The sequence below is a fragment of the Phocaeicola coprocola genome, from assembly GCF_041333015.1.
Classification (GTDB): domain Bacteria; phylum Bacteroidota; class Bacteroidia; order Bacteroidales; family Bacteroidaceae; genus Phocaeicola; species Phocaeicola coprocola.
In genome coordinates this window covers 519041-576711 of sequence record NZ_JBGKGM010000004.1, presented here as the reverse complement: position 1 = coordinate 576711, position 57671 = coordinate 519041, and the positions used below count along the sequence as shown (strand labels likewise).

Sequence of the window (57671 nt, the reverse complement as noted above, 5' to 3'; positions counted from 1 at the left end):
TCCTGTTCAGCACGTTCACGGCTGGCAAAACCATTATTTTCCAGTTTGCGCTGGAATTCTCTCATTTCTTTATCCAGATCTTTTGCTTTTTCGTTCAGTGTAGTACGGATGTTTTCTTCTTTCTGAATCATCATCTCGTTCAAGTCATTCCAATAACGATATTTTGTCAGCAGAGAGTCAATCTCTACATAAGCTATCTTCATGTTTACCGGACCGCCTACTACAGCAGGAGTTGAAGCTCCTTGTTCGTTAGCTTTGTTGTCAGTACATTGAGTAAACATCAGCACCATAGCCAGTGCGATAAATCCGTTCAGGATATGCTTCATTCTTTTCATAATGGTTTTTGTCTCTTAGTTATTAATTGTTTTTTCTGTTTCTGTTTCTGGACGCCTCCGCTCTGCTATGGCATGAGGATTCACTTTTTGTGCTTCTCTGTCTTGAGATTGCACACATCCGATACCTCTTTTTCTCATGGCTTTGCTGCCGCTAACGTGTGTGTTAGGGAAACGTCCGTTCTTCTGAAAGAGTATCTTTACCGATAATAGTGCTATGCAGATAGCAACTATTAACATTGTTATAAGGATAGTCTTAAGCATTTCTATTATTTTTGTGGTGCAAATATAAATCTTTTGTTACCGATTTACTCTTTTCGGTACGGAAAAAAGAGGGTACTTGCCTTATTAATCTATGTTTTTAACTTATTTTTACTGATAACTGAACAAATAAATAGACTATTTATGGAGAAAAAAGATTTGAAACCGGCTATTGTCTTCCGTTATTTTGAAGAAGTATGTCAGGTTCCGCGTCCTTCCAAGAAGGAAGAAAAGATACGAGCTTATTTGCTCGATTTCGCTCAGAAGCATAATCTGGCTTGTAAAACAGATGAGGCCGGAAATGTGTTAATGTCTAAACCGGCTACAGCAGGTAAGGAAAATCTGAAAACTGTCATATTGCAGTCGCATATGGATATGGTATGCGAGAAGAATAAAGATACACAACATAACTTCGATACTGATCCGATTGAAACCTATATCGATGGTGAGTGGCTGAAAGCGAAAGGTACTACACTGGGGGCCGACAATGGAATTGGTGTGGCGACTCAGCTTGCAGTCTTGGCGTCAGACGATATCGAGCATGGACCGATACAGTGTTTGTTTACTGTTGATGAAGAAACCGGACTGACAGGTGCTTTTGCTTTGAAGGAAGGCTTTATGGATGGCGATATCTTGATCAACCTTGATTCAGAAGATGAAGGTGAATTGTTTATCGGTTGTGCAGGTGGAGCAGGAACTACAGCTCAGTTCCCGTGTCCGATGACTGCTGCTCCCGAAGGCTATTTTTTCTTCCGTGTAGCTGTAAAGGGACTTACAGGCGGACATTCGGGTGATGATATCAATAAGAACCGTGCCAATGCCAATAAGTTGCTGAATCGTTTCCTGGTCCAGCTGATGCAGAAATACGACTTGCATTTGTGTGAAATAGATGGAGGAAACCTGCATAATGCCATTCCACGTGAAGCACATGCTGTTTGTGCTGTACCGATGAAAGATAAAGAATCAGTACGTGTTGACTTGAATATATATTTGTCGGAAGTAGAAAACGAGTTTGCTGTAACAGAACCAAATCTTGTGATGGAGCTGGAATCGGAAAGCCCTTGTGCAGAAGTTATGCAGCAGGATGCCATGAAAAACTTCCTTCATTCCATTTATGCTGTACATAATGGCGTATATGCCATGAGCCAGGATATTCCGGGACTGGTAGAAACTTCTTCCAACCTTGCTTCAATCAAGCAGCGTGATGGAAAACTCGTTGTTGTAACCAGTCAGCGCAGTTCTATTCTGTCTTCTCGCAAGGATATGTCGCAGATGGTAAGTTCAGCTTTCCTGTTGGGAGGAGCGGAAGTAACGACTGGCGACGGTTATCCGGGATGGAAACCTAATCCGTCTTCCGAAATATTGCAAGTATCGGTAGAAAGCTATAAGCGTCTGTTTGCTGCCGAGCCTAAGATTAAAGCTATCCATGCCGGATTGGAATGTGGTTTGTTCCTCGAAAAATATCCTTCACTCGATATGGTTTCGTTCGGTCCTACACTCCGTGGTGTTCATTCACCCGACGAACGCATGCTTATCCCTACAGTCGATAAGTTCTGGCGTCATTTATTGGATGTCTTGGCTCATATTCCTGCAAAGGCATAATGAAATTATTTCCTGAAATATTGCTAGGGTTTGCTGCCTGCCTCACGGCTTCTGTATGTGAGGCGCAGCAAACCCTTCGTGTTATGGAATACAATGTAGAGAATCTGTTCGATTGTCGTCATGATTCACTGAAGAACGATTCGGAATATCTTCCTCATTCCGTTCGGGGATGGAGCTGGAAACGTTATCATGAAAAACTGAACCGCATTGCAAAAGTCATACTCGCTGCCAGTAGAGAGCAAGTGCCCGATCTGGTAGGACTTTGTGAAGTGGAAAATGCATATTGTCTGGACGGACTGGTGAAATACTCTCCGCTCCGAGATGCCGCCTATCGCTATGTGATGACTGATTCGCCCGACGAACGGGGAATTGATGTGGCATTTCTCTACCAGCCTTCCTCGTTCCGGCTGATAAGCGACCAGCATATTCGTATTCCTTCCTATAAAATAGGGCGTAAGCCTACACGCGATATCCTGCATGTTACCGGTCGGGTAGTTTCCGGTGATACACTCGATGTCTTTATCTGTCACATGCCTTCACGTTCGGGAGGCGAAAAACAAAGTGAACCTTACCGCCTGCTTACTGCACGTGTATTGCGTCATGCAGCAGATTCTGTTATGAAAATTCGCCAGACTCCATACCTCATTATCATAGGTGACTTTAATGATTATCCTGAAAGTCGTTCTGTTTGTCGGACCTTAGGAGCAGGGAAGCCAGAGAAAGATATCGATTCATACCGGCTGTATAACTTGATGAACGGCAGGCAGGGAGGCACATACCGCTATCGTGGTGAATGGGGCATTCTGGATCAGCTCATTCTGAACGGTACTTTTCTGAATCATACGGGTAATCTTACAACGGAGTATAATCGCGCCCGTATTCTTACTTTCCCGTTTCTTTTGGAGGAAGACGAAAACTATGGAGGCGACAAGCCTTTCCGTACCTATAACGGCATGAAATATCACGGTGGTTATAGCGATCACCTGCCTGTCTGTGTCGATATAGACATTAAATATCCAGCCCCATAATATAATCGTTCATGTAATAGCCGTTTCCAATGGGAAAATCTCCTTCGCGTACTTTTTTCATTCCCATATGTTCGTAAAATCCCAATGCCGGATTATTACGGTTTACATTCAGTTCCATACGGCAGGGAGCCGGATGAATTTCCTTGATACCTTTTATAGCCTGCTGGAAAAGCTGTTTGCCCAGATGATACTTTTGATAATAAGGAATGACATAGATTTTCTCGAGATGAAATAAATCTGTGTCCTCCTGACGGATGGAAACATATCCTGCCGCTTCACATTCCTCATAAGCTATATAATAAATGTGTCCTTCTTCTTCCATCTGCTTGTGCAGGTTCTCTATGGAATACATCCAGTCCATCATATATTCTATCTGTTCGTGACTGAGGATATTTTTATATGTTTCAGGAAAAACATTCCAAGCCAGTTTGTTTATCAGTGGAATGTCGGCTGTAGTTGCTTGTTTTATTACGAACATAGTTTTGAGTATTTAATATTTTGTTATGTAATGTCTGAGAGCGTATCACGGTGGCTTACCGTGAAAAAGTTTATGCAAAAATAAGGCTTTCCGCCTGTCGTTTTCCGTATATCTGGTTGTATTTCGTTAAAAATGGTAAATTAATAGTTCTATGTAATGCAAGGTATTGATATAATACATATATTTGTGCTATACAAAACAAGAGGATAGAAAACATGAATGTCGATAACGTAAAATCTCAAATGCGCAAAGGGATGCTTGAATACTGCATCCTGTTGTTGCTGCACCGTGAGCCTTCGTATGCTTCAGACATTATACAGAATCTGAAAGAAGCGAAGTTGATAGTAGTGGAGGGTACGCTTTATCCGTTGCTTACCCGTCTGAAGAACGACGATTTGCTATCGTATGAGTGGGTGGAATCTACTCAGGGACCTCCCAGAAAGTATTACAGTCTGACTCCGAAAGGGGAGGAATTTCTGGCAGGACTGCAACTGGCATGGGACGAATTGTCGGATACGGTAAATCATTTAAGAACAAAATTATTAATTTCAAAATCACATGAAAAAGACACTGACTGTTAATTTGGGAGGCACTGTATATCATATTGATGAAGATGCCTATAACCTGCTCGATAATTATCTGAATAATCTCCGCTATCATTTCCGCAAGGAAGAAGGAGCCGACGAGATTGTACGTGATATGGAAACCCGCATTGCAGAACTGTTCGATGAGTATATTCGTACCGGACAGCAGGTTATCACCATAGAGCAGGTAGAAGCTGTTATTGCCCGTATGGGGAAACCTGAGGAGTTGAATACAGACGATAATGATGAGAAGAAAGAAGAAAAAACTAACCATACATATGGCAATGGAACTGCCCGCCGTCTGTTCCGTAATCCTGACGACCGTATATTGGGTGGTGTGCTTTCCGGATTGTCTGCTTACTTCGGATGGGATGTAACGTGGATACGTATCGGAGTACTGGTAGCCGGATGTTTTGTCCAGGGATTGATTCTGGCTTATCTGATCGCATGGATTATTGTTCCGCTGGCAAAAACAGCAACGGAAAAGTTACAGATGCGTGGTGAACCTATCAATATGGAGAATATAGGACGTACCGTGACTGAGGGGTTCGATAAAGTGAACGATTATGTACATTCCGAGAAGCCTCGTTCCTTTCTGCATCAGTTGGGAAATATGATTGTAAAGATTGCAGGTTTCATCATCAAGTTCTTCCTTGTACTGCTGGCTATCTGTCTTACACCGGTTCTGCTTGTCGGTCTTGTCGTACTGTTTGCCTTGCTGCTGGCTGCTACCGGTATACTTGCCAGTGTACCTGCCGTGTTGTATTATTCTATGCCTGATGTAGACTGGAGTCTGATTGCTTCCTCTCCGGCTGCGGTGACCGGACTGTTGGTGTGCGGACTGTTCATCGTGGGCATTCCGGTGATAGGCCTGTTGCAGTTGCTTTTGCAGAGTTTCAATGTATGGAAACCGATGTCTACTGTAACCAAGGTTATCCTTACCTTGATATGGTTTATTTCGCTGGTTGCCGGATTTATCTTTTTGTTTAATACTTCCTTCATCGAGGGACCAATATTCTGGATGTAAAAAATATGATTGTTATGAAAACTGTTTTTGCAAGAGTTATCACTGCGTTGGTTATGATCGCGGGTTTTACTTCCTGCATTTGGGCTGGAAGTAAAGGTGAACATGTTACAGAGAAACGTCATGTGGCGGATTTTACCTCTATTGATATAAAGAGTGTGGGAAGTGTTTATTTTACACAATCATCCGATTTCTCGTGTACGATAGAAGGGGAAGAGAGCCAGGTAAAGAATATTACAACTAGTGTTGAAGGCAATGAGCTGAAAATTGGTTATATCAAGAAACTGAAAAACAACAAGAATGGGGCTGTTATCCGTATCTCTGCTCCCGATTTGCAGGAGCTGGAATTTAAAGGAGTAGGTTCGTTTAATATCGACGGTAAGGTAACACTTCAGGACTTGGATGTAGATTTCAGCGGAGTCGGAGAATTAAATATAAAAGACCTGCAATGCCGTAAAGCAAATTTCGATCTGAAAGGTATAGGAGAGGTAAATATACATATCAATTGTGAAGAAGTAAAAGCTGATGTCAGTGGTATAGGTGCTGCTACATTTACAGGAACGGCACAAATGGCTTCTTTTCATAAAGGTGGTATAGGAGAGCTCAATACGCAGGGAATGGAAGTAAGCAAATAACTCATTCATAGTGTCTTAAATTTATCTTGTGACACGGCATGCCCAGGGTTGGAAAAAACATGGGCATGTTTATCTTAATTCATGCTGATGTTTTGCCAAATTCATCAGCATGTTTTTTTATTTTTTGTACGAAAGAATTGTGTTCTTTCAAAATGTTATTATTTATCATATTCGTATAATCTCTCAACAGAAATCGTTATCTTTGCTGAAAAGAAAAAAGGATTAACTGTTAAGATATGACTAAGAAAATACTTTTGCTGGGTTCCGGCGAATTAGGAAAAGAGTTTGTGATTGCTGCCCAACGTCTGGGTCAGTACGTTATCGCATGTGATTCGTATGCAGGTGCTCCCGCCATGCAGGTAGCAGATGCTTGTGAAGTATTTAGTATGCTGGATGGCGATGCGCTCGACCGTGTGGTAGAAAAATATCATCCCGATATTATTGTGCCTGAAATTGAGGCTATCCGCACCGAACGTCTTTATCATCTGGAAAAAGAAGGTATTCAGGTTGTACCGAGTGCACGTGCCGTAAACTTTACGATGAACCGTAAAGCAATCCGCGACCTTGCTGCTAAGGAACTGGGCTTGAAGACGGCGAAATATTATTATGCAAAGTCGTTCGATGAACTGAAGGAAGCTGCTGAAAAGATTGGTTATCCGTGCGTTATCAAACCGTTGATGTCATCATCTGGTAAGGGACAATCGGTAGCCAAAGGTCCTGAAGATTTGGAATACTCTTGGGCATACGGATGTGAAGGCAGCCGTGGTGATATTAAGGAGCTGATCGTGGAAGAGTTTGTTAAGTTCGACAGCGAAATCACGTTGCTGACAGTTACACAGAAAAATGGTCCGACACTGTTCTGTCCGCCTATCGGACACGTACAGAAAGGTGGTGACTATCGCGAAAGCTTCCAGCCTGCTCACATTGCTCCGGAACATCTTGCTGAGGCTCAGAAGATGGCGGCAAAAGTTACTGAAGCGTTGACTGGTTATGGTCTTTGGGGAGTTGAATTTTTCCTGAGTCACGACAATGGAGTTTATTTCTCTGAACTTTCTCCTCGTCCGCATGATACAGGTATGGTAACACTTGCCAATACACAGAACCTGAACGAGTTCGAACTTCATCTGTATGCTGTATTGGGATTGCCTATTCCGGGTATTACTCAGGAACATATCGGTGCCAGTGCCGTTATTCTTTCTCCTATTGCCAGCAAGGACACTCCGCGCTACCGGGGAGAAGAACTGGTTTGCTCGCAGCCTAACACATATCTCCGTATTTTCGGAAAACCGTATACGAAGCTGAATCGCCGTATGGGTGTAGTAGTATGCTACGATAAGAATGACGGTGACCTGGATGCTTTGCGCGATAAATGTAAAGCTTTGGCAAGCAAAGTAGAAGTTTATTGATAAAATAAATAGAGAATAGTTAGTTTTTCCTGCGGGAGCAGGTAAATAAATCATGGAGGCCGATGCATCACGCACTGGCCTCCATTTTTCATTCTTAAAACAGAATGACAAGTAAAAACGAATAATGTTTTCTTATGCGTAGCTGTGCATACCTCCCATAATAAAGTTGACACCAAAGTATGTGACAAGTACACTTAAAAAAGCGATTACTGCAAACCTGTGGAAGAACATCGGGCGTCGGAAAGAGGAAAGTGATGCAGGATGTAGAGCGGCTGCATATACCAGCATGGTGATGAGTGCCCATACTTCTTTGGGATCCCATCCCCAGTATCTTCCCCATGATACGTTTGCCCAGATTGCTCCAATAAAGATACCTGCTGCCATGAGGAATACAGCGGGATATAAAATGATGTGGCTGATGATTTGTAAGCGAATGATTTGCTCATGGCAGTCTGTGCGTGTGTATCGTAAGATGATTGCCGTGATACCATTCAGCATGACGAATGCCAGTAGTGAATACGAGAGCATAATTGTTACTACGTGAATACTTAGCAGAGGGGAGGAGAGTACTGGCATGAGCTGGGTAACGGAGGGATTGGATTCACCGAACATCGAAACAAGCAAGATCAGTCCGCATAGTATGTAGCCGAATGAAATAGCGGCTTCAAACTTTCGATAGAGTAAGAAAGTCAGCAGTATGGCACATACGGACATGAGTTGCATCGTTTCGTAACCATTTGACATAGGGAGGTGTCCGCCTATAAATCCTCTTAGCCCGATAAGTATCATAAGATAAATGAATACGATACCTAGCATTGCAAGCAGTATGCTGTTCTGTTTTTTACTGCTGTTGCGTTGTTTCGCCATTTTCCAGCAGTATAAAAAGAATGATAGTATGCCGATTGTGAGGCTGAACATAGCAAGTGGGCGGGTAAAGTTCATACGATTGTATAACATCTCAGCGCCGAAACGTGTGTCTGAAGGCAAGAAACTTCTTGCTTCTTTCTGTTGATATTTTTTTGTTTTATCGAGTAGTATTCTGACTTCATTGTATGCTTGATGGGCTACTTTCTCGGCTATAAGATTCATACTGTAACGTATAAATGCCCATTGCTCATGAGGCATGGATACTGGCAGGTCGTCAGTCAGTGAATACCATATTGGCTGTGCATTGTTTTTATCAAAGTAAGGATATATCTTCAATAAGTTTCCTGTGCATAGCATGCTTGCCAGACTGAACTTTTCATTTGCTTCTTCTATGGCCCGTGTGGTTTTTGCGTTCATATCGGAAGGTGATATTTGTTCCAGTTTATATCCGGTAGAGCCTGCAAAGTCGGCAAGACGGACATATTTTCCCTTTGCTCCCAGCAGCTTTTGTACTTCTTTGTCTTTGATAAAAATCATTGGTTCTTGTTTCCATTGCTCGTAAAAGAAAAGCCATCCGGTCAGCACCTGTTCCGGTGTTAATCCCTTGTAATTGGATTTGCCGTAAAGTTTGGTTGTAAACTCTTTTGCCAATGTCTGAAGCGGGCAGATACGGTCGTTGTAATAGACGTATAGCTTTCCAAACTCGTTGGCTGTTTCTTTAGGTAAGGAAGGGGGGACAGATGCTCCGAACATAGTAATCACACTTGTAGAGAGTAGTATACATACGGTAATTTTCTTTAAGGCAGGATGATTTAATAATTTCCGAAAATAGCTGTGTTTGTCAAAAAAGAACAGGATAAACGAGAGCAACAGGAAAGCATATCCCGTATATGCAAGGGCTATTCCGTAAGGATCGTATGCAATGGATAGCGTACTACCTTTTTTATCGGCATCATATGTCGATTGATAAAAACGGTAATTGCGGTAAGTATAGATGTGATTCATGGAAACACTTCCTTCGTGCATCTGAGGACCGTCATAAACGTTTAGTATGCTGATGAAATCCATTGGTGCGAATGTTCCCTGATAGTACGTTAACTGGAACTGTTTTAATGAAACAGAAAATGGCAAATCGGCTTTTTGTCCGTCATTTTTATTGAAAGTAGTGACTGGAGTTTCTCCTTGTCGAAGGTGTATGTTTCCTTGTATTCCCCAGATGTGTGTAGTAAGTGCTCCCGATAAAATAAGAATGAAAGACAGGTGGAGCAAGTATACTATTTTATTCCTTATGATATGGCGCTTGATGATATAGAGTAATGAAAGTAATGTTGTGGCTATCCAAAGACCTATAAAGAAAGGAGAGCCGTAAAAGTATGTTGACGAAACGGTGGTTCCATATAGCTTTTCGATAATGGTGGCTGCAATCATCATGATGAGCAGAAATATCCATAATCCAAAAGTCGCTTTTTTTAATATATTAGTCATTCTGTTTGTTGTTTTTACTTGTATAAAGGAAGAGATACGGAGATTAAATATTACCACGGACTATACAAATCTTTTTACTTATAATAAGTCTGTTGATACCTTGTATAGGAATATCTATATCAGTTTGTGTAATCCGTGGTAGAATCTGTTTTTTATATTAGTGTCCGATAAACATATTAAATAGGATGATTATCAGTGTTGTTTTTATGGATAGGCCCCTTTTTAAGTTAATGCTTATTGATGACTTAAAAGTTTTATCGGACAGCAATAGTTTTTTAGATTCGTTTCTTTTGGAGAGAGTTCAGACCTTTTTTGTTGCATGAAAGCCCTCGTTCTCCCTCAAATGTATGATCAGATTGAGTCAATGAATTTTACAATTGCATCGCGCTCGGCTTTCGACAGGTTACGGAACTTTTCGACAGTCATTCGTGCATCACTTTTAGCATTTCCATGCCACATAATGGCTTCGATGACGTTTCGTGCGCGGTTATCGTGCAGACGGTCGGCTGTGGTCGAACCGGTACACATCTGATGCAATCCTCGTCCCCATAGCGGAGTGGTACGGCACCAGCCGGTCCGGATGTCGTTTTCCATATGTAACTTATGTTGTACGAGGTCGGAGTAAGGCCAGATTGTCTGGTTGGGATATCTTGGCAACCGGCTGTCGCCTTTGGTAAAGAATCCGTTCGGATCGTAAAAGTTATCATCTCCTGTTGTCCATGATGGACGATGGCAATAAGCACATCCTATCTGTTCGAACAGTTCCTTGCCTTTTATCACGTCTGGATCATCCACATTACGTGCGGCAGGAACGGCTAATCCACGATGCCATACCATGAAATCGATAAAATCTTCATCATCCATTTCTACATCCAGCTCTTGAGAAGTGAGATATGCGGCAATGGCTCTGGCTACCTGCGTCTTGTCTGTATAATCATCTGCATGCCAGGTCGGGTGATTTTTATCAGGATCGACTTCTTCAATGTATGATTGATAACCAGCCTGTACTTCCGGATCATTGGCTGAGGCTTTTACCCATGAACTTCCTCCGTAAACCGTTTTATCCTCTCCGCTGGCACTGGCAAAATAAGTATCCAGATAATGATAGCGGCGGTTGCTGCGTGTTACGTTTGTGATATTCCACATAGCGTTCGCTCCGGCAGCGTCTTGCAGTGGTCCTCTGCTCAGGGCATAAGTAAATCTGAAAGGATGTTGTTCTCCTTTATCGCTAAAGTCAGGATTGACATCTGTGACTTTCGTATTGCTGTATTGCTTCACCCATTCTCCATTTTTGAAGAAAGCTTCGTTTAGACCGTTTTGCATGTATCCGTCTTGCTCTTCTTTGGCATATTGTGCTTTCAGATCATCATCGCTGATGGCATCCAGCAGTCCGGTTCCGTAAATACCGATGGTAGATTCCAAGAGCACTTTATAGTTGCCCAGACTGCTGATTACTCCTTCATTTTTTGCATATACAGCATCAGCAGCAAGTGTAACTTCCGGATATTCCAGGTCATAACTTTCTCCGTCAGGAAATTTATTTCCCCACTCGTCGGTATATTTCTTCCATTCAATGATGACCTTGCTTTCATCCAGCGGAGCTTTAAAAGGCTGAGTTGCGTGTCCCTGAGGCATTCCTGTAAGCCAACTTACATATCCGTCTGTATCAGGATTGTAAACGACAAGCAGACATCCGTTTCCTATTGATGTAGTTTGAAAAACACCGGCAGGATTACGTTTCCCGTGACCATATCCGGGGTGACAATGGATACACGAACTGCGTACATATGCCGGCCCTAATCCTTTACGTACTCCGGAATGATTGTTCATATACATTTTTTCGAAAAGTTGTTCACCATTTTTAAAGCGCTGGCTCATCTCTTCATTAGCTTCGATGGGTTCTGTTGGCTGTTCCAGGGCATTCGATGTTGTCAGGTATGCAGTACCTAGTTGGCCTCCGGTGTAATACCATTCGGGCTTTTCGTTATTTTCGGGATTGTCGGACGGTACATGCTGGTTCTCATTGTCACTACATGCTGTTATGGCACTGGCAACGAACAATGAATTTATCAGATATAAGAACTTTGTTTTCATAAGTAAAATTTTTGTTCCTAAGCTGCTACAGCCATCTTGAATCGGAATTTAGGGGTCTTTACCTCAATTCAAGATGACTGTTTAAAGCTATTTTATTCTACGAGAAATTTGTATTGCTCTTATTTCAAAAGAGCTTTGTTGGCTTTGTTCAATGCTGTAGATAACTTGCTTAAAGATGCTATGGCTGCATCAGCTTCGGCTCCTGTTGCATTTTTTGCAAACGGTTCTGGTATAGCCTGTATTTTGGTAATGGATTCATCTATCAGCGCTTTTACTTCTGTATCTGTAGCCTGGTTGACTGTTGAAACGTAAGCGCTGACAGATGTTGCATTGTTCTTGCCATCGTAGCTGATTCCTTCGTATGCATTTTTTACACTTTTGATATTATCGACAAAGTCGACAACCGAGTTTAGTGCATAAGGTGATTCGATATAATTTTTGTCGTCGGCACTCTGACCTGAGTTAGGACGTCCGATTTTTTGCGTACATACTTCATCTACGATATCGATACATCCTTGAATCAATTCTTGTGCGGCAACGGTATAACTGGTATATTTGCTTCCGCCTTGTCCGGCTGTTTTCATACTCGTACCGTAATTGAAAGTCGGCTCTTGTTCTGTTTCGGTAAGGATTTCCTGTTTTTGTGTACTGATATTATTCATACCGGCCCATGAAGCCTCCAGACGGATACACTGATTGCGTAAATCTTCGGCAACTCCTGCCATGTAAATCAGATGATTGTTCGTTATATTTACTACCTGTCCGCTGTAGCTATAAGTCTTCTCAAAGTTTCTTGGTTCTCTATGTGAGTCGTCAGTAAGCTGGAACAGGATGTATTCCAAGGCATGATAACCTAGCAGACCGTAACCTAGATTGGTTGTGATATAATCGAAATCACCTTCACCGATGGCATCCATCATTTTCTGATTATTCAGCAAATTATCTAGTGCAACCTGATCGAGAGGCCATGAATCGATATGAGGGTCGATATTGTAATCGGCAGCTGCACCAAACAGAAATGCTTCGCTCAACTCCCATGCCTTACGTGATTCTGTCCAGTGCTCGCATGCTTCTGCCACATATTCGGTTGCTTTACTCTTATCGCCACCGAGGTAAGCTTCTTTGGCTTTTGTGCATGCTTCACTCATTAGAATAGCTTCGTCTGCCATAGCCGTGTAAGTAGGGATAACGGTATTGTCTACGTATGGAACGATAGCTTCTTTCAATGCTTGTTCTTCGTCTGATAAACCGTTGGATGTATTACTCCCGTTATTGTTATCACTACATGAAATCATACTTGTTGCCATAATGGTAACAACTGTCATACAAAGAGGAAATTTAAAAAACATGTTCATCTTTTTTGAATTTTAAGTTGTGGTTAATAAAATTTGCTTTCTTGTTGTTTTTATTTGGTGAAGAATCCTGCATATGCTACGCCAACCGATATGGCGGGTTCATTGTTGTAAGGTGTTCGCATCAGACCGATGGAATATTCACCTTTTACTACGATATCGTGGATAGGATAATAATTTACTCCGGCTGCTATGCGATTGCGTCCACAGAATTTATAAATGGGCGTACTGGTCTTATGCATAGAGTCGTAATAATCGTAACGTCCGAAAACATATAGCTTCTGTCCTTTGTCATTCAATTTATTGATTTGTGAGAATACATTGTATCCAGCTTCTATACCGGTGGCAATAGCCGCTTCTGCAACATTCTGTTGTGGGGAAGGAGAGTTGTTGCTCATCTTTTTATTGACTTCCGTAATTTTATCGGCATCACTCAAATGACCGTAATCGAAGTTCCCGCGTACTATCCAGTTGTGGTCGTTGTAATTAAAATCGAAAGCCCCAATCATGACAGTTCCTTTTACGTCTTTATACTTTTCGCTGTCTTTATAGTCATTCAGTGAGTTGTTGAAAGAATTGCCGGCATACCCACTGAGAGAGAGGCGCAGTCCCTTAATGGAATAATTATCGATGCGGAAAGCTCCTGCTACGGAGTTACCGATTTTAAATTCATATGGACTGCCTGCACCGCCTTGAATCCAGTTCAGTCGGTTGAAACGGTCAGAATCGAGACCCGGAACCAATAAAGCTTCGTAGCGCCAGTCACCTACACGTCCCCACAAGCTGATACCTGTTTCATGCCAGGTACAAGGCAGGATGGTATTTTCTCCTTCAGGACGATAGACTCCAAAGAACTCCGTCGGCAGATGGTTTTGGTTTGTTCCACCTACCGGAACAATAATGTGCCCCAGTTTGATGTTGAATTCCGGACAGATAGATTTCTGGATCCAGAACTGTTCGAGAGCAACTTCTCCGCCACGTTCTATTTCACTTTCATATTCTCCGGCTTCCTCTTCCTCTATTTCAATGGCACTTTCCGTTCCACCGTGCTCAAACTCTATTTCACTTCCCATTGACCATCCATGACCAAAATTATAATTCAGGAAAAGTACCACATGTGGCAAGTCGAAACGTCCGTGCGACTGTCCCTTGTATACGCTGGGGTCTTTTGCCGTATAGCGTATATATTTGTCCGAATAAAAGTTATGGCTATATACAGCCTCTCCGTATCCTCCTATGGTCAACCCTTTACCGTTTTCTTTCGTTTTTAAGATAGAACGTTTCTGGGCTTTCATTTCTGTCACAGCCTCTTCGCTGCTTTTGCTTGTTTTCTCGGCTTCGTTTGCAGCAAATGCGTGTGTACTTATTGCTGCGATACAAAGTGAAAACAGGAACATTTTACTTTTCATTTGTTTTCTAATTTTGTTGGTTCTTAACAAACGCAAAGGTATTCCACATGCTTTAGGGCATCAATACCTATTAATTGGTAAAAAAAGTTGTTAAATACCTACTACTAGGTATGCTTGTTCTTATCTTTGCGGGAAGATAGTTTTAACAGTGTATAAAGATGAAAGAATACCGATTGGATAACCTGACCATAAAGGAACATTTACTGGAGTTGGCAGAAAGAGGAAATAAGTCTTTTGCTGAGAGTCTGAATCCGGGTGTAGAACATGTGTTGGGAATAAGAATTCCTGATTTGCGTAAACTTGCAGTACGGATTTCGCATACGGATTGGGAGGAGTATCTGCTTACTGCCGATACTTTCTATATGGAAGAACGTATGTTGCAGGGGATGGTATTAGGCTGTATCAAACCTGATGCGGATGTTGAATTCTACTTGCAGCGCGTTACTCGCTTTGTATGGATAATAAACAGCTGGTCGGTTTGTGATACTTTTAAATTCGGAGGAGGGAAAAGATTCATCGCCGAAAACAAGGAGCGGTTGTGGCATTATTTAGTTGGCTGGATGCACGCACAGGGAGAGTATGAAATTCGATTTGGGGTTGTGATGAGTATGCAACTTTTTATTGATGACGAACATATCGGACAACTGCTGGAAGAATATGATGCTATCCGTCACGATGGGTATTACGTGAAAATGGCAGTGGCATGGGCGCTGTCAGTCTGCTTTGTAAAGTTCCCTGAAATTACCATGCAATACCTGAAGCAGAATACATTAGATGATTTTACGTACAACAAAACGTTGCAGAAAATAATCGAATCGTATCGGGTAGATACCGAAACCAAGAAGCTGATCAAGCAGATGAAAAGACCTGCTACCCGATAGACGGGAGCAGATAACAGTCGCACGAGTGTGTCTTACAGTACCAAAGGACGGATTGATTTATTTATAATTTTATAGGTTAAAGTACAAAATCCCCTGCTTTTAAGCACTTAATCGGAATGGATTAAGGCTAAAGCAGGGGATTTTTGTTTGAAAGTATCGGTTATTTTACTTAAGTAATTCTATTTTAGTCCAGCCTTATACGATGTGTGATATGATGTTTTCATTCGTGGTGATACGGACCGTTGTTCAGGATAGTCATGGCACGATAGAGCTGTTCCACAAATATCAACCGAATCATCTGGTGTGAGAATGTCATTTTCGAAAGGGAAATTTTTTCTTGGGCGACTGCATATACGGCAGGAGAAAATCCATAAGGTCCGCCGATAATGAATACCAGCCGTTTGCTGACTGTATGCATTTTTCGTTCTACCCAAGAAGCGAACTCTACTGAGCGGAACTCCTTGCCATGTTCATCGAGCAACACAGGTACATCGCCCGGCTGTAGGGCTTTCAGAATCAGTTCTCCTTCTTTTTCCTTCTGCTGCTCCATGCTCAGACTTTTGGTGTTCTTAAGCTCCGGGATGACTTCTATGTCGAAAGAGATATAATGTTTCGTACGCTCTGCATAATCGTTAATGGCGGTGATGTAATGTTTCTCGACTGTCCGTCCGACAACTAGTAACGTAAATTTCATTTTCTGTCTTGTTTTAATTTATTCTTTTTGCAAAGATAAGGATTATCCTTACCTTTGCCAGTAAGAAAACGTATTTAAAACAAGAAATAAAATGGACGAAAAAGTTGTTAAGGATTTAATCGACCGCTTGATTGATTTATCGTTTGCAGAAGATATCGGCGATGGCGACCATACCACATTATCGTGTATCCCTGCCGATGCTATGGGAAAATCAAAACTTCTGATAAAGGAAGAAGGTATTCTTGCCGGTATTGAAGTGGCAAAAGAAGTATTCCACCGTTTTGATCCTGAAATGAAAGTGGAAGTTTTCATTGAAGACGGTACACATGTAAAGCCGGGTGACGTAGCTATGGTGGTAGAAGGAAAGATCCAGTCATTGCTTCAGACCGAACGACTGATGCTGAACATTATGCAGCGTATGAGTGGTATTGCTACGATGACACACCGTTATGTAGAACGTCTGCAAGGAACCAAGACTCGTGTGCTCGACACTAGAAAGACAACACCGGGTATGCGTATTCTTGAAAAAATGGCTGTTAAAATCGGTGGTGGTGTAAATCATCGTATCGGTCTGTTTGACATGATTCTGTTGAAAGACAATCATGTGGATTTTGCCGGTGGTATTGATAAGGCTATCACGCGTGCCCGTGAATACTGCAAGGCTAAAGGTAAGGATCTGAAAATTGAAATTGAGGTACGTAACTTCGACGAATTGCAGCAGGTTCTCGATTTGGGTGGAGTTGACCGTATCATGCTTGACAACTTTACTCCGGCAGATACACGTAAGGCTGTAGAAATGGTAAACGGACGTGTAGAGCTTGAGTCATCGGGTGGTATTACTTTCGATACACTACGCGATTACGCAGAATGTGGTGTTGATTTCATTTCCGTAGGTGCTTTGACACATTCTGTAAAAGGTCTTGATATGAGCTTTAAAGCATGCTGATAAAGTGTGATTAATTTGTACAAGGTTTCAGAAATGCCTTCCAAGTCTTTTTGAAGTTTTGTACTGAAAAATTTTTCTGCTGATGTTTTTTCAGAAATATGCTGACATTATTCTGAAAGAACAGGACGTTTCCTCCTTTTCCCGCTTTTGTCTTTTATATATGATATGAAAAGAATTAAAGCAGGAAAAGGGGGATTTTTTCTATTTTTTAAACCATTGATTCTGATTCCTTTTTCTGTATCTTTGATTGTTGTTCTAAATCGAAGATTATGAGTCACGACACCTATCAATTCCTTCTTTATGCTATGTCTGTGGCAGGCGCGGTAGTATTTGTGGCACTTTATTTTGTGAGGGCAGGATATGGTATGTTCCGTACATCCTCGTGGGGAATCTCTTTGCCTAATAAGTTAGCTTGGATGCTGATGGAGGCTCCGGCTTTCGTTATTATGCTGTGGGGGTGGCTGTCTAGTGATATTGACGTTTTTGCTCCTCAGTTTGTCTTTGCCTGCCTGTTTTTGTTGCATTATTTTCAGCGCTCGTTTGTTTTCCCGCTGCTGATGAGAGGCAAAAGTCGTATGCCGGTTGCCATTGTAGCTATGGGGATTGTCTTTAATATACTGAACGGTATGCTGCTCATAACAAGTTTCTTTTCTTATCCGTCTGCTGAAGATTTGTATGCTGAAGGCTGCGGCTATTGGATGCACTCTTTCCCTTGGATAGGGCTGGCACTGTTTATCGCCGGAATGAGTATCAATCTTCATTCGGATTATGTAATCCGTCATTTGCGGAAGCCAGGCGATACGAAACATTATCTGCCGCAGAAAGGGTTTTACCGTTATGTTACGTCTGCCAATTATTTGGGTGAACTGATTGAGTGGACAGGTTTTGCCTTGTTGACAGCTTCGCCTGCTGCATGGGTTTTTGTGTGGTGGACAGCTGCCAATTTAGTACCTCGTGCTGATGCCATCTATCGGCGTTATCGTGAAGAGTTTGGATGTGAAGCCCTTAAAGACAAAAAGAGAATTATTCCTTATATATATTGAGAGTTCGCCTTAGAATTCTTGTTCATACGTTGAAAGATGAGCAGATCTCTTGAGATTTTATGAGGGCTTTCTCATCTGTGATGTTTATTTTAATCAGATTGTTATGAATTCAAAACTATTTACTCCGGTGAAATTGGGACCATTGACGTTGCGCAATCGTACCATCCGTTCAGCAGCTTTCGAAAGTATGTGCCCTGGAAATAAACCGTCGGAACAGCTACTCGATTATCATCGTTCGGTAGCTGCCGGAGGAGTGGGTATGACGACTGTAGCCTATGCAGCTGTTACTCGTAGTGGCTTGTCGTTCGACCGCCAGCTATGGATGCGTCCGGAGATTGTATCTGGTCTCCGTCGGCTCACCGATGCGGTTCATGTAGAAGGAGCAGCTGCCAGCATTCAGCTGGGGCATTGCGGAAATATGTCGCATAAAAGCATTTGTGGTTGTCTGCCCGTAGGAGCCAGCAGTGGGTTCAATCTTTATTCGCCCACGTTTGTGCGCGGGCTTCGTGCCGATGAGTTGCCGGAAATGGCTCGTGCGTATGGCAGAGCTGTTTGTCTGGCACGCGAGTCCGGATTCGATGCTGTGGAAATACATGCCGGACATGGCTACCTGATCAGTCAGTTTCTTTCTCCTGCCACCAATCATCGTAAGGATATCTTCGGAGGTTCACTGGAAAATCGGATGCGCTTTATGGATATGGTAATGGATGAAGTGATGACAGCTGCTGGTAATGACATGGCTGTACTGGTGAAGATGAACATGCGCGACGGTTTCCGTGGCGGAATGGAGTTGGAGGAATCGCTACAGGTGGCACGCAGATTACAGCAGTCGGGAGCCCATGCTCTGGTCTTGAGTGGCGGTTTTGTAAGTAAAGCGCCGATGTATGTAATGAGGGGAGAAATGCCTATCCGTAGCATGACACATTATATGACTTGCTGGTGGCTGAAATATGGTGTTCGTCTGGTGGGGAAATGGATGATTCCTTCAGTGCCTTTCCGCGAAGCTTATTTTCTGGATGATGCGTTGAAATTTAGAAAAGCGCTGGATATGCCGTTGGTATATGTGGGTGGTCTGGTTACCCGTCGGAAGATTGATGAGGTACTTAACGATGGTTTTGAAGCCGTACAAATGGGTCGTGCATTGCTTAATGAACCAGGATTTGTAAACCGTATGCGCATGGAAGAAAATGCCCGTTGCAGTTGTAAACATAGTAATTATTGCATAGCCCGTATGTATACACTTGATATGGCATGTCATCAACACCTGCAGGAAGAATTGCCGGATTGCTTGAAAAAAGAAATTGAACGCATAGAGAGTAGAGGTTGATATGAGAAAAGGACTAGCGATAATAACAGGAGCAGACGGTGGTATGGGAACGGAAATAACCCGTGCGGTAGCTTTGGCTGGATATTGTGTGGTAATGGCATGTTATAATGCTGAAAAAGCTGAGGTTAAGCGGAAGCTTTTGATAGAGGAAACAGGTAATGCTGATATTATGGTGATGTCGATAGATTTGTCCTCGCTGGCTTCTGTAAACGCTTTTGCCTGCCGGATGCTGGAGCGTGGAGACAGGCTGGATTTGCTGATGAATAATGCCGGGACGATGGAAACCGGACTCCATATAACGGAAGATGGGCTGGAGCGTACGGTAAGTGTTAATTATGTGGGACATTATTTACTGACTCGCAAATTATTGCCGCTGATGGGCAAGGGGAGCCGTATCCTCAATATGGTGTCTTGTACGTATGCGATAGGGAAACTGGATTTTCCTGATTTTTTCATAAAGGGGAAGAAGGGCAGCTTTTGGCGGATTCCTGTATATAGCAATACGAAACTGGCGCTTACACTCTTTACCTTCGATTTGGCTGAACGTCTGAAAGAGCGGGGAGTTGTAGTCAATGCTGCTGATCCGGGTATCGTTTCGACAGACATTATCACCATGCATATGTGGTTCGATCTGTTGACTGATATTTTCTTCCGCCCTTTTATCCGTACACCTCGGCAAGGAGCTGCTACAGCAATCTGCCTTTTACTCGATGAAGAGGCCGGTAAACGTACTGGTACGTTGAATGTCAGCTGTCGACCTAAGGTTTTATCGGAAAAGTACACTCATCATAGTCAGTCGCAGGAGCTTTGGAATCGGACGGAGGAGATTGTTGCAAAATGGTTATAACCGGATATTCAGAAGAAAGGGAGTGCTTCGATTTTTCATGCTGAGTATGGTTATTTTTATTTAGAGTAGAACTTATATTGTCTAGTAGAATTTTTCATTTGTTTATGTATGTCTGAAGGAGCGTGTTTTGTATTGTCGTACCAACCTGTTTTTTGCGTGATGGTTTTTTATAATCAAGTGATTAGGTGTATCTGTCAGACGCTAATAAATAAAAAAGGGATGTGGTGAAGTTAGAACTGTTTGCGTATATCATGCTTTGATTATAATTTACAGAAATAAAAAAGCCGAATCAAATTTTGTTTGAACAGAAGTGCCCTCAAAAGTTTTGTGTTTAACTTTTGAGGGCACTTCTGTTTCACTTTGATACGGCTTTAATGTTATAAGGTTTATTGTTAATATGCATTCTTTTCGCCATGAATAGCATTTCTGACAGTTTTATATATGATATAGATATCAAGCCAGAAACTCCAGTGCTCAATATACCAGATATCTCCTATTACACGGCCTTCCATATCTTTCAGCTCTTTTGTTTCTCCGCGATATCCTGTAACCTGACTCCAACCGGTAATTCCTGGTTTTACGAAGTGGCGTACCATGTATTTGTTTATCAGTTTAGAGTACTCTTCGGTATGTTTTAGCATATGAGGGCGTGGTCCTACTACACTCATGTCTCCCAGCAGTACATTAATAAACTGAGGAAGTTCATCGATGTTTGTCTTACGCATAATATTTCCCCAGCGTGTTTTTCGGGGGTCATCTTTTGTAGCTTGTAGTGTATCTGCTTCGGCATTGGCTTTCATCGAACGGAATTTATAGCAATAGAATTCTTTATCATTTAATCCGTTACGTTTTTGACGGAAGAAGATTGGTCCCGGCATGGTTAATTTTGTAATGATTGTTACAATAATTAATATGATTGGGAATAAAGTGCATAAGAATAACAGTGAGAAAACAATATCAAATGTACGTTTCAGTAATTTATTTTCCGTACGGCTTAATGGATCTTGACGTAAACTAAGATAAGGTACATTCCCCATCATATTAAAATATACACGATTATGTAAGTAATTATGTAGATTTGGTACGCTATAAAAATGTACTAAATGGTTTTCACAATAATTGATAATTGGTACAATAATTTCGCTACGGTGTGATGGAAGACAACAGAATAGATAATGTATATATGAGTTTTTTTTCAAATAATTTTGGACTTCCTCTGGACGTCCTAGATAGCAGCATTGTGAGGGCATTTCTGGATTCGGCTTATCATCGAAATATCCATTAACTTTATAACCTGTAGATGGATCATCCGATAATTCATGATACATTTCAATATTATTAGAAGTGCTTCCAACTAATACGACATAACGTATATTCTTTCCTTGACTACGAAAACGTTTTAAGATATCTCTAAATGTAAGTCGGAAAAGGCTTAGCAGAAGAAATAATGTTGAAATATAGGCTGGAAAAAACAGAGAACATATATTCATGAATTTACCAACACTTAAAACTGTACCTGTCAATATTGAAAAATAAAAAACATTACGGAATACACGCATGATTATCTGATATGGATATATTTTGCGCAGGTGTAAGACTACTCCTCCTTGAATGCTACATATTAGATAGCATAATATAATTATGATTAAAACTTGAGGTAGTGTAGCTGTTAGTTCAGTATATTTCCCCCTATAAATGGTCCATAGGTAAAAGATATAAAATAATCCACTACAAATACATAATTCCCCTAAAAGAACACACGCTTTTATTATGCTATTGTAGCGTACCATATTATTTGTATAATTCTCCATAACTAAATTGTAATAGGTTAAACTTAATATTGTATTTTTTATCTATGTAATGTATTATGCATAAAAAATTTCAACAAATATATGTTTTGTCTATTTAATAAACAAATAAATCTAATTAAATTACAATATAAAAAAGAAAAGTATTAAATATAGTTAATAAATGGGGCTTTTGTTGATTTTATTATGTTGTATAACATAAAACCTATATCTTTGCATCGTGTTTTTCATGGTATTAGATTTAAGGTTAATGAAGATTGGGAGTCTGGGAAGATTCCCTTTTTTATTTTAGTACGCCCAGCATGGGCGTGCGCTATAGGGTGTAAGTCCCGAACGAGCCCTGATAGTGGGAATCGTTAGCCCAAGGCAAGGGTGTCCTTCGCGAGGAGGAATCTGAAGGAAGCTGGCGGCAAACTCTCGGCTCTACGAACAGAAACTGATTATAAGGCTACATTTGGAGGACAAGTTTGCTAAACAAAATAAAGTCCTATAACTATCCGAATCCCTATGTAGTAGAATCAGAGGGTATATGAGATGAAAGCGTACGTTCTTATCTGGGGAGGTCTCACGTACAGATGCACCACAACTGTATCTGGTTGAAACAAGATTTGTCGTGAGAAGTCAGCCGAAGCCATAGTACCTGTTACTCACCATAATGGGGAAGGGCTGAACCATAATTATGTAAGATACCTGAATGTTACCTTATGATGGGAAGAAAGCAGAACATAGAAACTCTATCCGACCGATCGGCGCAGAGGGTGGAACCTGAAGTGCTGATTGGTATGCAGACTTTCATTGGGATAACTGAAAATCATCTTACAGCCATTAAACAGGAAAAAGGAGAGTTATTGGAATACATTCTTTCCCCTTCTAATCTAAACCTTGCTTATAAACAGGTAAAGAGTAACAAGGGTAGTGGCGGCATTGACCGTATGGAAGTGGACGAGTTGCTTCCTTATCTTCGTTGCCACAAGGATAAGCTAATAACTTCCATTTATGATGGTAACTACCATCCGAACCCCGTGCGTCGTGTGGAGATTCCCAAGTCGAATGGGAAGACACGTAACTTGGGTATCCCCACGGTTGTTGACCGTTTGATTCAGCAAGCCATCTCACAAGTGCTTCAACCTCTTTATGAACCTCAATTTTCACCAGCCAGCTATGGTTTCCGCCCTCATCGTAGTGCTCATGATGCGTTATTAAAATGTGGCGAATATATCTCTGCCGGTTATGTGTTCACGGTCGATATGGATTTGGAGAAATTCTTTGATACATTCTGCCATAGTAAGTTGATAGCAATCCTGTCACGTACCATCAAAGACGGTCGTGTCATTTCTCTGATTCATAAATATCTGAACTCCGGTGTACTTATAGGAGGCAAGAAAGAGGACAGTCCGGTCGGAGTTCCTCAAGGTGGTCCATTGAGCCCCTTATTAAGCAATATAATGCTTAATGAGTTGGACAAGGAACTGGAGAGACGTGGGCATTTGTTCGTTCGGTATGCTGATGACTTGGTCATCTTTTGTAAAAGCCGTCGTTCCGCCCAACGCACATTGGATAATCTGCTTCCCTTTATTGAAACGAAACTTTTTCTAAAGGTGAATAAGGATAAGACCCATGTTGCTTATATGCGTGACATCAAATTCCTATCCTATGCCTTTGGTCGTAGAAATGGCAAATGCCAATTCTACATCCATGTCGATAGTATCAAGAAGATGAAGATTAAGATACGTGAACTCACCAGCCGTAATAACGGCTGGAGCTACGAATATCGTAAACAACGTTTGACTTGGTATATCCGTGGTTGGCTCAACTATTTTAAGCTTGCAGGTCTCAAAAGTAGGATAAAGGAATGGGACGGCTGGCTCCGTCATCGCATACGGATGTGTATTTGGAAGTCTTGGAAACGAGTCCGAACCCGGTATCGAAATCTGAAGAAGCTTATTCCCGATGAGAGCCGTGTGCGAATGGCTGCCTTTTGTCGTAAGAAATACTGGCGAATGGCAAGTCATCCCACTGTACAAGCGGCTTTGTCGGATGAGCGTTTGCTTCGGGCTGGTTACCCTACTTTTAAGATGTACTATCATCCTGTGTTTAAAGGTTAATTAGGGAACCGCCGTATGCCGAACGGCACGTACGGTGGTGTGAGAGGTCGGAACGGGAATTAATCCCGTTCCTCCTACTCGATTTTATTTTGGTATCCGAAAATGGTATTGAATCAGTTCGCTTATCGGGTTCTTTATAAAAATTCCTAATGGAATATTATAAGAGTTTGCAGTTTCTGTAAGCTCATCGTGGAAGAACCATGCTATGGATCCCACAAATGATACAGGTAATGACCGGTGATAGGGCATAACATTACGCCGGAAGAATTCCCCAAAACAATCTAGTAAGAATGTATGTACTTGAGGCATATCTTTATGCTCATGAATGTAGGTTGTTAAAGAGGCGAGGAAGCGATTGGCTTCTGGTTGCCGATAAACTTTATCTAATATTTCAGGAACAGTAAGATTGAGTTTTTCCAATAATCCATTTCGTAATATTTCCGGCAACTGTCCTTTTAGGCAGTCACTGATAAAACGTTTTCCTAAATATGCACCGCTACCTTCATCTCCCAAAATATATCCAAGTGGAGATATATTCTGTATTATTTGCTTGCCATCGTATAAGCATGAATTTGATCCTGTTCCTAATATACAGGCGATTCCTGCATTGTCTTTACACAAAGCACGTGCTGCTCCCAGTAAATCTGTATCTACAGCGATGTCGGCTTCAGGAAAGTTGTTTTGTAAGACATGTATGATACTTTCTGTTTTAGGCGGCAGGCATCCTGCACCATAGAAATAGATGGCAGTACAACGTTCAAGAGGAAAACCCAGTTGAGGAATGAGTCCTTGGCAGATTATAGACTCTATCTTTTCTGCGGATTGATGAAATGGATTGATTCCTTCTGTCTGGATAATTTTGCAGTTGCTTATTTCTGTGCCGTAGCACCAATCGGTTTTTGTGGATCCACTGTCGGCAATAAGTATCATAAAGGAATGTGTTTTATGGTGAAAAGCACAATGTAATCATGTTACACTGTGCTTTTTATTTAGATGAAATTTAATAGATTTAATGGCAGTGTCCGCATCCGCCTCCACAGCATCCATCATCGTGGTGGTGATGTTCGTGGTCTCCGCATCCGCCTCCGCAGCTGTCACATCCACAATCACATCCTTCTCCACTCATCATGTTTACCATTCCTTCGATTTCCTTATTGGTTGCAGGACGCATTTCGGTAACAGTTCCTTCGAAAATCAGGTCTTTACCAGCATGAGGATGATTGAGATCGAGTACAACTTTGTCTTCTGTTATTTCACCTACATTTGCATAAAACTGATGACCTTCTGCATCGTTCAGCATAATGATGTTTCCTGGGAAAATGTTTTCGCTGTCGAAGTTTCCGTCCGGATCACAGAACATTTTCTTTGATACCTGACGTACATTGTCTTCGTTACGTTCGCCATAAGCTTCTGCACATGGGATAGTAAAATTAAAATTATCCCCTTTGCTTAAAGCTGTAATTTCTTTTTCAAATTTATCGAGTGTATATCCGATACCTGAAATAAACTGGAACGGATGTTCTACAGTTGCTTCTTCCAGCAATTCTTTTTTACCGTCAGCAATAGCATACAGACGATATGCTACGGTGATGTATTTATTTTCCATACTTAATAATTTGTTTGAATAATTGAATTTTCGCAAAGGTACGAATAAAAAATGATATTCAGAAATACGGTCTGTCTTCTCTTTCTGTTTATATCTATATGTTATAAATGTGGTAATATGTATTGTTTAAAAAGAAATTGGATATAAAAACCTAGGGAAACTTACTAATGATTATTTTTTATCGAAAAAATCTTTCATTTTATTTGTTTGTTTCGAAAAAGCCTTTACCTTTGCAAGCGTAAACAAAACAAGATAATATGAAAATGATAACTGATATACGAATTAACTTGGCAGTCCTGCATATTATTCGCGTCGTGGTGAAAGAACCAAGAGGTGAGTAAAGTTTTCGTGTATATAGTTCACATAAGAAATATGTATGAAAGCCTTTCTCGCCAGTGTTGAGAAAGGCTTTTTACTTAATGAAAAGGAGATAATGTAATGAAACATCAGTTACGCAGTTCGATGAGTACCGAAGGTCGCCGTATGGCAGGAGCAAGAGCTTTATGGGTTGCTAACGGTATGAAAAAAGAAATGTTTGGGAAGCCCATTATTGCTATTGTAAATTCGTTTACACAATTTGTTCCGGGACATACTCATTTGCATGAAATAGGTCAGCAGGTAAAAGCCGAAATTGAGAAGCTGGGATGCTTTGCTGCCGAATTTAATACGATAGCTATTGACGATGGTATCGCTATGGGACACGACGGAATGTTATATTCATTGCCTTCCCGCGATATTATAGCCGACAGTGTGGAGTATATGGTAAATGCTCACAAGGCAGATGCTATGGTATGTATTTCGAATTGCGACAAGATTACTCCGGGTATGCTTATGGCTGCCATGCGATTGAATATTCCTACAGTGTTTGTTTCTGGTGGACCTATGGAAGCCGGGGAGTGGGGAGGCATGCATCTCGATTTGATAGATGCGATGATTAAATCGGCTGACCCGACTGTAAGTGACGAGGATGTAGCCGAAATTGAATGTCATGCTTGCCCAGGATGCGGCAGTTGCTCGGGAATGTTCACGGCTAATTCTATGAATTGCTTAAATGAAGCCATCGGATTGGCTCTGCCTGGAAATGGAACAATCGTAGCCACACACGAAAATCGTAAACGCTTATTCCGTGATGCTGCCGAACTTATTGTAAAAAATGCATATAAGTATTATGAAGAAGGTGATGACAGCGTTTTGCCTCGCAGTATCGCTACTCGTCAGGCTTTCTTGAATGCCATGACACTGGATATTGCAATGGGAGGATCTACCAATACAGTACTTCATCTGCTTGCAGTAGCTCATGAAGCTGAAGTTGATTTCAAGATGGATGATATTGAAATGTTGTCCCGCCGTGTACCTTGTCTGTGTAAAGTTGCTCCAAATACTCAAAAATATCATATTCAGGATGTCAATCGTGCCGGTGGTATTCTTAATATTTTAGGAGAGCTGGCAAAAGGAGGTTTGCTTGATACCAGTGTACATCGTGTTGACGGTTCTACACTCGAGGAAGCTATTTCCAAGTATAATATTTGTAAGGCTGATGTAGATGCAGAAGCCATGCGTATATATACAAGTGCTCCGGGCGGAAAATTCAATATTGAGTTAGGTTCTCAGAACAATGTTTATAAAGAACTTGATACAGACCGTGCTGCTGGCTGTATTCGTGATTTACAGCATGCATACAGCAAAGACGGAGGACTGGCGGTATTGAAAGGAAATATTGCTCAGGACGGTTGTGTAGTAAAAACAGCAGGAGTGGATGAGAGCATCTGGAAATTCTCAGGACCGGCTAAGGTCTTTGATTCTCAGGAGTCAGCTTGCGAAGGCATTCTTGGTGGTAAGGTTGTGAGCGGAGATGTAGTCGTTATTACTCACGAAGGGCCGAAAGGAGGTCCTGGTATGCAGGAAATGCTTTATCCCACCTCATATATCAAATCAAAACATTTGGGTAAAGAATGTGCTTTGATTACAGACGGACGTTTTAGTGGAGGTACTTCCGGATTAAGTATCGGACACATTTCTCCTGAAGCTGCGGCTGGTGGAAATATCGGTAAGATTGTTGATGGAGATATTATCGAGATAGATATCCCCAATCGTACTATTAATGTAAAACTCACTGATGAAGAGCTGGCAGCACGTCCTATGGCGCCTGTGACTCGCAATCGTCAGGTGTCGAAAGCTCTGAAAGCTTATGCCAGCATGGTAAGCTCGGCCGACAAGGGTGGAGTAAGAATTGTATAAAGAACTATTTATTCTTCATTTGACTTATGGCTAAAGAAAGAATTACAGGATCGGAAGCTTTAATGCGTTCGTTGGAACATCAGGGGGTAAAGACTCTCTTTGGATATCCGGGGGGAGCTATTATGCCTGTATTTGATGCTTTATATGATCATAGAGATAAATTAAACCATATATTGGTTCGTCATGAACAAGGTGCGGCTCATGCAGCACAAGGATTTGCACGCGTTTCGGGTGAAGTAGGTGTCTGTCTGGTAACCAGTGGACCGGGAGCTACGAATACCATTACAGGTATAGCTGACGCAATGATAGACAGCACCCCGATTGTTGTGATAGCTGGACAGGTCGGTGTCGGATTATTGGGTACGGATGCCTTTCAGGAAGTTGACTTGGTGGGTATAACTCAGCCAATTTCGAAATGGAGTTATCAGATACGCCGTGCGGAAGATGTAGCCTGGGCTGTTTCGAGAGCTTTCTATATAGCACGAAGCGGACGTCCCGGACCGGTTGTCCTCGATTTTGCAAAGAATGCTCAGATAGAAATGACTGATTACGAACCGGTAGATGTTGATTTTATCCGTAGCTACGATCCGGATCCGGAAACTGACATGGATGAAATAAACAAGGCTGTGGAACTGATAAATGCCTCTCAGAGGCCATTAGTCTTGGTAGGACAAGGAGTAGAACTTGGAGGTGCTCAGGAAGAGCTTCGTAAGTTTGTTGAAAAGGCAGATTTACCTTGTGGATGTACCCTGCTGGGTCTTTCAGCTTTACCGTCCAAGCATCCGTTGAATAAAGGAATGCTCGGCATGCATGGTAATCTTGGTCCTAATGTAAAAACCAATGAATGTGATGTCCTGATTGCTGTAGGTATGCGTTTTGACGACCGTGTAACAGGTGATTTGTCTACATATGCCCGTCAGGCAAAAGTCATTCATCTGGATATTGATCCGTCTGAAATTGGGAAAAATGTACCGGTAGATGTTCCTGTACTTGGAAATTGCAAGCGTACACTGTCGTTACTTACCGAGCGGATTGTTGCCCAAAAACATACAGAATGGATAGAAAGCTTCCAGCCGTATGAAGAAAAAGAATACACTCAAGTAATAAAACCGGAAGTATTTCCTGAAGACGGACCACTGAATATGGGTGAAGTGGTAAATGCCGTAAGCGAAGCAACGGATAACGAAGCTATTCTCGTAACCGATGTCGGTCAGAATCAGATGCTGGCTTGCCGTTATTTCAAGTTTGCAAAGAAGCGCAGTGTTGTAACTTCCGGTGGTATGGGTACAATGGGATTCTGTCTGCCGGCTGCCATTGGAGCTACTTTCGGCGCTCCAGAACGTACGGTCTGTGCATTTATGGGTGATGGAGGTTTGCAGATGACTATGCAGGAGCTGGGAACTGTTATGGAACAAAAAGCTCCGGTAAAAATCATTCTTATGAATAATAATTATCTGGGAAATGTACGTCAGTGGCAAGCCATGTTCTTCAATCGCCGTTATTCGTTTACTCCGATGATGAACCCCGACTACATGCAGATTGCAGCGGCATATGGTATTCCTTCACGCAGGGTGATGGATCGTTTAGAATTGAACGATGCTATTCGTGAGATGCTGAAAACCGACGGACCGTTCCTGTTGGAAACCTGTGTGGTAGAAGAAGGAAAGGTATTGCCTATGACTCCTCCGGGAAGTCCCGTAAACTATATGCTGTTGGACTGTTAATATAAAAGTAACTATGGATAATAATAAGACATTATATACAATAATCGTTCATTCGGAAAATATAGCCGGTTTGTTGAATCAGGTAACTGCTGTATTTACACGTCGTCAGATTAATATTGAAAGTTTGAACGTGTCTGCCTCTTCCATTAAGGGAGTACATAAGTACACTATTACTTGCTGGACCACTCCCGATATCGTAGAAAAGGTGGTGCGTCAGATAGAAAAAAAGATGGACGTTATACAAGCACATTATTTTACCGATAAGGAAATCTTCCAGCGTGAAGTTGCCATGTATAAGGTTTCTACACCAGAGTTTCAGTCAACTGCAGAAGCATCAAAAGTCGTACGTCGTTATGGAGCACATATAGTAGAAGTAAATCCTACTTATTCTATAGTCGAAATGACAGGTATGAGCGATGATATTACTAACCTGTATCAGGAGTTGAGAAATCTGAACTGTGTGCTTCAGTTTGTACGTTCTGGAAGAATTGCTGTTTCCACCAGTTGCTTTGAGCGTGTCAATGAATATCTGGCACATCGTGAGGAACGATATAGAAATGAAAAACAGTAAAGTCAGTTATTATGATGAGTGAGGATAATAAAGTTAGTACTTATCAGTTCGTTGCAGAACCCTTTCATGTAGATTTTACCGAAAAGCTTACAATGGGTGTTTTAGGTAATCATTTGCTGAACTGTGCCGGATTTCATGCGGCAGAACGCGGATTCGGTATTGCTACATTGAATGAAAACCATTATACATGGGTGCTTTCTCGTCTGGCGGTAGAAATGGAGGAAATGCCCCGTGCTTACGAAAAGTTCAGCATTCAGACATGGGTGGAAAATGTATACCGTCTGTTTACCGACCGTAATTTTGCCATTCTGAACCAGGAAGGTAAACCAATAGGATATGCACGTTCTATTTGGGCGATGATCAGCATGGAAACCCGTAAGCCTGCCGACTTGCTTGCTCTGCATGGAGGCAAGATTACAGATTACATCTGCAAGAAAGAGTGTCCTATTGACAAGGCCGGCCGTGTGAAGATTACGGAACAGACTCCTTGTTTTGAATATCAGGTAAAATATGGTGATATCGATCTCAACGGGCATGTAAACAGTATTAAATATATCGAGCATTCACTCAACTTGTTCCCGCTCGAAATGTTCCGTGAAAAATCACTTCGCCGTTTCGAAGTAGCTTATGTAGCCGAAAGTTATTATGGCGATAAGCTGAGTTTCTATCGGGAGCAGATAAACGAAAACGAATTTGATATAGAAATAAAAAAGAACGACGCTGAAGTTGTTGTTCGAAGTAAAGTGATATTTAATTGATTTTTAATAAAAAGATTGTAATTATGGCACAAATGAATTTTGGCGGTGTTACAGAAAATGTAGTAATCCGCGATGAGTTTCCTTTGGAAAAAGCACGTGAGGTAATGAAAAATGAAACGATAGCTGTCATCGGTTATGGTGTGCAGGGACCTGGACAGTCACTGAATTTGCGTGACAATGGTTTCAATGTCATCGTAGGACAGCGTCAGGGAAAAACATACGATAAAGCTGTTGCCGACGGATGGGTTCCGGGAGAAACTCTGTTCAGCATCGAAGAAGCATGCCAGAAAGCTACTGTTATCATGTGCTTGCTTTCGGATGCAGCCGTAATCTCTGTATGGCCTACTATCAAACCGCATCTTACTGCTGGAAAAGCATTGTATTTCTCTCACGGATTTGCTATTACCTGGAACGATCGTACCGGTGTAGTTCCTCCAAAAGATATCGATGTTATCATGGTCGCTCCTAAAGGTTCTGGTACATCTTTGCGTACTATGTTCCTCGAAGGTCGTGGCTTGAACTCATCATATGCAATTTATCAGGATGCAACAGGCAAGGCTTACGAACGTACTATTGCATTGGGTATTGGTATTGGCTCTGGTTATTTGTTCGAAACAACTTTCCAGCGTGAAGCTACTTCTGACTTGACCGGTGAACGTGGTACATTGATGGGTGCAATCCAAGGTCTGTTGCTGGCACAGTATGAAACATTGCGTGAACACGGACACAGCCCATCTGAAGCATTCAATGAAACAGTTGAGGAGCTTACTCAGTCATTGATGCCGTTGTTTGCTGCCAAAGGTATGGACTGGATGTATGCCAACTGTTCTACTACTGCTCAGCGCGGTGCTTTGGACTGGATGACTCCGTTCCACGATGCAACTAAACCGGTATTCGAAAAACTGTACAAATCGGTTGCTGAAGGACACGAAGCACAGCGTTCTATCGATTCAAATTCTCAGCCGGATTATCGTGAAAAACTGAATGAAGAACTTCGTCAGTTGCGCGAAAGCGAAATGTGGCAGACTGCTGTAACTGTCCGTAAGTTGCGTCCGGAAAATAATTGATAAAAGTTATTTCTGTTAGATGAATCACACTCCTTTTCTGCTGGATATTGCAGAAAAGGAGTTTTTTTATGCTGTATTGTATGGATGCTGTACTATTCGTCTGAACTTTAATTTGGTGATAACTTATTGATAATGAAAGATGTACATGTTTCTAGTGAAACGCCTGCATATTTACCTGTTTTTTTGTACGAAAATGAGAATTTATTGTACAATTTTTGTCAAAAACATGCTGAATTTTTAGGAAAGATTTCAGCATGTTTTCTGATTTATATCACGTTCTTTTTGTATCTGTTGCAATAAAAAAATATTTATTTATCCGTCAATCGGAATAAAATACGTATTTTTGACTTCAACTTAATAATACCTATACAATTATTAGCAAGTTATGGAAACAGATTTTTTACAGATTATCAAAACACGGCGCAGCTGCCGTAAATATAAAAAAGAACAGATAACCGATGAAGAACTGAAGGCAGTGCTCGAAGCCGGAACATATGCTCCTACTTCACGAGGCATGCAGTCGCCTTATATTGTGGCAGTACAGAACGAAGAGCTGCGTAAACAGTTGGCAAGCATGAACGCTCATGTGATGGGAGTAACCTCGAATCCGTATTACGATGCACCTACTTATGTGTTGGTACTTGTTCCTGCTGATGCAAACAATCCTATCCAGGATGGAAGTTGTGTATTGGAAAACATGATGCTCGCTGCTCATGCTATCGGATTAGGAAGCTGCTGGATTCATCGTGAACGGGAAATGTTTTCTACTTCCGAAGGCAAAGAACTGATGAAGTCGTGGGGACTGCCCGAAGGTCTGGTAGGTATAGGCGCTCTGGCACTGGGATATCCGGCAGAAGAACCGGCACAGCCTAAGCCACGCAAGCAGGATTATTATCGTGTCATTAAATAATAAAGATTTTATTTACACCTGAATATATGGCAGACGGAAAATATCATATCGGATTCGCCTTGAGCGGAGGATTTATCAGAGGCATAGCCCATTTGGGAATGTTGCAGGCATTGTTCGAGCATAACATTCGCCCTGATATTCTTTCGGGAACCAGTGCGGGAGCTATTGTAAGCGTATTCATAGCCGATGGCAGACAGCCGTTTGAAATAATGGAGATGTTTTCCGACCGTTCGTTTACAGAGCTTGCCAAGATACGTTTCGGTAAAGACAGTTTGTTTCAGATGGACTACTTTATCGATTTTATGAGAAGCAATTTGCGGACACGTAATCTGGAAGATCTGGAAATACCAGTAGTAGTGACAGCTACCGATTTCGACCATGGACAGTGTGTACATTTTACACGTGGGGAAATAGCGCGTCGGGTAGCTGCTTCGTGTTGTATTCCCGTACTTTTTGCTCCGGTCAAGATCGGGGGAACATATTATGTCGACGGGGGAGTATTCATGAATGTACCAGTGACACCGATACGTGATATGTGCGATAAGGTTTTGGCACTGAATGTCTACAAGCTGGTAGCCGATGAATATAGTAAGAACTTGGCAGCTATTGCTCTTCGGGCTTATCATTTCATGTTTCAGGCGAATACGTTTACCGAACTGGAAAAGGCTGATCTGGTTATAGCTCCCGATGGCTTGGGATCATATTCGAACTATGAGCTGGAAAAAGCAGAGGAGATTTTCAGTGCCGGATATTTTGCAGCTTCAAAAGTGTTGGAAGGACTGGAAGAAGACGAAAAGGAAAGATATTTTTCATTCAGGTGATATGAAATGAAGACAAAATACAATAATGATATGGAGCAAAGTGAGAAAATAATTATTTATCAGGTATTTACCCGCCTGTTTGGTAATGAAGAGGTACGCAATGCCTACAATGGCAGCCTGCAGGAAAACGGATGTGGTAAGATGGCCGGATTTACAAACCAGGCTTTGAATGAGATAAAAAAGCTTGGGGCAACACATATTTGGTATACAGGGGTTATTGCCCATGCTTCTCAGACAGACTATTCAGCTTACAATATACCTCGCAACCATCCTGCTGTTATAAAGGGTAAGGCAGGTTCTCCATACGCTATCCGCGATTATTATGATATAGACCCTGATTTGGCTGTTGATGTAAACCGCCGTATGGAAGAGTTTGAACTGCTGGTAAAACGTTCGCACGACAATGGATTGAAAGTGATAATTGATTTTGTGCCAAACCATGTGGCACGTCAGTATCATTCGTATGCCAAGCCGGACGGAGTGAAGGATTTGGGAGAAGATGATGATAGCTCGAAAGCTTTCGATGTAAACAATAATTTTTATTATATCCCCGGAACTAGTTTAGGCGGAGAAATTGATTTTTATGATGAACAGGCTGGTATGTACGAAGAACAGCCGGCTAAAGCTACGGGAAACAACCGCTTCGACGCTTATCCGAACAAAAACGACTGGTATGAAACAGTAAAACTGAATTATGGAGTCGATTACATGGGAAACACCGGCAACCATTTTTCTCCTGTTCCCGATACCTGGTATAAGATGAGAGATATCCTGCTGTTCTGGGCAGCAAAGGGTATAGACGGTTTCCGTTGCGATATGGCAGAGATGGTTCCCTGTGAATTTTGGGGATGGGCTATTCCTCAGGTGAAAGAACAGCATCCGGAACTTATATTTATCGCTGAGGTTTATAATCCGAACGAATACCGTAATTATATATTCAACGGGCATTTTGATTATCTTTACGATAAGGTGGGACTGTATGATACCCTTCGTGCCGTAACTTGTGGATATGGATCGGCTACTGCCATTACAAATTGCTGGCAGAGTGTGGACGATATACAGCCGCACATGCTGAACTTCCTGGAAAATCACGATGAACAGCGTATTGCTTCCGATTTCTTTGCAGGCGATGCACGTAAGGCTCTTCCTGCTTTGCTGGTTTCGGCTTGTATGAACACCAATCCTATGATGATTTATTTTGGTCAGGAACTGGGAGAAAGAGGAATGGATAGCGAAGGATTCAGTGGCCGTGACGGACGAACTACTATTTTTGATTACTGGAGTGTGGATACTATCCGCCGGTGGAGTAATCACGGACGTTATAATTTGCATTTACTGAATGATAAGGAAAAGGAGCTTCGCAGTTTTTATCAGCATGTCCTGAATTTATGCCGTGAGGAAAAGGCTATATCACATGGAGCATTTTTCGATCTGATGTATGCGAATAAAGGAAACTGGCTGATGAATGAGCACCGTCAGTATGTATTTATCCGTAAGTATGAAAATGAAGTATTGCTGGTTTTGGTGAATTTCGACAATATGCCCGTCCATCTGTCTGTGAACATTCCTTATCATGCTTTCGAATATTTGCAGATACCGGAATATAAAACAGTTCAGGCAACGGATCTGTTGTCGGGAAAAGCCGAAACGATCTCATTCGCAAGTGATAAGCCTGTTGCTGTTGACTTACCGGAATGGGGTGGTAAGATTCTTAAAATGACTATCTGATTCTGAATATTACGATACAAAATCCCCTTCCTCGGTTTTCCATGTATTGAGCAAAACTGAAGAAGGGGATTTTTGTGTTAGAGCATATCTGGAACCAGATAAATATTTTCTTCTGATATGCCTTGTTGCAGCAAGGCTTCCTTGTCTGCTAAGTAAAGCTGTATGAATTCATCGTGACTTTGGCAATGATTTTCTGCCTGTCTGTAGCATTCCAGTGCTTTGGGTATATTGTTTTGTGCCAGATATACGTGTCCGGCATTCAGCCAGTCGGAAGTCAGCACTTCGTCAGCCTGTTGCAGTTTATCGAAGAAACGGGCAGCTTCAGCATATTTTCCTGTCATGAAATAACACCATCCGATGGCTCTTTGTGCATTTGCCGGAGCAGTTTCCATATATTCCACTTTGAAGAAATAAGACAAAGCTTTGTCGTACATGTGCAGGCTGGCAAGACATTGTCCTATTTGCAGAAGCAAATTCAAGTTGTCGGGTTGCATTGTTTCTACTTTGTACAGACAGTCGAGTGCTTCTTGATAATGATGTAATTTCTTATGGCATTGTGCCATTTGCTTTAACGTCCATATATGTTCAGGTTTCAATAAATCTGCCTGAGCGTAAGCCTGCAATGCTTCGGTGTATTTTTTCATTTTCTGAAGGCAGAATCCGGCCTTTTGCCAGGAGTCGGCATCGCCTTTTCCCTTGTTGCATAATTCGTCATAATATATCGTGCATGCTTCCTGAAAATAGTCTTTAGAAAATAAATAGTCGGCTATTTGTTTCAGGTTTTCCGGAGTATGCATCAACGGTTTCAGAGCTTCACATTTCCAGAGTGACAAATCGTCTGTAAAGATATCGTGCATTTCACTGCGATACATCCATAACTTGAAGAAGCGGTACAGGTCGTGTATGTACTGACGGCTGATATTGCTTGGCTTTTTTTCTCCTTTTATTGTTTCTGCAAATTGTTCGCTTCCTTCTTTCAGTATTTGGTTTTGTTCGGTAGCTTCTGCCGTAAACATCTCTAATTGCTGTTTGGGAATATCCTTTAAAGCAAGACAGAAAGAATATTTATCCGAATTGCAGAACATGGTTGATTCCATAAGCAGATTTATAAGCGATTTGCCTTCTGTAGACTTGTGATTGGTGAATAGTTTCACAATGTCGGGATGCTGGCGGTCGAATGGATAAAACCAGTGTGCTGCCTGACGGAAAAACGGATACGATTTCAGTTGGGCAAAGGCACTCAGGTAGGTATCTGCTCCTTCCAGCTGTAACTCTCCCAGTTCGCGTATACTTTCTTCGACACGTTTCATCTCTTTCTCCCATTCAGGATTCTTGTCTTCCAAATCCTCCAGATCAATGATTTTCTGATTTTGGTTCAGCATTTCCGGAGAAATCTTCATGTTGGGTATAATTTCTTCACGCAGTTTCTTTTCTATCTTTTCCGTTTCACGGGAAAGGAGCAGGAGGGTCTGAAGTTTGTTCAGTTCCTTAATGATCGGGGTAGAGTCGCTTAGTAATGATAAGGCTGCTTGCAGATCCGGATATAGCTTTAACCTTTTTTCTTGATAATAGGCTGTCAGAGCAATTCCAATCAAAGCACGTTGGACAACTATTGTTTCGCTGTGTGTCTGATATGCCTTAATAAGGAATTGGAACTTCCGGCTGTCGAATACTTGTATCAGGCTTAAAGTGACTGCACTTATCATTACAGCTACATCGTTGGCAGGAACGAGCAGTGATTCCAATATGGAATTTGTACCCGACAAGTCTTCATCTGTCCAATGTGTAGAAATCCATATTATATCGAATAACTCAGTAACATACTTTTCATGCTCGATATATAGCTTGTTAACTGTTTCACTACGCCGTTCTTCGTCCATGACTGTTATCTGAGCCATTCCCAGATTTTCGCTGAAAGCTTCAAGACTGAGACAGATTTCCTGATAAGAATGTGGTGGAATTTGCTGAAAACTGTAATATTTTCCATGCATATATCCTGTTCCAGTACGATATTTACGTGTGGCTTCGGTGCGGTCGGCAAGTTCGTATGCTGTACGGAGTAACTGATGGTATAATTTGTTGCGTTCCGGATCTTCCATACCCTGTGCCGCATATTGCAGCATATAACTGTAAGTAGTCTGCAAACTTTCTATTTCAGAACTTAATTGCCAGTTGTCTGCTTCATGCGCCAAAGCTGTAAGTTGTACAAGAGCTTCTTTAAGCCGTTTGTTATCAAGAAATTCAATGATGTCGTTGTACATATAGTTGATTGGTCGAATAATATTAAAGTATTATTTATTATTGGCTGATGCCGTAAGGTAAGACTCTATGTTGGCCAAAGCTTTTTGTGAAAGTCTTTCGACACTTTGTATGGACTTTCCTGAAATATAGGGCGTATATAAAAGATTACTGCATGATTTCAGTTCTTCGTATACGTTGCCCATTCCTGTCGCGTCACAAAGATAATAATTGTCGGGTGACTCATTCAGCCAATCTTTCATGGCAGCAACATCGAATGTCGGTCCTACTGAAGTATTCACTACAATTTTGTTATTGCCTAAAATGGAAAATTCTCTTTTTCCCAGCAGATAATTGTTACGAGGAATACATGTGCAGATTATTTCATTTTTATCCAACAGTTCATCGAGTGGCATGTACACAAATCCGGCGTTGTCTGCATCTGCTTTTCTGTGGCGGCTGAAGTAGCTGACTTCTGCTCCGAAAAACTTCAGCGCATCGGCAACCATTCGTCCGGTTTTACCCATTCCGATGATTCCTATCTTCCGTCTGGTCAGTTCAGTACTTTCCTTACGCCAGCGTATGCCTCCAAATCCGTGTAATAATCGTACCAGTTCGCTTATTACATACTCTACAACTCCTTCGTCGCCATAATCTTTTACTCCGAGCACGGTAATTCCTCTTCGTTGGGCTTCTATAACATCCACGTTACAGCTTTCCGGGTTATAGAGTGTGCAGCACATGCCTATGTATTGTATATTGCGGCAGGCATCGAGTACACTTTTTCTGATAGGTGTACGGAATGATACTAACAGGCAGTCGGCATCACCGATACGCTCGGTTACGATATGTTCGTCTTGTGGAAAATCATGATATACCACTACTTCTTCTCCCAGCTTTTGCAGCTGTTGTAGGGCTTCTTCATTAAGCAGCGTTTCGTCTACCGCTACTATTTTCTTAAACCTTGTCATTTCCTTTATTTATCTTTTTGTTGTTAAGATATTGGTTTTTCTGCAAAGTTATTCATTCTTTCCGTTTTTATGGATAAAATTTCTTATTTTGAAAATCTAAAAAAGCTTTTGTTTTTCTTCAAGCTCGGGTTTATATTCTTCTGTACTGAAATTATTTTATAATTTTGCATTGTTTATTATATGAGTAATCTTCTGCCGGCGAGGTCAGGAAGATGTGACTATACTATTGATGATAACAATGGGAATAACAGAACTTCAATCGCGTTATACTCGTCATCCGGCCTTGGAAGGATTGGCGAATACTTTAAAAAATAATGATATCCGTACTGTATTTTTAGAGGGAACACATGCTTCGTGCGCATCGTTGTTTGCTTCCTGCTTTATCAAGTCGGTACCGGGCGTATATCTTTTTGTCTTGAATGATCAGGAGGAAGCCGGATATTTTTATCATGATATGGTGCAGGTGAACGGTGATGAACAGATTTTATTTTTCCCTTCATCTTATCGCAGGGCTATTAAATACGGTCAAAAAGATGCAGCCAATGAAATACTCCGTACTGAAGTGTTGAGCAGGCTGGAAAAGAATGAACCAGTAACAGTTGTAACTTATCCCGATGCGCTTGCCGAGAAGGTCGTTTCACCGAATATACTGAGTGACAGAACACTGAAGCTGACTGTCGGACAGCACATTGATACGGATGAAATTACCAAAACACTTTCGGATTATGGCTTCGAGCATGTTGACTATGTATATGAACCGGGACAGTTCGCTACACGCGGTAGTATCATCGACGTCTATTCTTTCGCTTCTGAATATCCTTACCGAGTAGACTTTTTCGGTGATGAGATAGATAGTATACGTACCTTTGAGGTAGAAAGCCAGTTGTCGCGTGAGAAAAAAGATTCGGTAAGTATTGTTCCGGAACTGGCACAGGCTATGGATGGCGATATCAGTTTCCTGAGCTTTATTCCACGTGAAACTGTTTTATGGGTAAAAGATTTATTGTGGGTACGCGAACGTATCCAGATAATTCATGATGAGGCTCTCTCGCCTCAGGCACTGACCGCATATGAGGGAGAGCAGACTGAGTTGATGAACCTGGAGCGGAAGCTGATAGACGGTGCTGAGTTTACGGTAGAATCACTGGAGTTCCGGCGGATTGATTTCGGACACAAGGCAACGGGGACACCTCAGGCTACACTGAAGTTCAATACGTCTGTACAGCCTATTTTCCATAAGAATTTCGATTTGGTAGCAAGTTCATTGACAGATTATTTACAGCGGGGATATTCCATTTATATATGTTCTGACAGTGTAAAACAGACGGACCGACTGGCAGATATCTTTCGTGAGCGTGGTGATAAAATAGATTTTACAGCTGTAGACCGTACTTTGCATGAAGGATTTGTCGATCACACGTTGCATTGCTGTATTTTTACCGATCATCAGATATTCGACCGTTTTCATAAATATAATCTGCGCAGTGATAAGGCAAGAAGTGGTAAGGTTGCACTTTCTTTGAAAGAGCTTAACATGTTCGAACCGGGTGATTATGTGGTGCATATTGATCATGGAATCGGAAAGTTTGCCGGACTTGTGCGTATCCCGAACGGGAATACAACGCAGGAAGTTATTAAGCTGGTTTATCAGAACGATGATGTGGTATTTGTTTCTATTCATTCTCTGCATAAGATTTCCAAATATAAGGGCAAAGAAGGTGAACAGCCTCGTATCAGTAAATTGGGTACGGGAGCATGGGAAAAGATCAAGGAACGTACCAAGACTAAGATTAAGGATATTGCCCGTGATTTGATTAAACTTTATTCACAGCGTAAGCAGGAAAAAGGGTTTAAATATAGTCCGGACAGTTTTATGCAGCATGAACTGGAGGCAAGCTTTATCTATGAGGACACTCCCGACCAGTTGAAAGCTACTCAGGAAGTAAAAGCCGATATGGAGAGCGATCGTCCGATGGATCGCCTTGTGTGTGGTGATGTGGGCTTCGGAAAAACAGAAGTTGCCATACGTGCCGCTTTTAAAGCCGTGGCCGACAATAAGCAGGTTGCTGTGCTTGTTCCTACTACTGTATTGGCTTATCAGCACTACCAGACTTTCTGTAAACGTCTGGAAGGGATGCCTTGTAAGGTAGAATATCTGAGCCGTGCCCGTACAGCTAAAGATACATCCCGTATTCTGAAGGAGCTGGAAGCTGGTACTGTCAATATTTTGATAGGTACGCATAAGATTATCGGTAAAAGTGTAAAGTTCCATGATCTGGGTTTGCTGATTATCGATGAAGAACAAAAGTTTGGAGTAAGTGTAAAAGAAAAATTGCGTCAGATAAAGGTCAATGTAGATACACTGACCATGACAGCAACACCCATTCCGCGTACACTGCAGTTTTCGTTGATGGGGGCTCGTGATCTGTCGGTTATACAGACACCGCCGCCCAACCGCTATCCGATACAGACGGAGGTGCATACGTTTAACGAAGAGATAATAACGGAAGCGATAAACTTCGAGATGAGCCGGAACGGACAGGTATTTTTTGTGAACAACCGCATTCAGAACCTGATGGAACTAAAAGCAATGATTGTGCGCAATATTCCTGATTGCCGTGTATGTATCGGACATGGACAGATGCAGCCTGAAGAGCTGGAAAAGATAATCTTCGGTTTTGTAAACTATGATTATGATGTGTTGCTTGCAACTACTATCATCGAAAGTGGAATTGATATTCCGAACGCCAATACGATTATCATTAATCAGGCACAGAACTTTGGGTTGAGTGACTTGCACCAGATGCGCGGACGTGTAGGACGAAGCAACAAAAAAGCTTTCTGTTATTTGCTGGCTCCTCCGTTGTCATCGCTTACCCCCGAAGCCAAACGCCGTCTTCAAGCCATCGAAAACTTTAGCGATTTGGGAAGCGGTATACACATTGCCATGCAGGATTTGGATATTCGTGGTGCTGGTAATATGCTGGGAGCTGAACAAAGTGGTTTTATAGCAGACTTGGGATATGAAACCTATCAGAAGATTCTGTCGGAAGCTGTAACCGAATTGAAGAATGATGAGTTTGCAGAACTTTATGCCGACGAGATAAAAGCAGGAGAAGAAAAAATCAGTGGCGAAGATTTTGTGGACGAATGTACCGTAGAAAGCGATTTGGAATTATTGTTCCCTAACGAATATATTCCGAGCAGCAGTGAACGAATGTTGCTTTATCGTGAACTGGACAAACTGGAACTCGACCGTGATGTGGAGGCTTTCAAGGAACGTCTGATTGACCGATTTGGAAAGATTCCGCCTGAAGGAGAAGAGTTGATTCGTATTGTGCCTCTTCGTCGCCTGGCAAAACGTTTGGGAGTGGAAAAAGCTGTACTGAAAGGTGGCAAGATGATTCTTTATTTTGTAAGCAATCCGGACAGTCCGTATTATCAGAGTGCTGCTTTTGGAAAGATAATCGACTATATGGCAAAGTATCCGAGAGTATGCAACCTGCGTGAACAGAACGGACGCCGCAGCATGATTGTGAAAGATATTACTGATGTGAATTCAGCAGTCCGGATTTTACAGGAAATAGTCAGTCTGGGGTAATTGTGCGCCGGAAAGCATTGTAGCGGAAAACCTGTTGTCAGTGAAAATGGTTTCTTTAAAGGGACTGGCCCTCGGACAATTGAAAAATCCGGTCGGGCAGTTTCGGCTTTTGAGATAGATGATATAATTTTATATACTAATACGTAATATTTTATGATTTCAGTAGATGGACTTACCGTCGAATTTGGCGGAACCACCTTATTTAGTGACATTAGTTTTCAGATTAATGAAAAAGACCGTATCGCCCTGATGGGAAAGAACGGAGCAGGGAAATCAACCTTATTGAAAATATTGGCAGGGGTACGTCAGCCTACCCGTGGAAAGGTGACGGCTCCTAAAGACTGCGTAGTTGCTTATCTGCCTCAGCATCTGATGACGGAGGATGGACGTACGGTGTTCGAGGAAGCATCGCAGGCTTTTGCTCATCTTCGTGAAATGGAAGAAGAGATAGAACGCATGAACAACGAGCTGGCTACCCGTACCGATTACGAAAGCGATTCGTATATGGAGCTGATAGAAAAGGTTGCGGCAATGAGCGAGAAGTTTTATGCCATCGATATGACTCACTTTGAAGAGGACGTAGAGAAGGCTTTGCTCGGACTGGGTTTCATGCGTGAGGATTTTAACCGTCCTACCAGTGATTTCAGTGGAGGATGGCGCATGCGTATCGAACTGGCCAAACTGCTGTTGCAGAACCCGGATGTATTATTGCTGGACGAGCCGACTAATCACCTGGATATTGAATCTATCGGCTGGTTGGAAGAATTTCTGATTAACAGTGCCAAGGCTGTGGTGGTTATCAGTCACGACCGTAAGTTTGTCGACAATATTACTACACGTACCATTGAAGTGACGATGGGACGTATTTACGACTATAAGGTAAACTATTCGCAGTATCTTGTATTGCGTAAGGAACGTCGTGAACAGCAGATGAAGCAATACGAAGAACAGCAGAAGATGATTCAGGAAACGAAAGACTTTATTGAGCGTTTCAAAGGAACATACAGTAAGACACTTCAGGTACAGAGTCGCGTAAAGATGCTGGAGAAACTGGAACTTATTGAAGTTGATGAAGAAGATACTTCGGCACTCCGACTCAAATTCCCTCCTTCACCCCGAAGCGGAAGTTATCCGGTTATTATGGAAGGAGTAGGCAAAACTTATGGTGATCATGTGGTGTTCCATAATGCAAATCTTACCATAGAACGTGGCGATAAAGTTGCTTTTGTGGGAAAGAATGGAGAAGGTAAGTCTACGCTTGTGAAATGTATTATGGGAGAGATAGAGCACGAGGGAACACTTACATTGGGACACAATGTGCAGATTGGTTACTTCGCTCAGAATCAGGCATCGTTGCTGGATGAAAACCTGACTGTCTTCCAGACTATCGATGATGTGGCAAAAGGGGAAATCCGAAACAAGATACGCGACTTGCTGGGAGCGTTTATGTTTGGCGGGCCGGAAGAGTCGATGAAGAAAGTAAAGGTACTTTCAGGAGGAGAACGTACGCGTCTGGCTATGATTAAATTGCTGCTGGAGCCGGTTAACCTGCTTATTCTGGACGAGCCGACTAACCATCTTGACATGAAGACAAAAGATATTCTGAAACAGGCTCTGATGGATTTTGATGGAACACTGATTGTTGTTTCGCACGACCGTGACTTCCTTGACGGATTGGTTACCAAGGTATACGAGTTCGGTAATCAGCGTGTGAAAGAACACTTGTGTGGCATCTATGAATTCTTGGAGACTAAGAAAATGGAAAACCTGCGGGAGCTGGAAAAGAAGAATTGATGACTTTATAAGTACATGGTATGTATTTGTCACCATGAATGAGAAAAAACGTCACCGGAAATTCGATAATTTCCGGTGACGTTTTTTCTCATTTGTCGGTGTGTATTGAAGTCGTTTATTCGGTCTGTTTTTTCCCAAATTCAGGATCTATTTTCAGTAGAGCTGTTACACCAAAGGTTGCGGCACAGCATACCATGATCCAGAGGAAGAAGTGCTGGTATCCCAGAAGCTCCTGCATCCATCCGGCTATCATGCCTGGAAGCATCATTCCCAGTGCCATGAAAGCTGTACAAATGGCATAATGTGCGGTACTGTGAGTCCCTCGGGAAAAATAAATGAGGTAAAGCATGTAAGCAGTGAAACCGAATCCATAGCCAAACTGCTCAATAAAGATGCATATGTTTATCCATAAGGGATTCGTTTCGGGGAAGTAGCTTAAAAATACATATACAATGTCGGGCAGTGAGATAGCCCATACCATATACCATAGCCATTGTTTCAGTCCGTGCCGTGCGACTGCCATACCTCCCAATATACCTCCTAACATCAGTCCGATAATGCCGACTGTACCTTGTGTAAATCCTATTTGTTCGGTCGTCATGCCTAATCCGCCTTCAGAAACCGGATCAAGCAGGAAAGGAATGCTCATCTTAGTCAGTTGTGCTTCCGGTAACCGGTACAGAAGCATGAATAATATAGCAATACCAGCCTGCTCTTTTCGGAAAAACGAGCGGAATGTCAGCAAAAACTCTTTAAGTAGTCCAGAGGCTGATGTTTCTACTGCTGCCTTGTCATTTGCAGGACGTGGCAAAATAAAGGCATGATAGAGCCATAGCGCAAGAAATATTCCTGCCATGATGAGGAACGTGATGCTCCATGAGTAGGGAATGCTTCCGGTTGTTTTTTCCAGATATCCGGCTATCATGACCAACAAACCTTGTCCGGCAATGGTTGCTATACGGTAAAAAGTGCTTCTGATTCCGACAAACAAAGCCTGTTCATGAGTCGTTAAGCCGAGCATGTAAAATCCGTCTGCTGCAATATCATGAGTTGCGGAACTAAAAGCCATGAGCCAGAATATGGCAAGTGTAGTCTGGAAAAAATGTTCGGTAGGTATAGTAAAGGCAATACCTGCAAGACCTGCTCCGATAAATAGCTGCATGAGAGTTACCCACCAGCGTTTGGTACGGAGCAAATCGACAAACGGGCTCCATAATGGTTTGATGACCCATGGCAGGTTCAGCCAACTCGTATAAAGAGCTACTTCTGTATTTGAAATTCCCATGCGCTTATACATGACAAGCGACAGAGTCATGACTGCTATATAAGGTAATCCCTCAGCAAAGTAAAGCGTTGGAACCCACGACCAGGGAGATTGTTTTTTCATATTGAAAATATTAATACAGTTTTCTTATATCTGCCCCTTTATAGTAATGAAGCAAAATTTCGTTGTAATTATAGCCCTGCTCACCCATGACGGCTGCACCGATTTGGCAAAGGCCTACACCATGTCCCCATCCGGCACCAGTAAGTTCGAACCATGCAGGTATTCCTTCGGCATCCGTTTCTCCTTTTTCTACGATAAATGCAGAACTGAATAAGTGAGTAGGAGAGAGTGTACGGCGTATTTCCAGTTCTTTGCCTATGATAAGTGTCTTTTCTGTACCTACTATTTTCAGCTTGCAGATACGTCCTGATTTTCCTCGTTCAACGGGAATGAGATCGACAATCTTTCCATAATCGTTCTTTGTATTGCTGCGAATCAGTTCTGCAAGCTCTTCCTGAGTATAGCGAACTTTCCAGCGATAGAAATTGGTTGTTTCCTGATCGTAGTTGTTAAGTATCTGTGAAATGATATTTTTATCATGAGTGTAGCAAAAACTGTCAGGGGTACTTTTAATCCATTTCTCAGCTTCACTTTCTTGAGTCAAGTCAGGAAAACTTCTCTCCTCTTTTGTATCACGTATAGCACTGAGATAAGGGTAGTTTTTCTCTTCCCAGCAGGTATCGAAAACCTCACTGACTCCTCCACAGCATTTAGAGAAACGTGCATCACAAATACAGTTTTTGTACATTAATACTTGGCCTTGAGTTGCTTTGACCGCTTCTACAACATTCTTATTGGATGCCTTCGTAATGCCTTGGTAACGCTGGCAATGATCGTCTGCACAGACATCAAAAATAGTATGATCTTCGCGGTCGTACCAGCGGATGTATTCAGTGTCAGTCTTTATAAAGGAGAAAAAACCGTTATCGTGTTTGCTCATTGCTTTGCGTTTTTCAATTTGCGCCAATAGCCAACTTCTTGAAATTACAGCATGAGCTTTTAAAAACTCGGGAGAGGATGTAGCATTCATCTCAGAAGAAATCACACTTATCAGGTAATCTTCTGCCGGTAAAATATTGATAGCTGTGATTTTTCCTTCATCTACAACCAACTTCAAAGTTCCGTTGAAATGCTGCGTTTCCTGACGCTCCCAATGGAAATTGATGCCAATCGTTACGTCGTATAAGGAGAAAGAGGCTTCATCTTCTACAGGAGTGAATGTAAGTTCTCGATATACATTGCCATTCCATAGGATTCCTCCTTCACTAAAAGATACGACTTGGTTACCGGTTACAGTTTCACCTTTTGCCAGGAAATGAGAATTAAGGGTAAAATGTATCTCTTGGGCATTGACGATACCCACACTTATTTCTGGTTCTTTCATTATGCTCTATGTGTTTAATTATGGTATGCTACTTCTTTGTATATCTTTGTAATATCTGATTCGGTTATTCTATCAAAATCCTCTTTACGCGGAGTTACTAATAAACCTGCCATGTCAAGTGCTCCAGGGCTGACTAACAGTTGCTCTCCTCTTGTTGCTGTATAGCAGGCCGGGCGATGTTCTTCTCGTGGAAAATAAGCCATCGTGAACCCTCTTTGTTTGTCCTGCCATGCAAATAAATTGTATCTGGGTTCGCTTTCTCCCTCGTGCAAAGGAAGTGATTCTAAGTATTGGTTAATCATTTCAGGTAATATATCTGCTGAATGATTACAGATAAATACTTGGATCGGACAGATGTAACTGGTTATTTGGAAAGAAGAATAAGTGTTACCGTTTTCTGTTTTTATTTCTTTTTCTCTGACAGCTGTTTCCATGAGTCTTTCCCATTGCTGGATGACCGGCACATCGCTTTGTTTTACTGCCTGAAAATGGAAATGATCCGGAGCTGAGGCTCCACATTTAGCCCCATTGTAAAATAGGACATAACCGGATGCAAAATATTCTTCCAGCCAGCTGATCAGTTTTCCTGGAAGCTGACGTATCGTTTTATCTGCCAATACCTGATCCTGATGTTTTAAACTGGAAATGGTAAGGTGTCCGGGAAGTATCGGGTATGGATTGATCCGTAAGCTGAACGGTTCGTCTAATGAAATGATTATTTCATCTTGTTCGTTGGGCTTGTTTTCCGGACAAAGAAAGCATTTTCGTGCTTCTATAGATGATTTATCGACTTTTGCGCATGTAGAAACAGCACGTGCTGGATTGAATTGTACAGTTATCGTATTTCCTGCTAACTCGAACCGACGCGTTTCTATTTGATTGAGTGCTTCGTGGTTAGTGCGTGCTGTCTGCCATTTTGCTAATTGGTTTTCGATAAAGAGGTCCCCTGCTTGTCTTTTTTTATTCATTGCTTGACGCAACTTAATTTCCAGTGTACGGAGACTGTCTTTATAATTATTGTTCTGATTTATTTTTTCGATGCTTAAGGCTGCATCAGAGTTTCCTTCCCAACGACGGCATAGATAAAGAACATCATAGATACGTCCAATGCGATATTGGCGTGAAAATGCAAGTCCTAGAGCGTAGTCTTCTCCGTAACTGGTGTTTGGTACACGAATTTTCCTCAGTAATGGGGTGAAGAATGCTCGGGGAGCTCCTAATCCATTGATGCGTAACGCATTATTATGTCCGTTCTCATCTGTCCATTCTTTATGGTCGATTACTCCGGGAGGCAAGGCTTGCAGCGTAAAGTCGGTCATGCGGTATGAACCAATAACCATTGCACATTGTTCCTTGTAGAACTTGTCAACGATGGTTTGTAGGGTATGCGGACTGCTGTACAAATCATCGCTGTCTAGCTGTATAGCAAAACGACCGCACTGTGGGTGGTTAATACCTAGATTCCAGCATCCACCAATACCTAAATCGGTTCGTTCGGGAATCAGGTGTATAACTCTATTGTCATTTTTATATTGTTCTATGATTTCACTGGTTCCGTCGGTAGAATGATTGTCTATGATAATCAGATTGAAAGGAAAGCTAGTTTCCTGTTCTAAGACAGAACGTATGGCATCGTTTATTGTGCGTGCACGGTTGCGCACCGGAATGATTATTGATGCTTCATGAGAGAATTCTCCTTCTTTTAAATCAACTGTCATCATGCTGGGTTTAAGATAAGCTCCGATTTTTTTTAGATGCCGGGTAAAAACCTCTTCACGTTCGATTTGTACCTGACGGTTACGCGGGTCTACATAATCAAACTGTTTTTCACCTGACTTTCGTAAGTCTATCTCGGTTTCTGTATAAAGAAACTCTCGTATGTGTGTAAGTTCTCCGTATCTTGAAAGAGCTAATCGCAAAGCATATAATGCGGAATGTTGGTACTCTTTTTCAGCCTCAATTTCGTTGATTGCTCTTTTAAGATAATCGGTACGGAACATGAGTAAGGAGCCGAAGTCAAAATCATCCCGCACACTTCCAAGTTGGTAGTCGATAACCGGATGAGGTGTCCGTTCTCCTTTTATAGTTTTGTAATGGTCTGCATATACCATACTGCATTGAGGTGCTGAAAGGTAGTCGCACATACGTTCTAATGCCATGTAGCCAAATTCCAAATCTTGTACCTGTGTGCAGATAAGGGTAAAAGGAGTATTTGCATAAAGAGCAACTTGCTTGTATCTTTCAACAGATTCGGGAGCTGAGGACGGCAATATATAGCATTTATCGGGTAAGCTCAAATTGGGAACAGGAGATGTTGGCAGTAAGAATATCCTGTCTACTGTAGAACATTCCTGTAGGTGTCTTATTGTTTTATTAATTTGATTTTCACTTCCGTATGGAATGAAACATGTGATTGTTTTATTCATATTTAATACATTTATAGTGGCAAAGATAGAGAATATATCTTATTTTTGTCTAACTTTGTACGCTAATTGTATAGAATGGAGAATCCTTTTGTACAGATTATTTGTAGAACGTGTGCAAAAACAAAGAAAGAATGGCTGATGTAAAAATTCCCTTGTTGGGGAAAACACTGAGCGAAATACAAGGTATTGTGCATGGTTTGGGTATGCCTGGATTTACGGCAAAACAAATTGTTGCATGGTTATACGATAAGAAAGTCTTTTCAATAGATGATATGACAAACTTATCGCTGAAAAATCGTGAAAGGCTGAAAGAAAACTATGAGATAGGGGTTACCGCTCCGATTCATGAGATGCGTTCTGTAGACGGGACTGTAAAATATTTGTTTTGTACTCCTGAAGGTGATTACATTGAATCTGTGTATATTCCTGACGAAGACCGTGCTACATTATGTGTTTCCTCGCAGGTAGGATGTAAAATGAATTGTAAGTTTTGCATGACAGGCAAGCAGGGATATACGAATAGTTTGACACCTACTCAAATACTGAATCAGATTTATTCTATTCCGGAACGTGATAAGCTTACGAATATCGTTTTTATGGGAATGGGAGAACCATTTGATAATCTGGATGCGGTATTACGTTCACTTGAAATTCTTACAGCTGATTATGGATATGCTTGGAGTCCGAAACGTATAACTGTTTCTACTGTAGGTTTGCGTAAAGGCTTAGAGCGTTTCTTGGAAGAAAGTGACTGTCATTTGGCTGTGAGCCTGCATTCTCCGTTCCCTGCACAGCGAAGAGAACTGATGCCTGCCGAGAAAGCATTTTCTATTACTGAAATTATTGATATTCTCAGGCACTATGATTTTAGCAAACAGCGTCGTTTGTCTTTTGAATACATCGTTTTCAAGGGAGTAAATGACAGTATGCTGTATGCTAAAGAATTGATAAAGCTTTTACGAGGGTTGGATTGCCGTATCAATTTGATACGTTTCCATGCTATCCCAAATGTAGATTTGGAAGGTACGGATATGGAGTCTATGCTTGCGTTCCGTGATTATTTGACACAGCATGGAGTTTTTGCAACAATTCGCGCATCGAGAGGAGAGGATATTTTTGCTGCTTGTGGCATGCTGTCTACGGCGAAACGGCAAGCTGAAAAAAATAAAGAAACTAACTAAAAGAAAAAAATATGAAGCGTTTAGCCTTTTATCTGAGTTTGGCACTTGTTGTGCTAGCATTAGCTTCTTGTAAAGGGGAAGGAAAAAGTCTGATAACTCCGGCTTCCAGTGGTCGTCCTTATGAAATTTTGGTTGTTGCCGATGATGACTGTTGGATGAGTCCGGATAGTGCTCTTTTTCATGTGTTGGACACGGATGTTCCAGGATTGCCTCAGCCGGAACGCTCTTTCCGTATCTCAAGAGTGCGAACTGCGTATTATGACCGGACAATGCGTCTGTTCCGTAATATAATTATGGTAGACATCAATCCGCAGCTGTATACTCAGGTAAAGTTCAAATACTCGCGTGATGTATATGCTTCACCTCAGATGATTATGGTCATTCAGGCCCCAAATCAGGAAGAATTTGCAAACTATGTTTCTCAAAATGGAAATGTGATTATCGATTTCTTTACTCGGGCAGAAATGAACCGTGAGATAAAGACATTAGAGAAAAAACATAATCAGGCTATTTCTGCTAAGGTAGGAAGTCTTTTCGACTGTGATATCTGGATGCCTGTTGAAATGGAATCATATAAAGAAGGTAAAGATTTCTTTTGGTCTTCTACCAACCTTAATGATATGAATTTTGTGATGTATACTTTCCCGTTCAGAGATGAAAATACTTTCACCAAAGCATACTTCATACACAAACGTGATTCTGTAATGAAAGTGAATATCCCGGGAGAGCGTGAAGGTATGTATATGGAAACTGCTGATTCTGCATTTGTTGAAGTTAGAAATATAGCAGTAAAGGGAGATTATGCTTTTGAGGCCCGTGGACTATGGGAAATGAAAAATGATGCAATGGGTGGCCCGTTTGTATCGCATATGAGAGTTGACCGTGCAAATGCTCGTGTAGTAGTTGTAGAAGGGTTTGTCTATAATCCGGGTAAATTGAAACGAGATCAGATCCGTCGGTTGAATGCAGCATTGTATACATTGAAGTTACCTTCAGAACAGGCTGTTTCAGAACTGCCGGTTGATAGTACGTTAACCGAAGAAAAAGTAGAACATAAAGCTGAACAAACAAGCAATAAATAAGAAGCATGGAAGAACGTAAGATAATTGTGGGAATCACCCACGGAGATATAAATGGAGTAGGGTATGAAGTAATACTGAAAGCCTTTTCTGATCCCACTATGTTGGATTTGTGTACTCCAGTAATTTACGGATCGCCTAAAGTTGCTGCATACCATCGTAAAGCGATGGATATTCAGACAAACTTTAGTATTATCAATTCTGCATCCGAAGCTCAGGAAGGACGTGTCAATATTGTAAATTGTACCGAAGATGAACTGAAGGTGGAATTAGCTAAGCCTACTCAGGAAGCAGGACGTGCTGCATTAGCTGCACTGGAAATGTCTTTGAAGGAATATCGTGAAGGATTGTTTGATGTATTGGTAACAGCTCCAATCAACAAACACACGATACAGTCGGAGAATTTTCATTTTCCCGGTCATACTGAATATATAGAAGAACGTGTAGGAAATGGACAGAAGGCTCTGATGATTTTATTAAAAGATGATTTCAGAGTAGCTTTGGTTACTGGACATGTGCCTGTCAGCGAGATTTCAAAAGATTTGACTCAGGAATTAATCATGGAAAAAATGACTATTTTCCATCGTTCCTTAAAACAGGATTTCGGCATTGACAATCCTCGTATAGCAGTCTTTTCACTGAATCCTCATGCTGGTGACTGTGGACTGATTGGAAGTGAAGAGCAAACGGTTATCATTCCAGCGATGGAAGAAATGATAAAACGTGGTGTACAGTGTTTTGGCCCTTATCCGGCAGACGGTTTTATGGGTTCTGGAAACTATCGCTATTTTGATGGTATTTTAGCAATGTATCACGATCAAGGCCTGGCTCCGTTTAAGGCTTTGGCTATGGATGAGGGGGTCAATTTTACAGCGGGTCTTCCTGTTGTGCGTACTTCTCCTGCTCATGGAACAGCCTATGATATTGCGGGTCAGGGAGTTGCTTCAGAGGATTCATTCCGTCAAGCAATATATGTAGCGCTGGATGTTTTCCGTAATCGTTGTATAGAAAAAGAAATCAGTGCACATCCGTTGCGCAAGCAATATTATGAAAAGCGTGACGATAGCGATAAACTGAAACTGGATACGGTAGATGAAGAGCAAATATAGGAATCTGTTTCTGCTTTTTGGCATAGTTGCCATAGCCGTCATGCTTCTTACGTTTGACGTGTCCTATGCAGAACTGACAGATAGCCTCCGGAAAGCAGGTCTTTGTTTTCCGGTGGTTATCTTTTTATGGGTTTTAATTTATTTGCTTAATGCTGGAGCCTGGTATATCATTATACACGATGGTTTTAGAGGTGATAAAATACCTTATTGGCGTGTATATAAATATACGGTAACGGGCTTTGCGTTGAATGCAACTACTCCCGTTGGGCTGATGGGGGGGGAACCTTATCGCATTATGGAGTTAGCTCCTTATGTTGGAGTAGAAAAAGCCACCTCTAGTGTGATATTATATGTAATGATGCATATTTTTTCTCACTTTTGTTTTTGGCTTTTCTCTATCCTTCTCTATCTCGTTTTATACTTTCATCACCTTCAATGGAGTCTGTCATTGTTTTTGGCATTTTCCGGCATCTTTTGTTTAATGGGAGTTTATTTCTTTATGAAAGGTTATCGGCAGGGGTTGGCGATGCGTTGTATCCGATTGTTGCAAAGGGTGTTTTTTTTGAAGCGTTGGGCTATAAATTTTGCTGAAAAGAAGCAAGAAACACTTCAACGAATTGATGATCAGATAGCGGAATTACATAGCAAACATCGTGTAACTTTTTATACATCTTTGGGAGCTGAGTTTTTTGCGCGGGTTTTATCATGTGCTGAGATTTATTTTATATTATCGATTTTTACAGATACGATTAGCTATTGGGATTGTATTCTAATATTGGCTTTTACCTCTTTGTTTGCTAATGCTTTGTTCTTTTTACCGATGCAGTTAGGAGGTCGGGAGGGCGGTTTTGCTTTGGCTGTAGGTGGATTGTCAATGCCATATGCTTACGGTGTGTATATGGGGCTGATAATGCGGCTTCGTGAATTGGTCTGGATAATTTTAGGTATCGGATTAATGAAATTTGGTAATAAGAATAGTCTGAAAAGTAAACGTATTTAGAAGCTTAAATAAATCATGTGGTTTAGTTCTTTGGTACAAGGTATAAAGTCTACATTAAAGTCGGAAGATACAGAAGGTTTTTTTGAAATATATGTAACTCGTTCTTGCGGCTATTTGTGGGCATTGTTTTTTAAGCAATTACATATACATCCTAATGTAGTGACAATCGTTTCTATCATATTAGGGGCCTTGTCGGGGTATATGTTTTATTATGATGATTTATCTCATACTCTGTGGGGGATTTTTTTACTGATATGGGCAAATTGGTATGATTGTGCAGATGGGCAACTTGCTCGTATGACGGGAAAGAAAAGTCTTTTGGGACGTATCCTTGACGGATTTGCCGGAGATGTATGGTTTTTCTCAATTTATTTCTTTATCAGTTTACGGCTTACGCCATCTTGGGGTATATGGATTTGGCTGTTGTCAGCCTTTGCCGGATTTATTTGTCATAGTAAACAGTGTGCTTTGGCCGACTATTATCGTAATGTACATATGTTTTTTCAAAAAGGAGCTGATAAATGTGAGTTGGATTCTTCAGAAGAACAATATCGTAAAATGAAGGCCTTGAAATGGAGTAAAGACTGGTTTGAAAAGATCTATTTATTTTTTTATGCTCGTTATACACATAGTCAGGAGAAAATGTCGCCTTCATGCCAGCATTTATTACTTACACTAAAAAAGAAATATGGAAATCAAATTCCAACAGAACTCCGTCAACACTTTAGGGTAGGAAGTAAGCCTTTGATGAAATATACTAATATCTTGACATTTGATATGCGTGCAGGTGTCTTATTTATATCAGTATTAATAAAAGAACCATGGTTGTATATGGTTTTCGAAGTAACTGTAATGAATGTAATCTTCTTTTATATGCGTAGCAGGCATGAGAAACTCTGTAAGGAGATAGAATTAGAAGCTTATAAATAAAGATATGGAAAGTATTATAAAAAGGCACCGTATCGCTTTGGTTCTGGCTGGGGGATATGGAGGGCGAATGCATATGGAAACTCCAAAACAGTTTTTATTGTTGCAAGGTATGCCTGTCATAGCACATACATTAAAAGCTTTTGAAAATCATCCTGAAATAGATGTGATTGCTGTTGTGTGTCTTTCTGGATGGGAAGAATATGTAGAACGGGTGAAACATGATTTTCATATAACTAAATTGCAGCATATCTTTTCTGGTGGTAGCAATAGCCATATTTCTATCGGTAATGGTATAAAAGGACTTTCTCATTATTACACAAGGGATGATATTGTATTAGTTCATGAGGCTGTACGGCCTTTGCTATCGGCAAAGATTATTTCTGAGAATATCCGGATATGTGAATTGTATGGAAATGCAATTACTGCTGTCCGGGACAACGAAGCTGTTATGTATACTGAAGATGGAGTTTCTTCGTATCGTTGTTTTCCTCGTGAACAAATGTATAAGGCGCAGACTCCTCATACTTTTGTTTTAAGAGATTTGGAGATAGCTTACCAGGAAGCAGAACAAAAATCTATTTGTGCACAATCTTTATATACTCTGATGGCAGAACTGAAGCGCTTTCCTTTATATATAGCAGAAGGAGAGCGAAGAAATATCAAATTGACACACCCTGAGGATATACGGATTGCCGAAGCTTTGCTGTCTACTGAAATGATATAGTAATAATAATTGAAAAATATGGAAACAAAACGCATTTCATTGGTAAGTAAACAATATACTCTTCCTTTTATATTGGTTACTTCATTATTCTTTTTGTGGGGATTTGCGCATGCCATTCTGGATGTGTTGAATAAACATTTTCAGGAAGTTTTGAATATAACTAAAACCCATTCAGCCTTTATTCAGGTAACGATGTATATGGGATATTTTATCATGGCAATTCCTGCGGGTCTCTTTATTAATCGTTTTGGATATAGAAAAGGAGTTGTCTTTGGTTTGTTGTTATATGGACTAGGAGCATTTCTGTTTATTCCAGGGCAATATTACGTTTCATTCAATGCATTTTTATTTGCACTTTTTGTAATAGGGTGTGGACTTACTTTTTTAGAAACTGCTGCCAATCCATATGTTACTGAACTAGGTGCAAAGGAAACTGCTGCTAGCCGTTTGAATTTCGCTCAGTCTTTCAATGGATTGGGGTGTATTTGTGCTCCTATTCTGACGGGACTTTTACTTTTCTCAGATGATTCTCAACCTACAGGAAACGTAGCTTTACCATATGCATGTATGGGAGTGGTTGTATTGTTGGTTGCCATTGTTTTTATGCGTGTAAGGTTGCCTGAAATCGAGCACCAGACAGAAGTTGATTCTCAAGGGCATCGTGTTGGGCTTTGGTCGCATAAATTATTTATTTTCGGACTGATTGCCCTTTTTGCCTATGAGGTAAGTGAAATTTCAATCAATAGCTTTTTTATCAATTATGTAGTAGAGCAAGGATGGATGAATGCACGGCGCGCATCTTTGATTCTTTCTTTCGGGGGACTAAGCTTATTTATGGCTGGGCGTTTTATTGGCAGCTGGATAATGCAACGTATCTCTGCAGAGAGAATGTTACTCTATTGTTCTATAGGAACCGTTTTGACAACGACTTTAATCTTATGTGACTTAGGCATTATTTCATTGATTGCTTTGCTGTGTGGTTATGCTTTTGAGGCTATTATGTTTCCTACTATATTTGCTCTTTCTTTAAGAGGGTTGGGAGGCCATACTAAACGTGCCTCTTCTTACTTGATGATGTCGCCAGTGGGAGGCGTCGTGGGTCCTTTACTGATGGGCTATGTGGCAGATATCACTTCTTCTATGGTTATGTCTTTCATCGTTCCTTGGATTGCTTATGCTGTCGTATTGATGTATGCATGTAGGATTGTTTTGGGCAAAGAATGATATTATAATGCCTGCTCAAGGTATTTAAAATGTAATCTGTTAAATAAGAAAATCAAGAGATTAAAACTTTATATCTCTTATTACCTTTGGTGATAACATTAAAAACAAAAGGCTGCTTCATTTTTTTGAGGCAGCCTTTTGTTTTAATATTGTTAGTTTTCTTATATAAAGGATTAGTCAATTTCTTCGTCAGCTTCGTATCCACCCATTTCGCGAATAGCATTTTTCAGCATAACATACTGTTGGAATAAGTGGTTAACTGGTACTTCGTTTTCAGTATAGTCATGCATTGGGCTCTTCAGGAAGAAACTCAAGAAGCGCTGTATACCATAACGACCTGCACGTGCTGCCAAATCACTTAACAGAACCAAATCAAGACATAATGGTGCTGCTAAAATAGAGTCACGGCACAAGAAGTTGATTTTGATCTGCATTGGATATCCCATCCATCCGAAGATATCAATATTATCCCAACCTTCTTTATTATCATTGCGAGGAGGATAATAGTTAATTCTCACTTTATGATAATAGTCTGTATATAAATCAGGTTGTTCTTCCGGTACGAGGATTGATTCAAGTGTAGAGAGTTTACTAACTTCTTTTGTATGGAAGTTGGCAGGTTCATCCAGAACCAAGCCATCACGGTTTCCTAAAATATTAGTAGAGAACCACCCTGATAATCCTAAGCAACGAGTTCCAATAATCGGAGCAAATCCAGATTTTACTAATGTTTGTCCAGTTTTGAAGTCCTTTCCAGCGATAGGCATCTTAGTTTTTTCTGCCATTTCCCACATAGCAGGAATATCAACAGTTGTGTTCGGAGCTCCCATGATAAACGGTGCACCTTCTGCCAGAGCTGCATAAGCGTAACACATAGAAGGTGCTACATGCTCACGGTCATCGTTTTTCATAGCTTGTTCAAGTGCTGCCAATGTACCGTGTACTTCTTCGCATACTGGTACATAAATTTCTGTAGAAGCAGCCCAAAGAACAACAATACGGCTACATCCATTTTTTTCTTTGAAGTTGCGGATATCTTTACGCAATTCTTC

Annotated in this window: 46 protein-coding genes (2 of these 46 running past the window's edge); 29 read left to right on the top strand and 17 right to left on the bottom strand. The window is 41.4% G+C overall.

Features of this window, described 5'->3' with window-relative positions; all coding sequences use genetic code 11:
- A protein-coding gene (locus ACDG22_RS13150) for an OmpH family outer membrane protein (RefSeq protein WP_022125310.1) crosses the window boundary here: on the bottom strand, positions 1-335 show its 5' portion. 274 nt of this gene lie to the left of the window's left edge; only the first 335 of its 609 coding nucleotides appear in the window; the start codon lies at positions 333-335; its stop codon lies beyond the left edge, outside the window.
- Between the two features lie 15 nt (positions 336-350).
- Positions 351-596 carry a hypothetical protein gene (locus ACDG22_RS13145; protein WP_007567768.1) on the bottom strand — a complete coding sequence of 82 codons (246 nt, stop codon included), beginning with the start codon at positions 594-596 and terminating at the stop codon, positions 351-353.
- A gap of 141 nt (positions 597-737) precedes the next feature.
- Here ACDG22_RS13145 and ACDG22_RS13140 point away from each other — a divergent pair, with 141 nt between their 5' ends.
- Complete coding sequence (locus ACDG22_RS13140) at positions 738-2195, top strand: aminoacyl-histidine dipeptidase (protein ID WP_178269710.1); 1458 nt, start codon at positions 738-740, stop codon at positions 2193-2195.
- Entirely contained in the window at positions 2195-3223 is a 1029-nt protein-coding gene (locus tag ACDG22_RS13135; RefSeq protein ID WP_370858914.1) for an endonuclease/exonuclease/phosphatase family protein, read from the top strand. Before ACDG22_RS13140 ends, ACDG22_RS13135 begins: the two co-directional genes overlap by 1 nt.
- On the opposite strand, the gene ACDG22_RS13130 is transcribed toward ACDG22_RS13135, so the two are convergent.
- A complete protein-coding gene (locus ACDG22_RS13130) occupies positions 3204-3701 on the bottom strand; it encodes a GNAT family N-acetyltransferase (protein WP_007567763.1) in 498 nt (165 codons plus the stop codon). The genes ACDG22_RS13135 and ACDG22_RS13130 overlap by 20 nt on opposite strands.
- Before the next feature lie 215 nt (positions 3702-3916).
- On the opposite strand from ACDG22_RS13130, the gene ACDG22_RS13125 reads away from it, so the two are divergent.
- The 4 genes from ACDG22_RS13125 to purT all read left to right on the top strand — a co-directional run bounded on the left by ACDG22_RS13125 (position 3917) and on the right by purT (position 7350).
- Positions 3917-4282, top strand: a complete 366-nt coding sequence (locus ACDG22_RS13125) for a PadR family transcriptional regulator (RefSeq protein ID WP_007567759.1) — start codon at positions 3917-3919, stop codon at positions 4280-4282.
- Positions 4260-5312: a PspC domain-containing protein gene (locus tag ACDG22_RS13120; protein ID WP_007567758.1), complete on the top strand. Its 1053-nt coding sequence runs from the start codon at positions 4260-4262 to the stop codon at positions 5310-5312. Before ACDG22_RS13125 ends, ACDG22_RS13120 begins: the two co-directional genes overlap by 23 nt.
- Positions 5313-5326: 14 nt before the next feature.
- Complete coding sequence (locus ACDG22_RS13115) at positions 5327-5944, top strand: GIN domain-containing protein (protein ID WP_022125313.1); 618 nt, start codon at positions 5327-5329, stop codon at positions 5942-5944.
- 236 nt (positions 5945-6180) lie between these two features.
- A complete protein-coding gene (purT, locus tag ACDG22_RS13110; protein WP_007567754.1) occupies positions 6181-7350 on the top strand; it encodes a formate-dependent phosphoribosylglycinamide formyltransferase in 1170 nt (389 codons plus the stop codon).
- Between the two features lie 132 nt (positions 7351-7482).
- On the opposite strand, the gene ccsA is transcribed toward purT, so the two are convergent.
- The 4 genes from ccsA to ACDG22_RS13090 form a co-directional block, all read right to left on the bottom strand.
- Complete coding sequence (ccsA, locus tag ACDG22_RS13105; protein WP_178269711.1) at positions 7483-9702, bottom strand: cytochrome c biogenesis protein CcsA; 2220 nt, start codon at positions 9700-9702, stop codon at positions 7483-7485.
- 351 nt (positions 9703-10053) lie between these two features.
- Entirely contained in the window at positions 10054-11796 is a 1743-nt protein-coding gene (locus ACDG22_RS13100; RefSeq protein WP_178269712.1) for a di-heme oxidoredictase family protein, read from the bottom strand.
- Positions 11797-11915: 119 nt separating this feature from the next.
- Positions 11916-13151 (bottom strand): imelysin family protein, encoded by a 1236-nt coding sequence (locus ACDG22_RS13095; protein WP_178269713.1) that lies wholly within the window; start codon positions 13149-13151, stop codon positions 11916-11918.
- 50 nt (positions 13152-13201) lie between these two features.
- Entirely contained in the window at positions 13202-14557 is a 1356-nt protein-coding gene (locus ACDG22_RS13090; RefSeq protein WP_178269714.1) for a hypothetical protein, read from the bottom strand.
- A 158-nt stretch (positions 14558-14715) separates the two neighbouring features.
- Between ACDG22_RS13090 and ACDG22_RS13085 the strand changes: the two genes are divergently transcribed.
- Positions 14716-15438 (top strand): DNA alkylation repair protein, encoded by a 723-nt coding sequence (locus ACDG22_RS13085; RefSeq protein WP_178269715.1) that lies wholly within the window; start codon positions 14716-14718, stop codon positions 15436-15438.
- 220 nt (positions 15439-15658) lie between these two features.
- Here ACDG22_RS13085 and rlmH read toward each other — a convergent pair whose 3' ends face one another.
- On the bottom strand, positions 15659-16132 hold the full coding sequence (gene rlmH / locus ACDG22_RS13080) for a 23S rRNA (pseudouridine(1915)-N(3))-methyltransferase RlmH (RefSeq protein WP_022125319.1): 474 nt from the start codon (positions 16130-16132) through the stop codon (positions 15659-15661).
- 91 nt (positions 16133-16223) lie between these two features.
- Here rlmH and nadC point away from each other — a divergent pair, with 91 nt between their 5' ends.
- The 4 genes from nadC (at position 16224) to ACDG22_RS13060 (ending at position 20295) form a co-directional block, all read left to right on the top strand.
- On the top strand, positions 16224-17078 hold the full coding sequence (nadC, locus tag ACDG22_RS13075) for a carboxylating nicotinate-nucleotide diphosphorylase (protein WP_007567742.1): 855 nt from the start codon (positions 16224-16226) through the stop codon (positions 17076-17078).
- A 269-nt stretch (positions 17079-17347) separates the two neighbouring features.
- Positions 17348-18121: a DUF1295 domain-containing protein gene (locus tag ACDG22_RS13070; RefSeq protein ID WP_022125320.1), complete on the top strand. Its 774-nt coding sequence runs from the start codon at positions 17348-17350 to the stop codon at positions 18119-18121.
- 103 nt (positions 18122-18224) lie between these two features.
- Positions 18225-19448: an NADH:flavin oxidoreductase gene (locus ACDG22_RS13065; RefSeq protein ID WP_178269716.1), complete on the top strand. Its 1224-nt coding sequence runs from the start codon at positions 18225-18227 to the stop codon at positions 19446-19448.
- A gap of 1 nt (position 19449) precedes the next feature.
- A complete protein-coding gene (locus tag ACDG22_RS13060; protein ID WP_178269717.1) occupies positions 19450-20295 on the top strand; it encodes an SDR family oxidoreductase in 846 nt (281 codons plus the stop codon).
- 392 nt (positions 20296-20687) lie between these two features.
- Here ACDG22_RS13060 and ACDG22_RS13055 read toward each other — a convergent pair whose 3' ends face one another.
- On the bottom strand, positions 20688-22106 hold the full coding sequence (locus ACDG22_RS13055; RefSeq protein ID WP_178269718.1) for an undecaprenyl-phosphate glucose phosphotransferase: 1419 nt from the start codon (positions 22104-22106) through the stop codon (positions 20688-20690).
- A gap of 701 nt (positions 22107-22807) precedes the next feature.
- On the opposite strand from ACDG22_RS13055, the gene ltrA reads away from it, so the two are divergent.
- Entirely contained in the window at positions 22808-24208 is a 1401-nt protein-coding gene (gene ltrA, locus ACDG22_RS13050; protein WP_370858913.1) for a group II intron reverse transcriptase/maturase, read from the top strand.
- Positions 24209-24292: 84 nt separating this feature from the next.
- Here the strand turns inward: ltrA and ACDG22_RS13045 are convergent, their stop codons facing one another.
- Together ACDG22_RS13045 and ACDG22_RS13040 are read right to left on the bottom strand one after the other, a co-directional pair.
- Positions 24293-25138: an ATPase gene (locus ACDG22_RS13045; protein WP_118483131.1), complete on the bottom strand. Its 846-nt coding sequence runs from the start codon at positions 25136-25138 to the stop codon at positions 24293-24295.
- Between the two features lie 79 nt (positions 25139-25217).
- A complete protein-coding gene (locus tag ACDG22_RS13040) occupies positions 25218-25814 on the bottom strand; it encodes an FKBP-type peptidyl-prolyl cis-trans isomerase (protein WP_177593145.1) in 597 nt (198 codons plus the stop codon).
- A gap of 438 nt (positions 25815-26252) precedes the next feature.
- On the opposite strand from ACDG22_RS13040, the gene ilvD reads away from it, so the two are divergent.
- From ilvD to ACDG22_RS13000, 8 genes are all read left to right on the top strand, one after another.
- A complete protein-coding gene (gene ilvD, locus ACDG22_RS13035) occupies positions 26253-28052 on the top strand; it encodes a dihydroxy-acid dehydratase (protein ID WP_270230411.1) in 1800 nt (599 codons plus the stop codon).
- 26 nt (positions 28053-28078) lie between these two features.
- Positions 28079-29776, top strand: a complete 1698-nt coding sequence (ilvB, locus tag ACDG22_RS13030; RefSeq protein WP_270230412.1) for a biosynthetic-type acetolactate synthase large subunit — start codon at positions 28079-28081, stop codon at positions 29774-29776.
- A 13-nt stretch (positions 29777-29789) separates the two neighbouring features.
- Positions 29790-30347 carry an acetolactate synthase small subunit gene (gene ilvN / locus ACDG22_RS13025; protein ID WP_007567725.1) on the top strand — a complete coding sequence of 186 codons (558 nt, stop codon included), beginning with the start codon at positions 29790-29792 and terminating at the stop codon, positions 30345-30347.
- Positions 30348-30361: 14 nt separating this feature from the next.
- Complete coding sequence (locus ACDG22_RS13020; RefSeq protein WP_204482953.1) at positions 30362-31105, top strand: acyl-[acyl-carrier-protein] thioesterase; 744 nt, start codon at positions 30362-30364, stop codon at positions 31103-31105.
- A 23-nt stretch (positions 31106-31128) separates the two neighbouring features.
- A complete protein-coding gene (gene ilvC / locus ACDG22_RS13015; RefSeq protein WP_040311906.1) occupies positions 31129-32172 on the top strand; it encodes a ketol-acid reductoisomerase in 1044 nt (347 codons plus the stop codon).
- 385 nt (positions 32173-32557) lie between these two features.
- Positions 32558-33082: a nitroreductase family protein gene (locus ACDG22_RS13010; RefSeq protein ID WP_007567721.1), complete on the top strand. Its 525-nt coding sequence runs from the start codon at positions 32558-32560 to the stop codon at positions 33080-33082.
- A gap of 26 nt (positions 33083-33108) precedes the next feature.
- Positions 33109-33903 (top strand): patatin-like phospholipase family protein, encoded by a 795-nt coding sequence (locus ACDG22_RS13005; RefSeq protein WP_118483127.1) that lies wholly within the window; start codon positions 33109-33111, stop codon positions 33901-33903.
- A 30-nt stretch (positions 33904-33933) separates the two neighbouring features.
- On the top strand, positions 33934-35631 hold the full coding sequence (locus tag ACDG22_RS13000; RefSeq protein WP_270230425.1) for an alpha-amylase family glycosyl hydrolase: 1698 nt from the start codon (positions 33934-33936) through the stop codon (positions 35629-35631).
- A gap of 77 nt (positions 35632-35708) precedes the next feature.
- On the opposite strand, the gene ACDG22_RS12995 is transcribed toward ACDG22_RS13000, so the two are convergent.
- Both ACDG22_RS12995 and ACDG22_RS12990 read right to left on the bottom strand, forming a co-directional pair.
- On the bottom strand, positions 35709-37892 hold the full coding sequence (locus ACDG22_RS12995; protein ID WP_270230414.1) for a tetratricopeptide repeat protein: 2184 nt from the start codon (positions 37890-37892) through the stop codon (positions 35709-35711).
- A 30-nt stretch (positions 37893-37922) separates the two neighbouring features.
- A complete protein-coding gene (locus ACDG22_RS12990) occupies positions 37923-38840 on the bottom strand; it encodes an NAD(P)-dependent oxidoreductase (protein ID WP_270230415.1) in 918 nt (305 codons plus the stop codon).
- Positions 38841-39078: 238 nt separating this feature from the next.
- On the opposite strand from ACDG22_RS12990, the gene mfd reads away from it, so the two are divergent.
- On the top strand, positions 39079-42441 hold the full coding sequence (mfd, locus tag ACDG22_RS12985; RefSeq protein WP_270230426.1) for a transcription-repair coupling factor: 3363 nt from the start codon (positions 39079-39081) through the stop codon (positions 42439-42441).
- A gap of 153 nt (positions 42442-42594) precedes the next feature.
- Positions 42595-44235: an ABC-F family ATP-binding cassette domain-containing protein gene (locus ACDG22_RS12980; RefSeq protein WP_270230416.1), complete on the top strand. Its 1641-nt coding sequence runs from the start codon at positions 42595-42597 to the stop codon at positions 44233-44235.
- A 115-nt stretch (positions 44236-44350) separates the two neighbouring features.
- Here ACDG22_RS12980 and ACDG22_RS12975 read toward each other — a convergent pair whose 3' ends face one another.
- From ACDG22_RS12975 to ACDG22_RS12965, 3 genes are read right to left on the bottom strand one after another with little or no spacing between them, the layout of a single operon-like run.
- Positions 44351-45622 carry an MFS transporter gene (locus ACDG22_RS12975; protein WP_270230417.1) on the bottom strand — a complete coding sequence of 424 codons (1272 nt, stop codon included), beginning with the start codon at positions 45620-45622 and terminating at the stop codon, positions 44351-44353.
- A 10-nt stretch (positions 45623-45632) separates the two neighbouring features.
- The gene (locus tag ACDG22_RS12970) at positions 45633-46946 is read right to left on the bottom strand and encodes a SpoIID/LytB domain-containing protein (RefSeq protein ID WP_007567706.1); all 1314 of its coding nucleotides are present in this window, start codon (positions 46944-46946) and stop codon (positions 45633-45635) included.
- 14 nt (positions 46947-46960) lie between these two features.
- Positions 46961-49372 (bottom strand): DUF4922 domain-containing protein, encoded by a 2412-nt coding sequence (locus tag ACDG22_RS12965; protein ID WP_270230418.1) that lies wholly within the window; start codon positions 49370-49372, stop codon positions 46961-46963.
- A 131-nt stretch (positions 49373-49503) separates the two neighbouring features.
- Here ACDG22_RS12965 and rlmN point away from each other — a divergent pair, with 131 nt between their 5' ends.
- Genes rlmN through ACDG22_RS12930 form a run of 7 tightly spaced genes read left to right on the top strand, consistent with a single transcriptional unit; the run spans position 49504 to position 56619 of the window.
- The gene (rlmN, locus tag ACDG22_RS12960) at positions 49504-50553 is read left to right on the top strand and encodes a 23S rRNA (adenine(2503)-C(2))-methyltransferase RlmN (protein WP_270212696.1); all 1050 of its coding nucleotides are present in this window, start codon (positions 49504-49506) and stop codon (positions 50551-50553) included.
- A gap of 11 nt (positions 50554-50564) precedes the next feature.
- Positions 50565-51635, top strand: coding sequence for a DUF4837 family protein (locus ACDG22_RS12955; protein ID WP_270230419.1), 1071 nt, complete (start codon positions 50565-50567; stop codon positions 51633-51635).
- Positions 51636-51640: 5 nt separating this feature from the next.
- The gene (gene pdxA / locus ACDG22_RS12950; protein WP_007567698.1) at positions 51641-52741 is read left to right on the top strand and encodes a 4-hydroxythreonine-4-phosphate dehydrogenase PdxA; all 1101 of its coding nucleotides are present in this window, start codon (positions 51641-51643) and stop codon (positions 52739-52741) included.
- Positions 52725-53741: a lysylphosphatidylglycerol synthase transmembrane domain-containing protein gene (locus ACDG22_RS12945; protein ID WP_007567696.1), complete on the top strand. Its 1017-nt coding sequence runs from the start codon at positions 52725-52727 to the stop codon at positions 53739-53741. The genes pdxA and ACDG22_RS12945 overlap by 17 nt, the downstream gene beginning before the upstream one ends.
- A gap of 15 nt (positions 53742-53756) precedes the next feature.
- A complete protein-coding gene (locus ACDG22_RS12940) occupies positions 53757-54671 on the top strand; it encodes a CDP-alcohol phosphatidyltransferase family protein (RefSeq protein ID WP_007567694.1) in 915 nt (304 codons plus the stop codon).
- Positions 54672-54675: 4 nt separating this feature from the next.
- Positions 54676-55395: an IspD/TarI family cytidylyltransferase gene (locus ACDG22_RS12935; RefSeq protein WP_007567691.1), complete on the top strand. Its 720-nt coding sequence runs from the start codon at positions 54676-54678 to the stop codon at positions 55393-55395.
- Positions 55396-55413: 18 nt separating this feature from the next.
- The gene (locus ACDG22_RS12930; RefSeq protein ID WP_270230420.1) at positions 55414-56619 is read left to right on the top strand and encodes a sugar MFS transporter; all 1206 of its coding nucleotides are present in this window, start codon (positions 55414-55416) and stop codon (positions 56617-56619) included.
- A gap of 173 nt (positions 56620-56792) precedes the next feature.
- On the opposite strand, the gene ACDG22_RS12925 is transcribed toward ACDG22_RS12930, so the two are convergent.
- A protein-coding gene (locus tag ACDG22_RS12925) for an inositol-3-phosphate synthase (RefSeq protein ID WP_270230421.1) crosses the window boundary here: on the bottom strand, positions 56793-57671 show its 3' portion. Its footprint extends 429 nt past the window's final position; 879 of the gene's 1308 nt are visible here — the last part of the coding sequence; the start codon falls outside the window, past its right edge — the gene reads right to left on this strand; the stop codon is at positions 56793-56795.

Bases quoted from the DNA above. Each gene is read 5' to 3' on its own strand.
- ACDG22_RS13145 (WP_007567768.1), bottom strand. From the start codon at position 596: ATGCTTAAGACTATCCTTATAACAATGTTAATAGTTGCTATCTGCATA.
- ACDG22_RS13140 (WP_178269710.1), top strand. From the start codon at position 738: ATGGAGAAAAAAGATTTGAAACCGGCTATTGTCTTCCGTTATTTTGAA.
- ACDG22_RS13135 (WP_370858914.1), top strand. From the start codon at position 2,195: ATGAAATTATTTCCTGAAATATTGCTAGGGTTTGCTGCCTGCCTCACG.
- ACDG22_RS13130 (WP_007567763.1), bottom strand. From the start codon at position 3,701: ATGTTCGTAATAAAACAAGCAACTACAGCCGACATTCCACTGATAAAC.
- ACDG22_RS13125 (WP_007567759.1), top strand. From the start codon at position 3,917: ATGAATGTCGATAACGTAAAATCTCAAATGCGCAAAGGGATGCTTGAA.
- ACDG22_RS13120 (WP_007567758.1), top strand. From the start codon at position 4,260: ATGAAAAAGACACTGACTGTTAATTTGGGAGGCACTGTATATCATATT.
- ACDG22_RS13115 (WP_022125313.1), top strand. From the start codon at position 5,327: ATGAAAACTGTTTTTGCAAGAGTTATCACTGCGTTGGTTATGATCGCG.
- purT (WP_007567754.1), top strand. From the start codon at position 6,181: ATGACTAAGAAAATACTTTTGCTGGGTTCCGGCGAATTAGGAAAAGAG.
- ccsA (WP_178269711.1), bottom strand. From the start codon at position 9,702: ATGACTAATATATTAAAAAAAGCGACTTTTGGATTATGGATATTTCTG.
- ACDG22_RS13100 (WP_178269712.1), bottom strand. From the start codon at position 11,796: ATGAAAACAAAGTTCTTATATCTGATAAATTCATTGTTCGTTGCCAGT.
- ACDG22_RS13095 (WP_178269713.1), bottom strand. From the start codon at position 13,151: ATGAACATGTTTTTTAAATTTCCTCTTTGTATGACAGTTGTTACCATT.
- ACDG22_RS13090 (WP_178269714.1), bottom strand. From the start codon at position 14,557: ATGAAAAGTAAAATGTTCCTGTTTTCACTTTGTATCGCAGCAATAAGT.
- ACDG22_RS13085 (WP_178269715.1), top strand. From the start codon at position 14,716: ATGAAAGAATACCGATTGGATAACCTGACCATAAAGGAACATTTACTG.
- rlmH (WP_022125319.1), bottom strand. From the start codon at position 16,132: ATGAAATTTACGTTACTAGTTGTCGGACGGACAGTCGAGAAACATTAC.
- nadC (WP_007567742.1), top strand. From the start codon at position 16,224: ATGGACGAAAAAGTTGTTAAGGATTTAATCGACCGCTTGATTGATTTA.
- ACDG22_RS13070 (WP_022125320.1), top strand. From the start codon at position 17,348: ATGAGTCACGACACCTATCAATTCCTTCTTTATGCTATGTCTGTGGCA.
- ACDG22_RS13065 (WP_178269716.1), top strand. From the start codon at position 18,225: ATGAATTCAAAACTATTTACTCCGGTGAAATTGGGACCATTGACGTTG.
- ACDG22_RS13060 (WP_178269717.1), top strand. From the start codon at position 19,450: ATGAGAAAAGGACTAGCGATAATAACAGGAGCAGACGGTGGTATGGGA.
- ACDG22_RS13055 (WP_178269718.1), bottom strand. From the start codon at position 22,106: ATGGAGAATTATACAAATAATATGGTACGCTACAATAGCATAATAAAA.
- ltrA (WP_370858913.1), top strand. From the start codon at position 22,808: ATGATGGGAAGAAAGCAGAACATAGAAACTCTATCCGACCGATCGGCG.
- ACDG22_RS13045 (WP_118483131.1), bottom strand. From the start codon at position 25,138: ATGATACTTATTGCCGACAGTGGATCCACAAAAACCGATTGGTGCTAC.
- ACDG22_RS13040 (WP_177593145.1), bottom strand. From the start codon at position 25,814: ATGGAAAATAAATACATCACCGTAGCATATCGTCTGTATGCTATTGCT.
- ilvD (WP_270230411.1), top strand. From the start codon at position 26,253: ATGAAACATCAGTTACGCAGTTCGATGAGTACCGAAGGTCGCCGTATG.
- ilvB (WP_270230412.1), top strand. From the start codon at position 28,079: ATGGCTAAAGAAAGAATTACAGGATCGGAAGCTTTAATGCGTTCGTTG.
- ilvN (WP_007567725.1), top strand. From the start codon at position 29,790: ATGGATAATAATAAGACATTATATACAATAATCGTTCATTCGGAAAAT.
- ACDG22_RS13020 (WP_204482953.1), top strand. From the start codon at position 30,362: ATGAGTGAGGATAATAAAGTTAGTACTTATCAGTTCGTTGCAGAACCC.
- ilvC (WP_040311906.1), top strand. From the start codon at position 31,129: ATGGCACAAATGAATTTTGGCGGTGTTACAGAAAATGTAGTAATCCGC.
- ACDG22_RS13010 (WP_007567721.1), top strand. From the start codon at position 32,558: ATGGAAACAGATTTTTTACAGATTATCAAAACACGGCGCAGCTGCCGT.
- ACDG22_RS13005 (WP_118483127.1), top strand. From the start codon at position 33,109: ATGGCAGACGGAAAATATCATATCGGATTCGCCTTGAGCGGAGGATTT.
- ACDG22_RS13000 (WP_270230425.1), top strand. From the start codon at position 33,934: ATGGAGCAAAGTGAGAAAATAATTATTTATCAGGTATTTACCCGCCTG.
- ACDG22_RS12995 (WP_270230414.1), bottom strand. From the start codon at position 37,892: ATGTACAACGACATCATTGAATTTCTTGATAACAAACGGCTTAAAGAA.
- ACDG22_RS12990 (WP_270230415.1), bottom strand. From the start codon at position 38,840: ATGACAAGGTTTAAGAAAATAGTAGCGGTAGACGAAACGCTGCTTAAT.
- mfd (WP_270230426.1), top strand. From the start codon at position 39,079: ATGGGAATAACAGAACTTCAATCGCGTTATACTCGTCATCCGGCCTTG.
- ACDG22_RS12980 (WP_270230416.1), top strand. From the start codon at position 42,595: ATGATTTCAGTAGATGGACTTACCGTCGAATTTGGCGGAACCACCTTA.
- ACDG22_RS12975 (WP_270230417.1), bottom strand. From the start codon at position 45,622: ATGAAAAAACAATCTCCCTGGTCGTGGGTTCCAACGCTTTACTTTGCT.
- ACDG22_RS12970 (WP_007567706.1), bottom strand. From the start codon at position 46,946: ATGAAAGAACCAGAAATAAGTGTGGGTATCGTCAATGCCCAAGAGATA.
- ACDG22_RS12965 (WP_270230418.1), bottom strand. From the start codon at position 49,372: ATGAATAAAACAATCACATGTTTCATTCCATACGGAAGTGAAAATCAA.
- rlmN (WP_270212696.1), top strand. From the start codon at position 49,504: ATGGCTGATGTAAAAATTCCCTTGTTGGGGAAAACACTGAGCGAAATA.
- ACDG22_RS12955 (WP_270230419.1), top strand. From the start codon at position 50,565: ATGAAGCGTTTAGCCTTTTATCTGAGTTTGGCACTTGTTGTGCTAGCA.
- pdxA (WP_007567698.1), top strand. From the start codon at position 51,641: ATGGAAGAACGTAAGATAATTGTGGGAATCACCCACGGAGATATAAAT.
- ACDG22_RS12945 (WP_007567696.1), top strand. From the start codon at position 52,725: ATGAAGAGCAAATATAGGAATCTGTTTCTGCTTTTTGGCATAGTTGCC.
- ACDG22_RS12940 (WP_007567694.1), top strand. From the start codon at position 53,757: ATGTGGTTTAGTTCTTTGGTACAAGGTATAAAGTCTACATTAAAGTCG.
- ACDG22_RS12935 (WP_007567691.1), top strand. From the start codon at position 54,676: ATGGAAAGTATTATAAAAAGGCACCGTATCGCTTTGGTTCTGGCTGGG.
- ACDG22_RS12930 (WP_270230420.1), top strand. From the start codon at position 55,414: ATGGAAACAAAACGCATTTCATTGGTAAGTAAACAATATACTCTTCCT.